A 57,671-nucleotide genomic window follows, 5' to 3' on the forward strand; every position below is an offset into this window, starting at 1 on the left:
GGGATGAAAAGTGACAAAGAGGAAACAATGATGACAGCAAAACTAATTAATGTAGAGGGTTCAAAGATAAAAATAGAACTAACATTAGAACTCAGTCGTTCAATGTTGGATACAGAAATAAATATTCAAAAAGGCTTAAACGAAGTAGGTTGCATCGCCAGCAAAGAAGCCTTGAAATATTTAGATACAGATGGTTCACCCTTAAAAATCGGTGAAGAAATCTGGAAGAGTAAGGGAGAGCAACCGAAAGAATATCAAACACCTTATGGTGAGGTTATAGTGAATCGTCATGTATATCAGCGTTCACCTTTGAGGAAAAACGTATTGCCCCTTAGAAAGAGAAGCAAGGATAATCATAACATCAACGCCATTATTGGCAAAACAGGTATCCTCAAAAATGTCAGGGATGGCAGGCAAAGAGGTGAAAAATGATTTATTAGAAAATCATGGTAGAAAAGTAGCGCTATCCTATATCCAAAGATTGAGTGAAGCAGTAGGAAGTGTGGTACAGGCAAAAGAAGAAGCGTGGAGTTATGCCCCGCCCAAGGAGGATAGCCAAATTGCAACAGTGGGAATAGGATTAGATGGAACCTGTATGCTGATGTGTGAGGATGGCTACCGTGAAGCAATGGTGGGAACCGTTTCCCTATACGATAGTGAAGGCGAACGTCAACCTACAATCTATCTAGGTGCGGCACCAGAGTATGGAAAAAAGAGTTTTCTAGAAAGATTAGAAAGAGAAATTGAGCGAGCGAAAAACCGTTATCCAGAGGCAACATTGGTCGGGATAGCAGACGGGGCAGAATCAAATTGGAAGTTTTTAGAAAAGCAAACGGAAGAACAGATATTAGATTTCTATCATGCCTCTGGTTACTTAGGTGCCTTGGCAGAAGCGTTGCATCCGAATACCGTGTCAAAACAAAAAGAATGGTTGACTGAAAATTGTCGAGAACTCAAGCATGAAAAAGGAAAAGCAGGAGAACTGCTAAATCTGATGAAAGAAGTCAAAGAAGAAAAAAGTCATTCTAAGAATCTTACCGAGAAACTACAAGCGGCGATTACTTATTACGAGAATCATCAGCATCAAATGGATTATGCTGAATACATAGAGAAAAAGTATCCGATTGGTTCAGGTGTTACGGAAGCAGCTTGTAAGACGTTGGTCAAACAACGATTATGTTGTTCAGGGATGCGATGGAAGGAAAAAGGAGCAGGAATTATTTTGAGCCTACGAGCTTTGGTATTGACCAAGGAACGATGGAGTCAATTTTGGGCAAAACTTGATCAATATGGGTTCCCTGTAGAACCCTGATTACAACAGCTTTTATCAACTAAAGGTCGCACCCCTTGAGAAAAAGAAACCGCGCGATTAGCACCCTGGCTGTCAGCATAAGAAATCCAGAAGTAGCCCTGATCTCCCCAACTGTTTCCCCAACTGTTCTTAATTAGGGCTTGCTGAAAAAAGCTGAAACCTTTACGGAGAAAAATAGTAGGCGAATTAAGAACCGCTAGAATGCACGAAAATAGGGTAGAATGCCTCAAAACCATTGCATTAAGAAGAGAGAAAGCAGATGTACCGAAAGCAACAGTACTCAATTGAAACACCAGAAAACTTGAAAAATCTGTTCGGCGGGCAGTTAGACGAAGAAAATCGTTGGATAGAAATGTCAAAAATGATTCCCTGGGAAGAATATGAGGAAGAATATGCAAAAAACTTCACAGAAAAAAAAGGAGCCCCAGCCAAATCATTTAGAATGGCATTAGGAGCATTAATTATCAAAGAAATTTCAGGAAAAAGTGACAGAGAAACAGTAGAACAAATAAAAGAGAACCCTTATTTACAGTACTTTATAGGAATGGAAAGCTATAGTAGCAAAGAAGCATTTAATGCGTCAATGATGGTTCATTTTCGTAAAAAAATAGGAATGGAATTAATAAATAAAATTAATAAAGAAATAGAAAAAAAAGCGACGGGTGTAGCGTCAGAAAAAAAAGAAAATGAAGGAAAGTTATTGTTAGATGCGACTTGTACACCAGCAGATATAAAATATCCAACGGATATAGGAATATTGAATGATGCCAGAGAAAAAACAGAAAAAATAATAGATAAGCTGTATGAAGAAATAAAAGAGAAAAGGAAAGAAAAGCCGAGGACTTATAGGGAAGTGGCAAGAAAAGAGTACTTAGCCATAGCAAAAAAACGTCGTGTGTCAAAAAAAGAAAGAAGAAAAGGAACAAAAAAACAACTAGGATATATAAAAAGAAACTTGTCTGATATAGAAAAAATGATAGAAGAGGGAGCAAAGTTAGAAAAACTAACGAAAAAAGAGCAAGAAGAGCTTGTAACGATAGGAAAAGTGTATGAGCAACAGTTAGAAATGTATGAAAAAAAGACAAATAAAGTAGAAAACAGAATTGTGAGTGTAAGCCAACCTCACGTGCGTCCAATAGTGCGTGAAAAAGCGGGAAAAGCAGTAGAGTTTGGAGCTAAAATATCGGCAAGTAATGTGAATGGCTTTGTCTTCTTAGACAAATTAAGTTGGGATAATTACAACGAATCGGGAGATTTACAAGCGCGAATAGAAGAATATAAAAGGGAAACAGGATGTTATCCGGAATCGGTTCATGTGGATAAAATCTATCGAACAAAAGCGAATCGAGCTTATTGTAAAGAAAGGGATATAAGAATGAGTGGTCCCCGATTGGGAAGACCGCCGAAAGAGGTGAGCAAAGAAAAAAAGAAAGAGGCACGCTCAGATGAAAGAGTGCGTAATGCCATTGAGGGTAAATTCGGACAGGGAAAGAGGAAATTTAGTCTTGGTCGAGTGATGGCCAAACTACCTGAGACCTCGGAAACGGTAATTGCGATGAACTTTTTGGTAATGCATCTTTCTACTCTACTTCAGAAGACAAAAAGTAAAAAGTTGTAGAGTCGTTTTTCTTGTGAAAAATGGTGTTAATTTTCCTCTCTTTTGTGAGGAGTGATTTGTGTTGACCTTTTTAGACAGAAAGGAACAATAGATTAAACAAAATCTGTATTTTGATTTGTTTCCATAAGGATAAGTTATCTATGCTTTTTCAGTCCATACTTCCCTAACCCACATTTCTTTCGTTTTTTGACTTTTTCAGCAAGCCCTAATTAGGGCTTGCTGAAAAAAGCTGAAACCTTTACGGAGAAAAATAGTAGGCGAATTAAGAACCGCTAGAATGCACGAAAATAGGGTAGAATGCCTCAAAACCATTGCATTAAGAAGAGAGAAAGCAGATGTACCGAAAGCAACAGTACTCAATTGAAACACCAGAAAACTTGAAAAATCTGTTCGGCGGGCAGTTAGACGAAGAAAATCGTTGGATAGAAATGTCAAAAATGATTCCCTGGGAAGAATATGAGGAAGAATATGCAAAAAACTTCACAGAAAAAAAAGGAGCCCCAGCCAAATCATTTAGAATGGCATTAGGAGCATTAATTAGGGCTTGCTGAATAAGTCTGCAAATCGAACCTAGATGCCACAGGGCGCGAAAAATGGTGACTTCAGAAATCAGTTTCCGATTTTAACCCACAATTTTCTAGCAAAGTGCATGGATTTTGAGCCTTCAAATGCCATAAGCTTGCACCTAATCGTGTTCAAAATGGCTGAAAAGCTTATCTGATAAAGGTTCTGCCTTTATTCGGCAAACCCTAATTAGGGCTTGCTGAAAAAGTCAAAAAACGAAAGAAATGTGGGTTAGGGAAGTATGGACTGAAAAAGCATAGATAACTTATCCTTATGGAAACAAATCAAAATACAGATTTTGTTTAATCTATTGTTCCTTTCTGTCTAAAAAGGTCAACACAAATCACTCCTCACAAAAGAGAGGAAAATTAACACCATTTTTCACAAGAAAAACGACTCTACAACTTTTTACTTTTTGTCTTCTGAAGTAGAGTAGAAAGATTCATTACCAAAAAGTTCATCGCAATTACCGTTTCCGAGGTCTCAGGTAGTTTGGCCATCACTCGACCAAGACTAAATTTCCTCTTTCCCTGTCCGAATTTACCCTCAATGGCATTACGCACTCTTTCATCTGAGCGTGCCTCTTTCTTTTTTTCTTTGCTCACCTCTTTCGGCGGTCTTCCCAATCGGGGACCACTCATTCTTATATCCCTTTCTTTACAATAAGCTCGATTCGCTTTTGTTCGATAGATTTTATCCACATGAACCGATTCCGGATAACATCCTGTTTCCCTTTTATATTCTTCTATTCGCGCTTGTAAATCTCCCGATTCGTTGTAATTATCCCAACTTAATTTGTCTAAGAAGACAAAGCCATTCACATTACTTGCCGATATTTTAGCTCCAAACTCTACTGCTTTTCCCGCTTTTTCACGCACTATTGGACGCACGTGAGGTTGGCTTACACTCACAATTCTGTTTTCTACTTTATTTGTCTTTTTTTCATACATTTCTAACTGTTGCTCATACACTTTTCCTATCGTTACAAGCTCTTCTTGCTCTTTTTTCGTTAGTTTTTCTAACTTTGCTCCCTCTTCTATCATTTTTTCTATATGAGACAAGTTTCTTTTTATATATCCTAGTTGTTTTTTTGTTCCTTTTCTTCTTTCTTTTTTTGACACACGACGTTTTTTTGCTATGGCTAAGTACTCTTTTCTTGCCACTTCCCTATAAGTCCTCGGCTTTTCTTTCCTTTTCTCTTTTATTTCTTCATACAGCTTATCTATTATTTTTTCTGTTTTTTCTCTGGCATCATTCAATATTCCTATATCCGTTGGATATTTTATATCTGCTGGTATACAAGTCGCATCTAACAATAACTTTCCTTCATTTTCTTTTTTTTCTGACGCTACACCCGTCGCTTTTTTTTCTATTTCTTTATTAATTTTATTTATTAATTCCATTCCTATTTTTTTACGAAAATGAACCATCATTGACGCATTAAATGCTTCTTTGCTACTATAGCTTTCCATTCCTATAAAGTACTGTAAATAAGGGTTCTCTTTTATTTGTTCTACTGTTTCTCTGTCACTTTTTCCTGAAATTTCTTTGATAATTAATGCTCCTAATGCCATTCTAAATGATTTGGCTGGGGCTCCTTTTTTTTCTGTGAAGTTTTTTGCATATTCTTCCTCATATTCTTCCCAGGGAATCATTTTTGACATTTCTATCCAACGATTTTCTTCGTCTAACTGCCCGCCGAACAGATTTTTCAAGTTTTCTGGTGTTTCAATTGAGTACTGTTGCTTTCGGTACATCTGCTTTCTCTCTTCTTAATGCAATGGTTTTGAGGCATTCTACCCTATTTTCGTGCATTCTAGCGGTTCTTAATTCGCCTACTATTTTTCTCCGTAAAGGTTTCAGCTTTTTTCAGCAAGCCCTATTTAGATACAGATGGTTCACCCTTAAAAATCGGTGAAGAAATCTGGAAGAGTAAGGGAGAGCAACCGAAAGAATATCAAACACCTTATGGTGAGGTTATAGTGAATCGTCATGTATATCAGCGTTCACCTTTGAGGAAAAACGTATTGCCCCTTAGAAAGAGAAGCAAGGATAATCATAACATCAACGCCATTATTGGCAAAACAGGTATCCTCAAAAATGTCAGGGATGGCAGGCAAAGAGGTGAAAAATGATTTATTAGAAAATCATGGTAGAAAAGTAGCGCTATCCTATATCCAAAGATTGAGTGAAGCAGTAGGAAGTGTGGTACAGGCAAAAGAAGAAGCGTGGAGTTATGCCCCGCCCAAGGAGGATAGCCAAATTGCAACAGTGGGAATAGGATTAGATGGAACCTGTATGCTGATGTGTGAGGATGGCTACCGTGAAGCAATGGTGGGAACCGTTTCCCTATACGATAGTGAGGGAGAACGTCAACCTACAATCTATCTAGGTGCGGCACCAGAGTATGGAAAAAAGAGTTTTCTAGAAAGATTGGAAAGAGAAATTGAGCGAGCGAAAAACCGTTATCCAGAGGCAACATTGGTCGGGATAGCAGACGAGGCAGAATCAAATTGGAAGTTTTTAGAAAAGCAAACGGAAGAACAGATATTAGATTTCTATCATGCCTCTGGTTACTTAGGTGCCTTGGCAGAAGCGTTGCATCCGAATACCGTGTCAAAACAAAAAGAATGGTTGACTGAAAATTGTCGAGAACTCAAGCATGAAAAAGGAAAAGCAGGAGAACTGCTAAATCTGATGAAAGAAGTCAAAGAAGAAAAAAGTCATTCTAAGAATCTTACCGAGAAACTACAAGCGGCGATTACTTATTACGAGAATCATCAGCATCAAATGGATTATGCTGAATACTTAGAGAAAAAGTATCCGATTGGTTCAGGTGTTACGGAAGCAGCTTGTAAGACGTTGGTCAAACAACGATTATGTTGTTCAGGGATGCGATGGAAGGAAAAAGGAGCAGGAATTATTTTGAGCCTACGAGCTTTGGTATTGACCAAGGAACGATGGAGTCAATTTTGGGCAAAACTTGATCAATATGGGTTCCCTGTAGAACCCTGATTACAACAGCTTTTATCAACTAAAGGTCGCACCCGTTCAGAAAAAGCCCAATTAGAGGATTTAGAAATTCAGCTTAAGGATTTGTCTCCCGATGTGTTGCAAACTCGCGTGATGGGATTATCGCCCGGACGTACTAAATTTGATAAGGCGATCGCCCGTTGAAGTTCCGTTCCCTCAAAGAAACCCACTCTTCATCTGCTGATATTAGCACTTTTTCTACTTAAAATCATCTCTACTCAAACAGCGGTTCAGAGCAAACGCATCTTATCTTTTGAACGATAGATTAGGTAACGGTTTCGGCTATCCTGATTGATTTTGTATAGAACACGCCAAAAGAATTAGTACGCAAAGGATCTAGAATTTAGAGGTGATCGCCCTGAGACTGGTTTAGCCGAGAGAAAGGGTTGATTTTTGTGAGTTCTTTTTCAGGAAAAAGGCAACAGGGGGTCTTTCGCTCACTTTTAAGATAATATGAGCAGAAGCTAAACAGCCCTCGACAACAGGCAACTGTCAGCAATAAATGTTCAATCTTAACAGAAGGAATTGTTGAAGATGGAATCCAATGTGGAACAAAAAACCGCTACTTCTGGGCTAAAAACCGATCTCGGAACCCTAGCCACTGGTAAAAAAGGCCCGATTACCGATCAGCCTTGGCAAGAATGGCTACAGCCGATCTGGGAAGTTTTGGGTAAAGTCCCAGAATATACCGGTGAATTTTTCGCCGATAATAAACAACCCTTAATTAGTATTGGTATCATTGTTTTAGGCATTGTCAGTGTCAAAATCTTAGTCGCTGTTCTAGATGCAATTAATGATATTCCCCTACTCGCGCCTATGCTGCAACTGATCGGCTTAGGCTACACGGCTTGGTTTGTTTGGCGTTATCTCTGGAAAGCCTCAAACCGTCAGGAACTACTTTCAGAGTTTGGTGCTTTAAAAGATCAAATTTTTGGCGGTTAAAATTATTCCGATTCGTCAACATCTCCCTCCGTCTGTTTCAGTCGGAGTTTTTTTTATGTGAGCAACTCAGAACAGGGCGGAAGACCACACCTTGTTTTTTGGCAAGCTCCCGCTTTAAAATCAAAACGTTCCATAGATTGTCAATGATGAGGAATTATGGCTTTAGCAGTCGGCACTGATGCACCTAACTTTACGACGACTAATGATCAGGGTAAAGAGGTCTCTCTCTCTGATTTCGCTGGCAAAACTGTTGTTTTATATTTCTATCCCAAAGATGACACCCCCGGTTGCATCAAGGAGGCTCAGAGCTTCAAAGAGCAATACGATGAGTATCAAAAAAAAGGTGTGGTGGTACTAGGCTTAAGCATGGACGGTCGGGCCTCCCATGTGCAGTTTAAAAAGAAGTATGGACTGCCTTTTCAATTGTTAGGGGATAGAGATGGACTCATCACCAAAGCTTATGATGTGGATGCTGGGGGCTATGCTAAGCGTGTGACCTATGTTATTAACGGTGATGGCAAGATTTCCCACGTGGATACAGCCGTTAAAACGGAGACCCATGCCAAGGATCTTCTCTGCTCGATTGGTGTGGAAAAGCAAGATTGATGTTTCTGAATCCTCCGCGATGGAGGATTTTTCTTTCTTAACGTTTTCATAAACTAGGGACGATGATTAGAAACTAGGATATAGGGAGACTAAGCTCAATTTTTTCTTCTATAGTCCCAGAGTCATGAGTCATTCTTCCCAGGCAAAAACCTTTGGCGATTGGGCAGTGGTAGCGATCGCTCGCCATTACCGTAAAATGCTCAAACATGAAGAGGGTGTTCTTAGGGATGATGATCCAGAGGAACTCCATCAGATGCGGGTGGGAATGCGACGACTCAGAACCGCGATCGCCGGTTTTACTGGGGCAATTATTTTACCGAAAAGAATACAAGCCAAAAGAGTGGGAATGGTTGCTCGCTCGCTGGGAAGTTTACGGGATCTGGATGTTCAACAGGAAAAGCTGACGCAATGGGGCCAAACCGATCTACCCGCAGTGGAACAAAAACAACTGGCAAGCTTGCGGGATACTCTCCACAAACAACGTCAAAAAACCTTTAAGGAAACCAGTCTGATCCTCAATGGCAATCACTACGCAGCCTTAAAACAAGGATTAGAAGATTGGCTCCAAAGGCCCCAATGGACAGCGATCGCTGCTTTTCCGATTCAAGACGTTTTGCCAGATCTGCTTTTGCCTACTCTGAGTCAATTTTTTCTCCATCCGGGCTGGTTGGTAAATACAGAAATAAAGGAAAATGGAGAAAGGGTTTTGATCGAGGATCTTACCTCCAGTCAAGTGGATCTGATTTTGGATACCCAGGAAAGCATTCTCCATGATTTGCGAAAACAGGCAAAACGAACCCGTTATCAACTAGAATTATTTACGGATCTTTATGATCGTGATTATCAAGAAATGATTAAGTTGATTAAAGCAATTCAGGAGGTTTTAGGAGATATTAATGATAGTATCGTCTTGAGAGCTTGGCTGGAGAAAATCTGTGAGGGGAAAGCCTTATTATTACTACCAGTTCTAATTGAGAAAATTCAAGGCGATCGCTTACAAAAATGGCAAGCCTGGCAACCCTTACAACAGACTTTTCTGAATCCACAACAACGGACGCGATCGCGTTTAATCCTCCAACAGTCTTTACTTTCTACTTCCGAATCCCCAAATCCGATGAATTAGTTTTTAAAATTTTATTTATTATTACTAGCAACAATCATGGAATTAGAAGCATTAGAACTTCAGGTCATCCCCGAAACACTCCCCGAACCCCTCGCTTTATCAGCACCAGTCCCAATTCTGCGTAAACCTTGGCGTATTGAAGATAGTGAAAATCTTTATCGCATTCAAGGTTGGGGCGATCCCTATTTTTCCATTAATTCGGCGGGTCATATTACCGTATCACCCCAGGGAGATCATGGTGGCTCCTTAGATTTATATGAATTAGTAGAAGCTCTCCGTAAACGCAATATTGGTTTACCCTTGCTCCTGCGTTTTTCCGATATTTTAGCAGATCGGATTAACCGTTTAAATGCCGCTTTTGCCAGGGGAATTGCCCGTTATAAATATCCAAATACCTATCGAGGTGTTTATCCGATTAAATGTAATCAACATCGCCATATTGTACAATCCTTGGTGCGCTACGGTAAGCCCTACCATTTTGGTTTAGAAGCAGGCTCAAAACCCGAATTAATGATCGCTTTGGCTACCCTAGAACCCGATCCCAATCCCGAATCAGAACAGGGGCAAACCTTACTTGTTTGTAATGGTTACAAAGATCGAGAATATATTGAAACCGCTTTATTATCAAGACGTTTAGGGCATCGACCGATTATTGTGGTGGAGCAGGTTTCGGAAGTAACCCTCGCGATCGAAATTAGTCAAAATTTGCAGATTAAACCGATTCTGGGAGTACGAGCCAAATTAAGTACTCAAGGGGTAGGACGTTGGGGGATTTCTACTGGTGATCGCGCTAAATTTGGCTTAACCATTCCTGAAATGCTCTTAGTGGTGAATCAGCTAAAAGATGCCAAGATGCTGGATTGTTTACAGTTATTACATTTTCATATTGGTTCCCAAATTTCCTCCATTTCTGTGCTTAAAGAAGCCATGACCGAGGCTAGTCAGATCTACGTTCAACTGGCTAAATTAGGGGCTAATATGCAATATTTAGACGTGGGTGGTGGTTTAGGAGTGGATTATGACGGTTCCAAAACCAATTTTTATGCTTCTAAAAACTACAATATTCAAAACTACGTTAATGACGTGATTTCCGCCGTTCAAGAGGCCTGTGAAGCGGCCAGTATTGCTTGTCCTACCCTGGTGAGTGAAAGTGGTCGGGCGATCGCCTCTCATCAATCCGTGTTAATTTTTGATGTGCTGGCCACCAATGATATTCCCAATCAAGTACCAGATATTCAGAGTGAAAAAGAGCATTTAATTATTCGCAATCTCTGGGAAACCCTAGAAACCATTACCGAGGAAAATTATCAGGAAGCCTATCACGATGCTGTGCAGTTTAAAGAGGAAGCGATCAGTCTTTTTAACTTTGGTTACTTCGGACTCAAAGAACGCGCCAGGGCAGAACAACTTTATTGGGCCTGCTGTAGCAAAATTTTAAGCATTTGTCGGCAACAGGAATATGTTCCCGATGATCTCGAAGATCTCGAACGGAATATGGCTTCTATCTATTACATTAATATGTCCGTCTTTCAGTCGGCTCCCGATTCCTGGGCGATCGACCAACTTTTTCCGATTATGCCCATTCACCGTCTCGATGAAGAACCGACCCAACGGGCTATTCTGGCTGATATTACCTGCGATAGTGATGGCAAAATTGATCAGTTTATTGATCTGCGCGATGTTAAATCCGTTCTAGAACTACATCCCCTGATTGAAGCTAAAAATTATGATAGTGAAATTGCCCATCCCCATCCCGAACCTTACTACCTGGGGATGTTTTTGGTGGGAGCCTATCAGGAAATCATGGGAAATTTACACAATCTCTTTGGCGATATCAACGTTATTCATATCCAAATGACCCCCAAGGGCTATCAAATTGAACATCTCGTCAAAGGCGATACGATCACCGAGGTTCTTAGCTACGTCCAGTACGATGCTGAAGATTTATTAGAAAATATGCGTCGCTATACTGAGGAAGCCCTGGAGGATAATCGTATGAGCTTAGAAGAGTCCCAGCTTTTGCTTCAAAACTATGAACGCAGCCTCAGACATTACACCTATCTTAAAAGTTAAACAACAAACCGGTAAATCCAAAATCAGGACTTATCTTGAGATTGGTTAAAACGTTTTTTGAATAAGGAGCCTAATCCGGCTGCCACTCCAGCCCCTAACAGGGTTAAGGGTTCAGGGACAGCCCCCGGTCCTGGATCAGATACGTTAGTAAAAGAAGGCGGTACACTCTGCCAAGTTGCACCCGGACTAGTGACGAGGCGAAAGTCAGGTGTTCCCACATAAAAGGAATCTTGATTACTACTACCGCTATAACCGACAACATTACTGCCGATCAAAAACTTACCTGCAGTCCAAAAGGCTGAATTAACATCAAACAAGGATTTGCCACTGTTAAGCGTTGCGACAATGCCCACCAATTCATTGGCTTGTAGTCCATCAGCATTATTGCTGCTATTGAAACTATAGGTGGCGCTCGTTGTCCCAATAGAACTTCCTTGAAACAAGCTTCCGCCACTTTGACCTGTCAAGCTATTGCCAGCCGTCGAATAGGCAGAAGAAAAACTATAGCTGGAAAACAAACCAGCATTATCGAAAAAGTAGAGTCCCGTTGCTGCCAAACTAGACGAAAGTGTACTTTTCGCCGTGAACGTGAAGAGTACTTGGTTGCTGGCCAACGCAGCAATATCACCTTGATCTTGAACTTTTAGGGTCATCTCGTGGAAGTCACTGTCCCCCACGTTCTCGGCTCCAACGTTGCCAAAATTATTAAAACTGATATAGGCAGCTTGAGCAGGAGACAAACCGATTGCCAACAAGCTACCGAAGGTTAAACTAGCGACAGATAATAAGAATTTACTCATAAAACGTAAGGAGCTTTTAATCAAAAAGGGAAATTTATAAAATTTAGAGTGACTTTTAAGCAAATAAAATTTGATTATGGTTAGCACAACTACTGTTCTACAGAGATGTCTTCGATACGGTTTTTAACTAGGCAGTCTTTCCCCTCTAAAATAGCCTATGCTTATCTACTATTAATCTAATCATAATTTCTTTATCTGGTCAACCTCGAAAATACCTAAATTTACGGATGGTATATTTGCAAAGATAAAGACACCTCCCGATCCAAGCTATTGAACCATTAAAAAACCTTCATATAGGCTAGAAAGCTTTAAGTGCAGAGACTCTGAGGCTAGAGGCCAACGAAACATCAGGGGTTTTCTGAAGAAAGTATAAAGAGATCAACACCAGATAAATTCGCTTGATGCTTCCAAAGAAGTGCGGCTGAGGTTAGTTTCACTAAGATCGGTGTGGATAATTTCTGTATGTTGAAGATCCAGGCGACTAAAATCCCTTTCCCCCTGACCATACTGCCAAATAAGTTGCTCAATATCCATAGATTCTTGATCGGTTTGCCATCAAGCTTAAGATGGTGACGGATGATCCCTGCTTCTACTTTACCGAAGTTACGGTCTTCTAGGTGATTATGCAGTGAAAAGAAGGAAAGGGATTAAATCGCCTCGTGATTCAGGTGATATTATTGGGGGTGAATGGTCAAGTACAATCACCATTGTCTATGACTAACGATTTGCCTCTTTCCCTCTCTTTTCCCTATGTCAGTGACGAATACAACTGTTGATTCTTTGCCGTCTTTGCGGGCAGCATTTCCAGGTCTTGAAGGTAAACATTATTTTAATTTTGGTGGCCAGGGGATTTTACCTCAATTATCCCTAACGGCAATTTTAGAGGCCTATGGTTTTTTAGAGGCGGAAGGGCCTTTCTCGATTGTGGGGAATCGTTGGTTTCAAAACCAGTTGTCCCAATTACGTCAATCCTTGGCTCAGGAATTAAATGTCGCTATTGGAACCATGACCATTACGGATAATGTGACGGCGGGCTGTAATATTGTGCTGTGGGGAATGGATTGGCAAGCGGGCGATCATATCTTATTAACCGATTGTGAACATCCTGGGGTTATTGCCATTGTGCAGGCGATCGCGGCTCGGTTTGGGGTCACTTATTCGGAATGTCCGCTGCTGGCAACCTTGGAAAGTGGCGATCCGGTGACGGTTATTCAAGATCAGCTTACGCCTAAAACTCGTTTAGTGGTTTTAAGTCATTTGCTATGGAATACGGGCCAGGTGCTACCCCTAGAAGCGATCGCCCAGGCCTGTCACGATTATCCAGGTCATTATCCCATTCAAGTTTTGGTAGATGGGGCCCAGTCAGCCGGTTCTCTGGCCCTAAATCTGAGTAATTCGGTGGTGGACTACTATGCCTTTACTGGTCACAAATGGTTCTGTGGCCCGGCGGGAGTGGGAGGACTTTATATTAAACCCGAACATCTTCCCCAGCTTTTACCGACCTATGTGGGCTGGCGCAGTTTAGAATACAATGCCCAGGGTCAAGTGGTTGGTTGGAAAGCCGATGGCAGTCGTTTTGAGGTGGCCACTTCTGCTGTGCCCCAATATGCAGGACTACGGGCCGCGATCGCGGTTCATCAACAAGCGGGGACAAGCCAAGAACGCTATCAACAGATTTGCGCCTTAAGTCGTTATCTCTGGGAAGGATTACAGGAGATTGGGGGCCTTACCTGTCTTTTGCCGACCTATCCCGAAGCTGGCTTGGTTTCTTTTCGTTTAACCGAGGGAAAATCCCCTGCTCAGTTGGTGCAGAAATTAGAGGACTCCCGTTTTTATCTGAGAACGATTGTTTCTCCCAGTTGTATCCGAGCCTGTTGTCATTACTTCACGACCAAAGAGGAAATTGAGCAGCTATTAGAACTGTTACGAAAATTGATCTAAACTGAAAATGAGTTCAACGTAAATGGTTAAAAATTGATTTAAGAAAATGAGAATCATACCAACATCCTTGCTGCGGTCAATGGCCCTAGGATTAATGCTCTGTTGTCAATGGCCACTGTTGGCTCAACAATCCAGTCCTTCAACCTCTTCAACCCCTTCAACCCCTTCAACCTCTTCATCTCCTAAAACAGCAGTACAATGGTATAATCAGGGAGTTGATAAATTGGCAGCCCAGGACTACAAGGGAGCCGTTCAAGACTTTTCGGAATCTATTAAACTCAATCCTAAAGATGCCGATGCTTTTTATAATCGAGGTTATGCTCAACATATTTTAGGAAAGTATGATCCAGCGATCGCCGACTACAATAAAGCGATCGAATTGAATCCAAAATTTGCCTATGCCTTTGGTAATCGCTGCTATGCCTTTTATTTATTAAAACAGTATGACAAAGCCATTCAAGACTGTTCTAATGCGATCAAACTGAATGCCAAATATGCAGATTTTTATATTTATCGAGGTAACGCTCAAGACGATCTCGGCAAGCATAAAATCGCGCTCACAGATTATAACGAAGCGATTAAAATTAATCCCAAAAGTGCTAATGCTTATTATAATCGTGCCTTGTTATATAACCGTCTCAAGCAACCCGATAAAGCCCTTGCTGATTACAGTAAAAGTATTGAATTTAATGCCAAGTTTGCTGATGCTTACTATAATCGCGGTTTAACCTATTATCAACTTAAAAATCCCACTAAAGCGATCGCTGATCTGGAAAAAGCAGCCCAGTTGTTTAAGTCTCAGGGTAAGGGAGTGAATGCTCAAAAAGCGCAGGAGACCCTAGATGCCATGAAACAAGCTGGTGATGTTAAGTCTTAACTAACGTTTGAATGTAATTTAATGTAAATTAAAACGACGACAATTATCACATTGACCACAGGCCAAATTTTTCGCCTCTGATAACCAACCAAAGGCCTGAAGCAAAAATTGCCAACGACATTGGCGGGTTTTTAGGTAAGGTTGAACGGATTGGCCTGCTAGGACTTTGATCGGAGAAAAATGAGGTGATTGACGGTCATTGAGTAAATGATAATGAAAGGGATCTAACCATTCCAATTGTCCCAGACGATGAAGCAAGGAAAGAGAAAGTTCTAGATCGGGAAAGGTGACCTTAATTGCTTGGATTTCTCCTTGGCGAGGAATTTGACGAGCGATCGCGGTGGCTTGACGGTATTGTTGCTCTAAGTAGGGCTTGCTGAAAAAGTCAAAAAACGAAAGAAATGTGGGTTAGGGAAGTATGGACTGAAAAAGCATAGATAACTTATCCTTATGGAAACAAATCAAAATACAGATTTTGTTTAATCTATTGTTCCTTTCTGTCTAAAAAGGTCAACACAAATCACTCCTCACAAAAGAGAGGAAAATTAACACCATTTTTCACAAGAAAAACGACTCTACAACTTTTTACTTTTTGTCTTCTGAAGTAGAGTAGAAAGATTCATTACCAAAAAGTTCATCGCAATTACCGTTTCCGAGGTCTCAGGTAGTTTGGCCATCACTCGACCAAGACTAAATTTCCTCTTTCCCTGTCCGAATTTACCCTCAATGGCATTACGCACTCTTTCATCTGAGCGTGCCTCTTTCTTTTTTTCTTTGCTCACCTCTTTCGGCGGTCTTCCCAATCGGGGACCACTCATTCTTATATCCCTTTCTTTACAATAAGCTCGATTCGCTTTTGTTCGATAGATTTTATCCACATGAACCGATTCCGGATAACATCCTGTTTCCCTTTTATATTCTTCTATTCGCGCTTGTAAATCTCCCGATTCGTTGTAATTATCCCAACTTAATTTGTCTAAGAAGACAAAGCCATTCACATTACTTGCCGATATTTTAGCTCCAAACTCTACTGCTTTTCCCGCTTTTCCACGCACTATTGGACGCACGTGAGGTTGGCTTACACTCACAATTCTGTTTTCTACTTTATTTGTCTTTTTTTCATACATTTCTAACTGTTGCTCATACACTTTTCCTATCGTTACAAGCTCTTCTTGCTCTTTTTTCGTTAGTTTTTCTAACTTTGCTCCCTCTTCTATCATTTTTTCTATATGAGACAAGTTTCTTTTTATATATCCTAGTTGTTTTTTTGTTCCTTTTCTTCTTTCTTTTTTTGACACACGACGTTTTTTTGCTATGGCTAAGTACTCTTTTCTTGCCACTTCCCTATAAGTCCTCGGCTTTTCTTTCCTTTTCTCTTTTATTTCTTCATACAGCTTATCTATTATTTTTTCTGTTTTTTCTGGTTCTTCTGGCTTTGCGGTAGAAGATGTATAATAAGATACACTATATGAGGATGGCATCAATGTTATTTTTTCTAGAAAATCTGGTAGATTTGCCAAAGGTAAACATAAGAAATGTGATTCAAGAGGGAAAACAAGCGTTTTTAATACTGAGTTGTCAAGAGGAAGAAGTCAAATGTAATTATTGTGGTAGCTTAACGGATGAATTACATCAGACGAACAGTGTATTAGTAAGGGACTTGTCTATCTCTGGTCAAATGGTATATCTGAAAGTCCCTCGTCGTAAATTTTACTGTAAAGATTGTCAAAGGTTTTTTACAGAAAATCTAGAATTTATGGAAGCCCGTAGGAAATACACAGTGAGGTATGAAGAATATATTTATGGACGAGTAAATGTGAGCAGTGTGGAACAAGTAGGTAGAGAGGAATCTCTATCATGGGATCAAGTGAATGGAATTTACCAACGTCAATGTGAAGCTAAAAAAAAAGATTGGCAAGGAGTAAAACACCTCGGGATGGATGAAATAGCGAAACGAAAAGGTCATCAGAATTTTGTAACAGTGTTAGGAGATATAGAGAAAGGAGAATTAATAGAAGTGATAGATAGTCATCAACAAGATAAAATCATCGAAGTGCTGATGGAGAAAGAATTAGAGGTGAGGGAAGGAGTAGAACAAGTGAGTGTAGATATGTGGGGAGGATTTCCTAAAGTAATAGAAAAAGTATTTCCGAATGCAGTAATTGTAACAGATAGATTTCATGTAATGAAGGCGTTGAATGAAGAATTGAATAAAATCCGTAAACAGACAAAATTGAATGTAAAAATCAAGGGAGAAAAGTGGCTATTATTAAAAAATAAAGAAGACCTAAAAGAGGAAGAGTTAGAAAAACTAGAATTGGTGTTAAAGCAATCTGCTCGTTTGCGTAAAGCGTATGAATATAAAGAGTCATTTAGAGAGATATATGAAAAAGTAAATGATAAGGAAGAAGGAAGATTAAAATTTACAGAATGGTTAGAGAATGCAAAGAGCATTTATACAGATGTAATTAGCACAATTCGTAGGAATTTGGACTCTATTTGTAACTACTTTTTGAGTCGAACGACGAATGGGGCAATGGAAGGCATCAATAATCGTCTTAAACTAATCAAGCGTCAAGCTTATGGATTTATGAACTTTGATAATATGCGAAATCGTTTTTTAGCTTGCTTTTCATGATAAGCTTTAATTATCACTCTTTGTTCAGGAGAACCTTTTTTCTCTGGCATCATTCAATATTCCTATATCCGTTGGATATTTTATATCTGCTGGTGTACAAGTCGCATCTAACAATAACTTTCCTTCATTTTCTTTTTTTTCTGACGCTACACCCGTCGCTTTTTTTCTATTTCTTTATTAATTTTATTTATTAATTCCATTCCTATTTTTTTACGAAAATGAACCATCATTGACGCATTAAATGCTTCTTTGCTACTATAGCTTTCCATTCCTATAAAGTACTGTAAATAAGGGTTCTCTTTTATTTGTTCTACTGTTTCTCTGTCACTTTTTCCTGAAATTTCTTTGATAATTAATGCTCCTAATGCCATTCTAAATGATTTGGCTGGGGCTCCTTTTTTTTCTGTGAAGTTTTTTGCATATTCTTCCTCATATTTTTCCCAGGGAATCATTTTTGACATTTCTATCCAACGATTTTCTTCGTCTAACTGCCCGCCGAACAGATTTTTCAAGTTTTCTGGTGTTTCAATTGAGTACTGTTGCTTTCGGTACATCTGCTTTCTCTCTTCTTAATGCAATGGTTTTGAGGCATTCTACCCTATTTTCGTGCATTCTAGCGGTTCTTAATTCGCCTACTATTTTTCTCCGTAAAGGTTTCAGCTTTTTTCAGCAAGCCCTAATTGCTGTTGAAAAAAGCCTTGACGTTGGCGATCGCTGAATCCGAGCCCGTTGATAGCGTTCATCGACCAGATGGAGAACGGTATGTCATAAGAAAGCCAGAAGGTTGAGGGTCAGCAGAAAAGAGGACAAATGTTGCTGACCATGCCCAAAATTATGTTCTAAATGATAGCCCCGAGTTTTGAGAACATTGTGATTCTCATTTTCGGTTCGCCAACGACTGCGTCCAGCAGAGCAGACCAGAATGACCCGTTGAGGAGTCAGGTCGTGGTTGGTAATCCAGCTATTGCGATAGAGAAGTTGACCATCCGACTCGCGCTTAACTGTCACCTCACACCAATTGACCAGTAAGACGGGTTGTTGTTCGCGCAGAGGGACTTGATTGAGATAACGATAGTCCCAAATTTCAAAGTAGCGCCCATTCCAAACTCGTTGTTGAGTAGTTTTAACTTCTCCGTTCGCCTCCATGAAAGCGACCCAATCATAGAGAGCTGGATGGGATGTGGGTAAACAGACAAAGATAAAGTTGTAATTGTACTCTAAACAATGTTCAGCCATCGGTTGGCGACTATAGAGGTCGTCCCCTAAGAGGGTGATGGCCTGGCCTTCAAACCAGGACGAATGGCTCGCTATCCAGCGTTTAGCCGCATTTTGCTCACAGTCTTGTTTCTCACTGCCATCTTGAGGGGTGATAAATTCCTTGCTGTAAATTTTTCGTTGATTATGCCTGATGTTATCACAGAAGTCTTATCATCCCTTTTCACAGGAAAAACTATCAACGAATTATTGGAACTGGTATCGTCTGAATCAAAGTTGGAAAAAGTTATGGTGTAAGGCCTTGAGAAAATAGAAAAATAGTTTAAGACTAGACATCGTCCCGTTTTTATTATACTATTATTATTGTCATTATATCAAAGAAGAGGGAAACAGAAAACAATGTCAATATTAAAGAAAAGCTCTATGGAAATCCTGAATGATGTTGGCTTGTGCCAAGAGAAAGAGGATGCCTTATTCAAGAAAAACTGTCCTCATTGCTATAGTGAAAAAGTAAAAATACATTCTTATTATCAAACGAAAGGTAACGGGGAACGTAAAATGTTCATTTGTCAAGAATGTAGTTCTTGTTTTGCTGAGACTTATGGTAGCGTAATCGCTGGCTTAGAAACCCCATTAAGTGAAATTGTAAAAGTATTAAAAGCCAGAATGGAAGGAATAGGATTGAATGCAGCAGCCCGAGTATTTGGCTACGCGAAAACAACAATATTGAATTGGGAAAAGAAGTTATCGGGATTACAAGAGACATTATTTTTATACGCCTTAGTGAATGAATTTGTTAAATTAGTAATAGAAGGGGATGAACTATATAGGGCTTGTTGAATAAGTATAGAACCCTTGCCAGATAATGCTTTCAAGCATTTTAAAAACGATCAGGTGCAAGGTTATGGCCTTTGGAGGCTCAAAGCCCATGCACGTCGTTGGAAAACTGGGGGTTGAAATTGGAAACAACTCTCTGAAGTCACCATTTTTCGCGTCCTGTGGCATCTAGGTTCGTTTTGTGGACTTTTTCAGCAGACCCTATATACAAAAGTTAGAAAAAATGAAGAAGCAAGTGCCTCTGAGGGGTGGACAATCGTGCTCATGGTAAGGGCTAGCCGCTTTATTTGGCATTTAAAATGTGGTCGAAAAGAGCAGAAATTATTTCTAGAAGCAATGATGACGGTAGCGGAATTATTTGAAAGGAGTGCAGAATCTCTCCAGCTATTTACAGATGGGGAAAAGCGATATAGTCAATTGCTATTTGATATTTGTCACGAAGTATTGAAGACTGGAAAGCGAGGTCGTCCCACCAAAGTATTACCGAAGGGTCTTGTGGTAAGATTAAAAAATAAGAGTAGTAAACGTCGAGATTCTGCGGGTAAACTAGAGAAAGTAGAAACTCCGAAACCAGAACATCCAGAGACAACAGAAAAACCAGAAGAAAAGGATGTTCATGCCAATCACATTGAGGCATTTAATAGTGCTATCCGACGCTATTTAGCCGCCTTTCGTCGTCGTACAAATACTTATGCTAAATCTGTTGTGGGATTACAGCGAGTCCTAGATATTTTCTGGATGGTTCATAACTTTGTTCGCAGCCATTTTACTACTAGAGAAGTTCCTGCTGTAGCTCTCGGTATAATTGAAAAAGGGTTAACTTGGGAGGACTTACTCCAAATTCGCCTGATTTCTTGAACCTCTCGTATTGCAACGTTTATAGCTTCTAGCTAGACGATACCAGTGCCCTGCCATCTTGAGGTGTGATAAATTCCTTGCTGTAAATTTTTCGTTGATTATGCCTGATGTTATCACAGAAGTCTTATCATCCCTTTTCACAGGAAAAACTATCAACGAATTATTGAAACTGGTATCGTCTGATCAAAGTTGGAAAAATTTATGGTGTAAGGCTTTGAGAAAATAGAAAAATAGTTTAAGACTAGACATCGGCCCGTTTTTATTATACTATTATTATTGTCATTATATCAAAGAAGAGGGAAGCAGAAAACAATGTCAATATTGAAGAAAAGCTCAATGGAAATCCTGAATGATGTTGGCTTGTGCCAAGAGAAAGAGGATGCCTTATTCAAGAAAAACTGTCCTCATTGCTATAGTGAAAAAGTAAAAATACATTCTCATTATTAAACGAAAGGTAACGGGGAACGTAAAATGTTCATTTGTCAAGAATGTAGTTCTTGTTTTGCTGAGACTTATGGTAGCGTAATCGCTGGCTTAGAAACCCCATTAAGTGAAATTGTAAAAGTATTAAAAGCCAGAATGGAAGGAATAGGATTAAATGCAGCAGCCCGAGTATTCGGCTACGCGAAAACAACAATATTGAATTGGGAAAAGAAATTATCAGGATTACAAGAGACATTATTTTTATACGCCTTAGGGCGTGTCATCAATCAGCAATTCCAAATTCAAACGGTAACATAGGATACAGACACGATCTTGTTTTTATGGGTGTAAGAGATATTAACCTAATCTCTGAGTTTTTTTGCATTCCCTCCTCGAATCTCGGTCTCTTAGAGAGTCAGTAACCTGCAAACAAACTTGATCAATCACTAAATAGAGCATTACATTGATTCTAAATAGGGCTTGCTGAAAAAGTCAAAAAACGAAAGAAATGTGGGTTAGGGAAGTATGGACTGAAAAAGCATAGATAACTTATCCTTATAGAAACAAATCAAAATACAGATTTTGTTTAATCTATTGTTCCTTTCTGTCTAAAAAGGTCAACACAAATCACTCCTCACAAAAGAGAGGAAAATTAACACCATTTTTCACAAGAAAAACGACTCTACAACTTTTTACTTTTTGTTTTCTGAAGTAGAGTAGAAAGATTCATTACCAAAAAGTTCATCGCAATTACCGTTTCCGAGGTCTCAGGTAGTTTGCCCATCACTCGACCAAGACTAAATTTCCTCTTTCCCTGTCCGAATTTACCCTCAATGGCATTACGCACTCTTTCATCTGAGCGTGCCTCTTTCTTTTTTTCTTTGCTCACCTCTTTCGGCGGTCTTCCCAATCGGGGACCACTCATTCTTATATCCCTTTCTTTACAATAACTGGACAGTGGGAAGTTTATGGATGGCAGAGAAGGTAATGACTATGCGGCCAAAGTAAGTCTATCAGGACTTGGAAAAGGGCTAAGTACAGGACAAAAGGCTTGAAAAGTATACGAGAAAGGGGTTTCATGGAAGATGAACGTAATGTAAGAAAACCCATGAACCAATATAACGCATTGAAACAAGCCCTAAAACCCCATTTGGGATGGCATGGTGCCAGACTCTCCTTCCTAGCCTTGTTCTTACTCGCCCTCCTCAAAGTGAAAACGGTTAACCTTAAAGAATTGGCTCTGGGTTTTGAAGGTCGGGCATTGGTGGATTCTCATTACAAACGCTTACAACGCTTTTTCTCAGGATTTGAGCTGGATTACCATCACATTGCCCGTATTGTAGTCAGTTGGCTGGATATCCCTCAACCTTGGGTATTAAGTATTGACCGCACAACCTGGGAGTTTGGCAGTCATGGTTATAATATCCTCACTGTCGGCATTGTCCATGAAGGAGTAGCCATTCCCATCTTGTGGTGGATGCTTAGCAAGAAAAAGGGCAATTCTAACAGTGATGAACGAATGCGTTTTATCGAGGAGATGCTCAAGATTTTTCCCACCGCCCTGATTCGTTGTTTATGTGGCGACCGTGAGTTTATTGGTCAGGCTTGGCTTCGCTATCTTCTGCTCGAACCGCTACTGGCTTTCTGTCTGAGAATTCGGGCTACGGACAAGATTGAGCACAATGGCAAGCTTTTGGCCGCCAAAGTCATTTTTGCCCATCTTGCAAAAGAGTGAATCTCAACGTCTTCAAGGGAGTTGTCGGGTTTGGGGATATCCTGTTTCTGTAGAGGCTCTTCGCTTGCCTGATAATTCTCTACTCATCGTCATTGGACATCCCGATTCCCAAGGTCTTATTCACGATTATGCCCTGCGTTGGGGCATTGAAACCCTTTTTGGCATCTTTAAGACTCGTGGCTTTTGCTTGGAATCTACTCACTTTACTGACCCCAAGCGTCTTCGTAAGCTTTTGGCTTTACTGACTTTAGCTTTGGCTTGGTCTCTCAAAACTGGTCTAGCAATTCATCATCTTCATCCCATTCCCCTCAAGAAACATGGTCGCCTAGCGCAGAGTCTTTTTCGTCTTGGTTTTGACCATCTTCGTCATCTTGTTCTTAATCCTTCTCTACCCAATTTTTCTCTTTTTCTCGACTCCCTACATTTTTTGTCCTGTACTTAGGGAAAAGGGTCAAGTTTAGCGGCAAGGAATTTAGGCAAAAGCAGACTAGGTGGACTTTGAGGAAAAATCATTGGGGCTTGATGTTGGACATTGGTGTCAACTTAAGCCAAAATGCCTACTCACAAAAGATTAGCCTAAAAGCAGGCGGAAGTAAGAGTAGGCTGAAAAAAAGGTTAGTATATAAAAAAGTGAGCAAAAAACAAATGGCAAGACAACATCCTCGGAGAAAAGGAAACCCAGACTTACGTCGTAAGACAAATCAGCCAGGGGTAGAAATCCCTGAAATAACAAAAGAGTTGTTTGAATTACTAGAACCCACAATGTTTACACCATTAAAATATTTACAGGGAACTCATGAGAAAATGATGAGAGATAGGGTATTAAATTTACCCAGGGCGAACGCATCTAAAAATGATACAGATACAAGAACATTATAGAGGGATGGATAAGGGAAAATAAGGGAAAGTGCATAGAAAACAAAAGCGATGAAACTCCGACCCAAATATAGACTGGTAGAACACTTTGCCGAAATAGATGACCCTCGCATCGAACGAACAAAACGGCATAAACTCATTGATATTCTAACGATTGCCATCTTAGCCGTCATTTGTGGAGCAGAAGGTTGGGTAGCCATGGAAAGTTTCGGCAAGGCTAAACATCAATGGCTAAAAAAAATTTTGGAATTGCCGAATGGCATCCCCTCCGACGATACGTTTGCGCGTGTATTTGCTAGTCTGAATCCAGAGCAATTTCAAGACTGTTTTCTGCATTGGGTCAAAAGTATAGCGGAGGTAAGTGAAGGAGAAGTGATAGCGATTGACGGCAAAACCCTTCGCCACTCCTATGACAATGCCAACGGAAAGGGCGCAATTCAGATGGTAAGTGCATGGGCAACAGCAAATCGTCTAGTACTAGGACAGTGCAAGGTGGAAAGCAAATCGAATGAAATCACGGCGATTCCTAAACTCCTGAAAATGCTAGAGGTCAAAGGTTGTATCGTAACGATTGATGCCATGGGAACTCAGACAAAGATTGCCCAACAGATAGTAGGGCGAGGGGGAGATTATGTTTTGGCATTGAAAGGCAATCAAGGTAATTTATGTGAGGATGTTGAACAATTATTTGCTCATGCTCAATCGGTTAATTTTGTGGGAATTAAGCATGATTTTCATCAAACAATAGACAAGGGACATGGACGGATTGAAATTCGCCGTTGCTGGACGATGGAACAAACAGAATTTTTGCTGGGTGGGGAGAAATGGGCAAAGTTGACGAGCATCTGTATGATTAAAGCGGAGAGACGATTGAAAGACAAAACAGAGTATGAGACTCGCTACTATATCAGTAGCCTGCCGAGTAATGCTCAAAAATTATCCCAATCTGTTCGTAGTCATTGGTTGATAGAAAACTCTTTACATTGGGTTCTAGACTTGGCCTTCAACGAGGATGCTTGTCGCATTCGTAAGGATTTTGCTCCTGAGAATTTAGCCGTCTTACGCCATATCGCTCTTAACTTGCTCACAAAGGAAAATACTCTGAAACTTGGTATCAAGAATAAACGGCTACGCGCTGGTTGGGACGAGGACTATCTCCTTAAGGTTTTACTCGGATAAGATGCGTTTGCCCTGTAAATTTACCAGTAATGGTGGCATTAGTGTTAAGTATAGTGTATCGTCAAATAGCGGGTATAAGTGAAGCGGTAAGACTGTTAGAGGAAGAGGGATTGCTATGGGTAGCATCATTAAAAGTAAGCAAACAGGCAGTATCAAAAAGAATGATGAATGTGCCAGCCGAAATATTTGCAATATTACTAAAAGAAGTGTTAGAAAAAGCAGCCGAAAAAGGGAAGAAGCTCCAAGTAGGAGAAAAATGGGAAAAAATAAGAGAAAAGTTTAGTGCAGTGTGGATAGCAGATGGCTCAACGCTAGAGCAGATAAGGAAAAATATGAAAATAAGTAAAGAAGAAAAGAGTAAATTGGGGGGTAAAATAATGATGGTAGTGGAAGCCTTTACCCAAAGACCCGTTACTTTATGGTACACAGAAAATGATAAATCAAATGATAAAATATGGTGTGAAGAATTGGCAGCTAAATTACCAGAAAATGGTTTAATTCTCGTAGATATGGGATTTTTTAGCTTTGTGTGGTTTGATTTGTTAACAGAAGCTAAAAAGTTTTTTCTAACCAGATTTAGAGCGGGTACATCTTACAAAACCAAACAAGTATTGTCTCAAGGTAGTCATTACAGAGATGAGATTATCATTATGGGAAATTACCGTTCTAATCCTTGCAAGCATCCGGTGAGATTAGTCTCAGTATTATGGGGAACAATCTGGTATCAGTATTTAACAAATGTGTTGTCTCCCGAACAACTGTCCGCCGAAGAGGTCTGTGATTTATATCGAAGACGATGGACAATCGAAGAAGCCTTTTTATTAACGAAAAGACTTTTAGGACTAGCCTATTTATGGGTAGGGAATAAGAATGGTGTCCAAATCCAGATTATTTGCACTTTGATTTTCTATACGGTCTTAAATCAATTGGTAGGGGAAGTGGCGATTGCTCTAAATCAACCGAAAGAAAAAATCTCAGTAGAGATGGTGTTTCGGAGTCTATACTATGTAGCGAAGGCTATTGCTAGAGGAGAAAAGCCTGATACAGTAATCTATCTGGCTGAACGTGCTAAGTTATTTGGTTTGGTCAAAGCTGAGAGAAAGCGACATCGAGAAAAGGCCGCTCTCAATCAACAAATTTGGGAACCCATTCTTTTAAGTTGACACCAATGGATGTTGGATGGCTAGTTGAGCAATGCGTTCACTAGGATAGCCATGGGAGGGTAGAGTCCGAAACCAGCGAGGGAAATTAGCCCAAATCCCCTGGGGTAACTCTAAGGAAAGAATTTGAAGTAAGCCGAGAACAATGACATGAAGATTAACAAAACGCTCAAAGGCTTCTACTTTGTTTAAAATCTGAGTCTGAACAGTTTGGGGATAGTCAGGGAGGATAAGATTGCTAGGCCAGGTCGGTAAAGTAGGAAGAGCCTTAAGCCAAAAACGATAGGCAAAGCCGCCCAAAAGATGGATTAATTGACGAAAAGTGACTTCAATCTTAAATCGGAGACCGTAAGCGGCAATAATCTCAGGTCCAGTCAAACAGAGGTCAGTAGAAAGCAGAATCAGTCTTTGTCCGTTGGGCAATTGGGTGAGGACAAACTTAACGAGCTGATGGGGACTATCCCAGTGGAACTCAAAGCACTGATAAGAAACGGAGACTTGTTGACCATAGAGCCAGACTTTAGCGGTGGGAAAATCCTCCACAAGAGCAAACAGGCTTTCTAGTTTTATTGAACTCCCCCAAAGCCGTGGTCGTCCTTTCCCCCTCAAGGTCGGAACGGAAGAAAAGGGAGCATATGCCACTGTAGAGCAACGCACTCGGGTGATGAGATGCAAGGCATTTTGGCGAAAACTTTTGAGCACTGCTCCACAAGCGAAGTAGGGCTTGCTGAAAAAAGCTGAAACCTTTACGGAGAAAAATAGTAGGCGAATTAAGAACCGCTAGAATGCACGAAAATAGGGTAGAATGCCTCAAAACCATTGCATTAAGAAGAGAGAAAGCAGATGTACCGAAAGCAACAGTACTCAATTGAAACACCAGAAAACTTGAAAAATCTGTTCGGCGGGCAGTTAGACGAAGAAAATCGTTGGATAGAAATGTCAAAAATGATTCCCTGGGAAGAATATGAGGAAGAATATGCAAAAAACTTCACAGAAAAAAAAGGAGCCCCAGCCAAATCATTTAGAATGGCATTAGGAGCATTAATTATCAAAGAAATTTCAGGAAAAAGTGACAGAGAAACAGTAGAACAAATAAAAGAGAACCCTTATTTACAGTACTTTATAGGAATGGAAAGCTATAGTAGCAAAGAAGCATTTAATGCGTCAATGATGGTTCATTTTCGTAAAAAAATAGGAATGGAATTAATAAATAAAATTAATAAAGAAATAGAAAAAAAAGCGACGGGTGTAGCGTCAGAAAAAAAAGAAAATGAAGGAAAGTTATTGTTAGATGCGACTTGTACACCAGCAGATATAAAATATCCAACGGATATAGGAATATTGAATGATGCCAGAGAAAAAACAGAAAAAATAATAGATAAGCTGTATGAAGAAATAAAAGAGAAAAGGAAAGAAAAGCCGAGGACTTATAGGGAAGTGGCAAGAAAAGAGTACTTAGCCATAGCAAAAAAACGTCGTGTGTCAAAAAAAGAAAGAAGAAAAGGAACAAAAAAACAACTAGGATATATAAAAAGAAACTTGTCTGATATAGAAAAAATGATAGAAGAGGGAGCAAAGTTAGAAAAACTAACGAAAAAAGAGCAAGAAGAGCTTGTAACGATAGGAAAAGTGTATGAGCAACAGTTAGAAATGTATGAAAAAAGACAAATAAAGTAGAAAACAGAATTGTGAGTGTAAGCCAACCTCACGTGCGTCCAATAGTGCGTGGAAAAGCGGGAAAAGCAGTAGAGTTTGGAGCTAAAATATCGGCAAGTAATGTGAATGGCTTTGTCTTCTTAGACAAATTAAGTTGGGATAATTACAACGAATCGGGAGATTTACCTGACTTTTCCCGTTAAGTGCGGATTGCAAGCTGCCAGCCTTGGCAAAGGTCATGCAACTTCAACCAACCGCGCCAAAGGACTTGGATACCGAGAGGAGTTTTACGACGATGTTCAAGATAACCACCAAGAAAAGCAACAGACTCGACAGCCCAAGCAACAGTCAAAATAGGGGGAAGTTTTTGAGAGGCGGCTGCTTTTAACACCTGAAGTTGAAGAGGATTAAGAATTTCAATCGCGAGAGCATCGGGCTGGGTACGATGAAGATAAGTAACGTGTAAAAGTTCAACAGCAATGACACTTAAAAAACCCAAAAGAGTTTTCATTCCATCAGAGGCAAGTCGATAACGCTCACTCTGACAACCAGACTTAAGGACTTTATGAAATTCTTCAACCCGCCATCGGTAGGTGTACCAACGAAGAATAGTGACAGCCATCTCAATAGTCTCAACAACTTCTGTAGTCAGAAGCATCCAAGATAAAGGAGTTTCGCCTTCGGGACAATCGATTTCTGTCGCATAAACAGCATAGACATTCAACGGGTCACGATTATCAAAACGATAGGGAGTTCGTAGATTAACTGAGCAAAATCGGACGGCAAGCTTAACCTTCCGTGCTTTTCTTTTTCCTGTACTCGGAATCTCGATTTCTTGATGAAAACGAATCGGTTCTGATTCCAAATGTTGCCAAAGTCGTTCACTATTTTTGTCTAAACTACGATTATGAGACGCTCTGACCAGCACTCCTGTATGCTTCTGACTTTTCCCGTTAAGTGCGGATTGCAAGCTGCCAGCCTTGGCAAAGGTCATGCAACTTCAACCAACCGCGCCAAAGGACTTGGATACCGAGAGGAGTTTTACGACGATGTTCAAGATAACCACCAAGAAAAGCAACAGACTCGACAGCCCAAGCAACAGTCAAAATAGGGGGAAGTTTTTGAGAGGCGGCTGCTTTTAACACCTGAAGTTGAAGAGGATTAAGAATTTCAATCGCGAGAGCATCGGGCTGGGTACGATGAAGATAAGTAACGTGTAAAAGTTCAACAGCAATGACACTTAAAAAACCCAAAAGAGTTTTCATTCCATCAGAGGCAAGTCGATAACGCTCACTCTGACAACCAGACTTAAGGACTTTATGAAATTCTTCAACCCGCCATCGGTAGGTGTACCAACGAAGAATAGTGACAGCCATCTCAATAGTCTCAACAACTTCTGTAGTCAGAAGCATCCAAGATAAAGGAGTTTCGCCTTCGGGACAATCGATTTCTGTCGCATAAACAGCATAGACATTCAACGGGTCACGATTATCAAAACGATAGGGAGTTCGTAGATTAACTGAGCAAAATCGGACGGCAAGCTTAACCTTCCGTGCTTTTCTTTTTCCTGTACTCGGAATCTCGATTTCTTGATGAAAACGAATCGGTTCTGATTCCAAATGTTGCCAAAGTCGTTCACTATTTTTGTCTAAACTACGATTATGAGACGCTCTGACCAGCACTCCTGTATGCTTGAGTTGACGCACTGAGTCAAAGACTTCTGAAACATCTCCTTCTCTGTCAAATACATGAATTACCCTCGTTGAACTTTCTACCTGTTTCTCACAGGTGTTTAGAGCCTCTACCCATTTGTAGGATTCTTTTTCCTCAAATGGTCTTTGACGAGCTGCTTTTCTTTGTTCTTTCTGTCTTTCTTTTTTCTGCTTCGCCGTTTCATCTGTTGGGGGCTTTTCTTTTACCTCCCTATTCCACAGTTTTTGCCATAATAAACCTAATACTTGTCCTTTTTCTGGCTCAATTGCTAAAGCACTATGCAGTATTAATCCATTCCCTCCTTTTCCAGTCGGCCCATACCCTTCCCTTTTTTCCTTGATATTGCGATAATCTAAGAAGGTCGTATCTCCGACTGATAGCATTATCTTATATTCTTCTACGGCGGCAGTTGTCATTTCACAGTGCGGCTCTATTATCTTGACAAAGTCTGTTTTCGGATTCCCAAAAATTCATAGGCCCTCTTTAACTCGTTTCCTCCCTTAAACACTTCTGATAAGGCTTTTCCAAACCCCTCACTTAACTTTTTCCCAATCGAGAAGGCACGATTGTTTAGCCTCTCGTCTCCCAATTCACAACTGGCAAAGTTTTTTGTCCACCATTCCAACATTTTTTGACCTGCCCTTTAAGATTTTCTCCATTTTACAGTCTCATACTCCCTTCATCCTTTGTTTTTGAAATTTGAACGATAAGCGGGATGATGGCTTCAGAATATTTTTTTCCTGTCAAGAGAATCATTACTCAAACCCTTGCCAGATAAAGCCTCTAGAAGTTTGCATTGCTGGATTTTGGACTTAACGGGAAAAGTCAGGGAGATTTACAAGCGCGAATAGAAGAATATAAAAGGGAAACAGGATGTTATCCGGAATCGGTTCATGTGGATAAAATCTATCGAACAAAAGCGAATCGAGCTTATTGTAAAGAAAGGGATATAAGAATGAGTGGTCCCCGATTGGGAAGACCGCCGAAAGAGGTGAGCAAAGAAAAAAAGAAAGAGGCACGCTCAGATGAAAGAGTGCGTAATGCCATTGAGGGTAAATTCGGACAGGGAAAGAGGAAATTTAGTCTTGGTCGAGTGATGGCCAAACTACCTGAGACCTCGGAAACGGTAATTGCGATGAACTTTTTGGTAATGAATCTTTCTACTCTACTTCAGAAGACAAAAAGTAAAAAGTTGTAGAGTCGTTTTTCTTGTGAAAAATGGTGTTAATTTTCCTCTCTTTTGTGAGGAGTGATTTGTGTTGACCTTTTTAGACAGAAAGGAACAATAGATTAAACAAAATCTGTATTTTGATTTGTTTCCATAAGGATAAGTTATCTATGCTTTTTCAGTCCATACTTCCCTAACCCACATTTCTTTCGTTTTTTGACTTTTTCAGCAAGCCCTAAATATTTCAAGGCTTCTTTGCTGGCGATGCAACCTACTTCGTTTAAGCCTTTTTGAATATTTATTTCTGTATCCAACATTGAACGACTGAGTTCTAATGTTAGTTCTATTTTTATCTTTGAACCCTCTACATTAATTAGTTTTGCTGTCATCATTGTTTCCTCTTTGTCACTTTTCATCCCATGTTAACACTTTTCTTTTCCTTCATCAACTAAAGGTCACACCCTTCTGAACAGAGAACATCAAACTCCAGAGTGGCGGGATTACGTCCAGCTGCATCTACTTTTAAAACATTGAAATTTCGTCCAAAAAGTTCGGTTAATTTATCATAAATACTCATTAAAATACCAGAGCGATTTTTCATTGTCACCTGAATTTTAATCGTACAAAACTGACAATTCCACTGTAGTATTTTCTGATGTTCGGGTTTGATATTTTTCAGATTAAGACAGTCTTGACGGTGAACTCGTAATGGCTTAAGATTGCGCTCACTAACAACGCCAATAATTTCACCATCCTGGGGCAAAGGAAGACAGCAGGATGCCAAAATAATTTCTTGATTAGGATCAATACCTGAAATAGCAGGTAGAGTATCCAAGACATTATTATTAGCAATGGTAAACCCTTTTCTTTTGAGTTCCAATTCAATTTGTCTTTTTATTTTATCAATACTAATTTGTCCTGCACCTAGACTTTTTAGTAATGTTCGAGTATTTTTGTAATGGAGTTGTCGAGCCGCTTCAAGATAGATTTCTCCATTAAGAGAATACAGATCAGCAAATTCTTGTTTTAAAATCTTGATGCCCTTCTCAATATCTTTTTCTTTGAACCATTTGCGAATTTCTTCCTTCGCTTTTTTTGTTGTGACAAACTCTAGCCAAGCGCGATCAAGACATTTGTTAAAACCTTCAATAATCTGCACAACCTGATTATTTTGTAACTGTGTATTAAGAGGTACTTCTTTTCCGTTGACGAAAGCTCCTTGACAGCGATGGCCGATGTTTGTATGTATTCCATAGGCAAAATCTACGGGGGTAGGATACCTTTCTGTATGAGGATCAATTCGTAATTTTATCTCATCCCCCGCAGGAGTTCTGACGATAATAAAATCCCTGGGATGACTAAATAGAGAATTATTGTCTAACCATTCGGGCAAAGATTCCAAATCCAAAATTTGTAAATCCTGATATTCTAATCCGAGATTTTTATCCGCAATAAATTGTTGCATTACAACAGACTCGCCGGTTAGATAGACTGAGCCGCCGCCAATTTCCTTGGCAAATACCAGGTTAACAATATCTTCAAAAGCCAGACTATCTGGATAGGGGCGTAAATTATTCGCTTCTTCTAAAATATTTTGGTATTCAATACCATGCTCTGAATTAACCCGAACCCAATCGAGTAATTCACAGGTCAGTCTTTTTTGTTCATTAAGACTGGGATATTCTAGCTCAATATAGCGAATGGCTGAATTGATAGTAATCGGCGAAACTTCGATGTAAGGTTCTCCCGCTCGAACCGCCTGTTTCAGTCGATCAATACGTTCATCTGACTGTTCTGGCTCAAGCAACAGGTCTAGTAGAGGAGAAAAACTGGTAACGATGTGATGATAGTGCATGATGCAAAAATAACTGGCACAGTTAAAATTTAATTTGTTGTTTAGTATTGTATGGATTCGCTTGTAGGATGTCAGTCGAAGAAAAAAGGGAATTTTGCTTTTGAACCGTATAGACGTTTGCTTATCGCCCCAAAAATCAAAGAAAAGCCTTGTTTATTAAGGTTTTGACTAAACCAGAAGATGATTTTTTACAAACCCAACAAATTTATACTCTCCCAGTTACTATCAAAAAAGTGTGTTATCCAGTACAAAAACAGCCTTTTAAAAAAATGCTAACCCGATCTAGGTCAGGATAGCATCTACACAAATCTCGTACATGGAAAAAAATGGAAATAACGGGAACGTCATCAATTCGCGTAAGATGATGCCTCTACTAATGATTCGAGTCTGTCGAGGCTCAAAAGTTCATCCTGTTGTTGGGAATGGTTGTTCTCAGGATGTCCTCCGCCAGAGGATTTTCGCTTATTTCTGTCAAGTAAATCTTGGTCTAAAACTCGTTCTCGTTTTCGTTTTTTCTGGCGTTCCTGATCGCCTGTGGCGTTATTCTGAATCGGGACATAGGAGATGGATGGGGCGATAATTAGTTCGCCTCTAGCAATTTTAGCTAACAGGGCAGAAATCGAACCTTTGTCTGCGTAAATACAGCTATAAGCTTCGGCAATCGTTTCTAATCGGTCTTTATCTTCAGGACTAATATTGAATTTATAAGACTGATGACCTAATTTGGGCTTTTGGCCACGCCCTCGTGCCAAGTTTTCTATGCGTGGATTAGGATTAGACATTTTTGAATTTAATTCTCCTCAACCAGTCGGTTGTACATAAGTGGAAAGTCTGCAACAGATGTAAAGCTCACAGTGTAAAGCTTGTCGGACTTGCCGCTAAGACAAAATTATAAGCTGATTAGGAAAAAAAAAACCTAATCTACTCCCATCTTGCCACTTTATAAGGGCTATTTACAAATATTGCGGTATAAAGGCTGACATTGTATTTGCGAATTTCGTGGCGATCTACATTTTTCGTAAGCCAGCGAAGACTCTGAACACGGAACCAAGCAAAATCCACTTAAGGAATTTTACCTCCAAATGTTGACACTGAATTAGGAATGGGCTACGATGTGTTTAGTCGAGGAGTTGTGGTTGATCATCGTTCGTGCCTTTCTATGAGGTTAATCCTGCCATGAATAAAATCCCCCCCCAGAAATGTCTTGATGAGGTTAATCCTGCCATGAATAAAATTCCCTCTGAGAAATGTTTTATGACTCTGTGTGTGGTCTTTCTCCGAGGTGGTCTGACCACCATGACCACCACAATCATCACTGCAAGTAGCCTTTTTAATATTGGCGACCACTTACCCCCGTCGTCTTCCCACAATCTACGGCTCCCTGTTCATTGTTCTTTTACTAGTTCTGATCATCATTAAAATTAGAATGAGGTTCGCTATTATGTTTGGATTGCTGTTCAAAGAGATTCACTCTGAGTTGGTTGAAATGCTGGTCGGTTTAGTGTTATATGGAGCTAAAGCTGATGAAGCACACCAAATCTATCTCATTTCGGCTCTAACCTCTATTTTTTCCCTTTTTCTCTGTTTTCTGACTTTTTAGAGAGGTAAATCGTCTTAAGAACACTAGAGCAATGAATGTCCGTTATTCGCTTATTATCTTTGTAAGGACGATTAAACTCTTGGATACAGGGGTTTAATTTCTTGTATTTAGCTTCAAAACAACATAAGAAATATTCTCCAAATATTTTCTAACTGATATACTTGATTTAGGACACGAAGGAGGTGTCAAACAAACTATGACAATTCAAACTCAAGACATCACTGTAAACGAGCAATTATCTGGTGATCGGCGATCGTCGGGCGATCGCCCATCTATTCTGAATAATAACTTGTTAAATCGTCGTGGGTTAACAAGTAACCAATATGTTATCCTGAGAGAACTACTCAGGCTAAGAACGGCAACCCTCAGCCGTTTTGAGATTGAAACTAATCGCTTAGGACAAGGTATTGGCCAAGAATTAGAAGGATTGGAAAAGGCTGGCTGGGTAGAGAGTCAAGTCACAGGAAGTACTCTTGAACCAAGGGTTTACTATCTTTCGGCAAAAGCTATTAAATTATTGCTATTCCCTGAGGATAACTAAGCCAGAATTTCTAACTTATGGATAATTGGTTTGCGTCGAGTGAACAATTAATTAAAGATAATCTGGCTTGGTTCATTGTTTTAGCAATTCTTTTAGGGGCTTTTTGGGGAGTTTGGTCTAGCGTTATTAAAGAAATTGAACGCCCCTCCCGACGGAGACCTGGATTCAGGAAGATAAAACTCACCCTAACTTCGGAAGTTTTCCGAAAAATCAAGGGGATCGTCTTCAGGCTTTTATTTGCCAATACCCTATGGGCGATTGTTCTCTCTGTTATTGTGGCCATGCTGTTCTTTATTCTTAACCGATTTTACGAGACAGTTTGGGTTAAATTAATTGTCGCCTTTTCTGTTAGCCATGCGATCGCCAGGAAACAAGGTAAAATTTCTTTATTGAATGCTTACTTAGGCGGTTTTGATTTGGATAGTGTTCCTTTCTTTGGCGACATAATTCAGGATTTAACGAAAAACTACGAAGATTTTCATAAAAAGCAGTTTGAACAGTTAAACGAAAAATGTAACGAACTTTATTCCGAACTTATTAATAAACAGATGGCAAAAGAGAGTCTTGTTGCATCTCAAAATCAGGAGAAGTTTGAAAATTTACTTAAATCTAAGTCTATTGGAGAAATAGAAAATCTTCTTTCAGAAAGAGTTGCTTATTGGCCTCAACAAGACAGACAAGAAATTCTTTCTCATCAATTAGAACAAATTCGCAGTTTACCTGAGTCAGAAAGAAATTCAAGACTCATTGCTTTAGTCGAACAAATTTGTCCCGAACTAATAAACTTACAATAATCACATATTGCTCAATAAATCCGACCTATAAAATAATAATTAATTTAAGTAGCTGGTTGCAATTAAATATAAAACGTGGGATGGGCATCCTGCCCGTCCACAGGCTAGAAGCCTGTTCTACCATCTAACAATTAATTAAGCCCACTTACTGGGTGCGACCTTTAGTTGATAAAAGCTGTTGTAATCAGGGTTCTACAGGGAACCCATATTGATCAAGTTTTGCCCAAAATTGACTCCATCGTTCCTTGGTCAATACCAAAGCTCGTAGGCTCAAAATAATTCCTGCTCCTTTTTCCTTCCATCGCATTCCTGAACAACATAATCGTTGTTTGACCAACGTCTTACAAGCTGCTTCCGTAACACCTGAACCAATCGGATACTTTTTCTCTAAGTAGGGCTTGCTGAAAAAGTCAAAAAACGAAAGAAATGTGGGTTAGGGAAGTATGGACTGAAAAAGCATAGATAACTTATCCTTATGGAAACAAATCAAAATACAGATTTTGTTTAATCTATTGTTCCTTTCTGTCTAAAAAGGTCAACACAAATCACTCCTCACAAAAGAGAGGAAAATTAACACCATTTTTCACAAGAAAAACGACTCTACAACTTTTTACTTTTTGTCTTCTGAAGTAGAGTAGAAAGATTCATTACCAAAAAGTTCATCGCAATTACCGTTTCCGAGGTCTCAGGTAGTTTGGCCATCACTCGACCAAGACTAAATTTCCTCTTTCCCTGTCCGAATTTACCCTCAATGGCATTACGCACTCTTTCATCTGAGCGTGCCTCTTTCTTTTTTTCTTTGCTCACCTCTTTCGGCGGTCTTCCCAATCGGGGACCACTCATTCTTATATCCCTTTCTTTACAATAAGCTCGATTCGCTTTTGTTCGATAGATTTTATCCACATGAACCGATTCCGGATAACATCCTGTTTCCCTTTTATATTCTTCTATTCGCGCTTGTAAATCTCCCGATTCGTTGTAATTATCCCAACTTAATTTGTCTAAGAAGACAAAGCCATTCACATTACTTGCCGATATTTTAGCTCCAAACTCTACTGCTTTTCCCGCTTTTCCACGCACTATTGGACGCACGTGAGGTTGGCTTACACTCACAATTCTGTTTTCTACTTTATTTGTCTTTTTTTCATACATTTCTAACTGTTGCTCATACACTTTTCCTATCGTTACAAGCTCTTCTTGCTCTTTTTTCGTTAGTTTTTCTAACTTTGCTCCCTCTTCTATCATTTTTTCTATATGAGACAAGTTTCTTTTTATATATCCTAGTTGTTTTTTTGTTCCTTTTCTTCTTTCTTTTTTTGACACACGACGTTTTTTTGCTATGGCTAAGTACTCTTTTCTTGCCACTTCCCTATAAGTCCTCGGCTTTTCTTTCCTTTTCTCTTTTATTTCTTCATACAGCTTATCTATTATTTTTTCTGTTTTTTCTCTGGCATCATTCAATATTCCTATATCCGTTGGATATTTTATATCTGCTGGTGTACAAGTCGCATCTAACAATAACTTTCCTTCATTTTCTTTTTTTTCTGACGCTACACCCGTCGCTTTTTTTTCTATTTCTTTATTAATTTTATTTATTAATTCCATTCCTATTTTTTTACGAAAATGAACCATCATTGACGCATTAAATGCTTCTTTGCTACTATAGCTTTCCATTCCTATAAAGTACTGTAAATAAGGGTTCTCTTTTATTTGTTCTACTGTTTCTCTGTCACTTTTTCCTGAAATTTCTTTGATAATTAATGCTCCTAATGCCATTCTAAATGATTTGGCTGGGGCTCCTTTTTTTTCTGTGAAGTTTTTTGCATATTCTTCCTCATATTCTTCCCAAAGAATCATTTTTGACATTTCTATCCAACGATTTTCTTCGTCTAACTGCCCGCCGAACAGATTTTTCAAGTTTTCTGGTGTTTCAATTGAGTACTGTTGCTTTCGGTACATCTGCTTTCTCTCTTCTTAATGCAATGGTTTTGAGGCATTCTACCCTATTTTCGTGCATTCTAGCGGTTCTTAATTCGCCTACTATTTTTCTCCGTAAAGGTTTCAGCTTTTTTCAGCAAGCCCTACATAACAATCGTGATAAAAATTTAATTCATCTCTAGCAAGATCTTTAAAACCCCTCTTTTCTGAGCGTGGGCAAAGGCCGTTAACCCATCTTCTAAAGGATATTTCGCTTGAACGAGATCTAATACTTTAATTTTTCCTTCGGCTAATAATTGCAAGGCGGGAGCAAAAGGGCCACAGCGAGAACCGATCAACGTAATTTCATCCACCACGATCGCCGAAATATCTAGACTCAGAGGATTAGCATAGGTACTTTTTAAAATCAACGTTCCCCTCGGACGCAACCCTTGACGGGCGATCGCAAAGCCTTCAGGATTGCCAGTACATTCCACCGCTAGATCAAAACTTCTAGGAATCAAACTCTCTGCCAAACCCGTTTGAATCCCTAAATGGCGTAAATGCTCTAATTTTTCCAGATGACGACCGATCACCCAGAGATCACAGCCCGTTAACGCTAAAGTTTGAGCCACTAACTGGCCCAATTTGCCATCTCCAACCACCAAAACCCGATCATTGGGGCTAATTTTTACCTGTTCTTGAATCTCTAAAGCCGCCGCCACCGGTTCTGTAAAAGTCGCTGCATCCGTCGTCAGGGCATCTGGGACAGAATGAAGATTTTGGACTGGTAGGGTTAAATAGTCAGCAAAGGCTCCATTCCGATTGACAATGCCCAATACCGTCCGATTTTCACAATGGGTAGATTGTCCTGACAGGCAAAAACTACAATGACCGCAGGTTGCATTAATCTCTCCGACGACCCTCTGCCCGATTAAATGGGCTGGCCCCTGCTCTACCATGCCAACAAATTCGTGACCCAATACCCCCCGATAGGGATAATAACCGCGCAATAATTCTAGATCGGTGTTACAAATACCGGCCTGTAGAACCTTTACCAAGGCTTCATCTGAGGCTAGGACGGGAGTAGGAAGATCGGTTCGCAATGAGAGATGTTGGTCTTCGAGCCAGAGTCCTTTCACGGCAATAATTTGAGTAAATTTTAAGTTAGGTTAAAATTTGAGCTAGGGCGTAAACTGCATTTCCCCTACAGAGATATCTTTTCGGAGTGGTGTAGGGGCGTATTAAGTACGCCCTCTGATTGCTTAAACAGCAGCGAAGTAAGCTTTTGATTTGACCGGATCAGGGTTCATCGTTTTATCCCCTTCTTGCCAACCAGCCGGGCAGACTTCATCGGGATGGGATTGAACGTATTGAAGGGCTTTGAGTGTCCGTAGGGTTTCATCGACACTGCGACCAAAGGAGAGGTTGTTAATGGTGGAATGTTGGATCACACCATCTTTGTCGATGATAAATAGACCCCGCAGAGCAATACCTTCTTCTGGATCGAGAACGTTATAGGCAGCACTGATTTCTTTTTTGATATCGGCAACGAGGGGATAGGCAATGTCGCCTAAACCACCCTGTTTGCGATCGGTTTGTACCCAAGCTAGGTGAGAAAAGACGCTATCAACGGAAGTTCCTAGAACTTCTGTGTTGAGTTTGCTGAATTCTTCGTAGCGATCGCTGAAGGCAATAATTTCGGTGGGGCAAACAAAGGTAAAGTCGAGGGGATAAAAGAAGAGAACAACATATTTACCCCGATAATCAGAGAGTTTGATGGTCTTGAACTCCTGATCCACCACAGCCGTTGCCGTAAAATCAGGGGCTGCTTGACCGACACGTAAACATTCTGTCATGTTGTAATTCTCCTTAGAGTTGGAATGATTTTCGAGGGATGATTAATCATTACGATTTGTTAAAACTATATCATAGTCATAACGATTTTGACCTACCCTCTGCCTATCCTCACCATGAAATCTTCCAATAGTCCCCCTGGTCGTCAATCCCTCTTTTTGCCGACTAACCGTATGAGAAAAACCATCCGTCCGGTCATTCGTAATCCCAAACCGAAACAAAAGCACTTATTTGAGAGTGATCTCTACCATTGGTTATTGGTAATTTCCTGGAAACGCTTTCTAGGGATGATTTTTCTCTTTTACTTTGGCTTGAATCTCTTATTTACACCGTTATATTTATTGGCTGGAGATGGTATTGGTAATGCCAGACCTGGATCCTTTAAAGATGCTTTTTTCTTTAGCATTCAGACCCTTTCTACGGTGGGCTATGGTTATCTCTATCCCAAAACGTTAACAACTCAAATCCTGGTGACAGTCGAGCTTTTTGTTGGTTTATTAGCGATCGCCATTTTAACAGGACTCATGTTTGCCCGTTTTTCCCGACCCACCGCCAGAGTGCTATTTAGTGAGGTGGCAGTAATTTGTGATTTTGAGGGAGTTCCTACCTTGATGTTTCGAGCGGCTAATCGTCGTGCCAACCGGATTTTAGAAGCTCAAGTGCGGGTCAATGTTTTGCAAGATCATGTTACCCAAGAGGGCCACGAAATTCGCCGTTTTTATGATTTACCCCTACTGCGATCGCAAACCCCTGTGTTTGGACTGAGTTGGTTAATCATGCACCCCATTAATGAGCAGAGTCCTTTTTATGGTAAAACGCCCGCAGAAATAGAGGACAGTAAGGCCGAGTTATGGATCAGTTTAACCGGCTTAGATGAAACCTTTTCCCAGACCATTCATAGCCGTTATGCCTATACTACTAACGATTTTTTATGGAATCATCGTTTTGTCGATATTTTTTCCAAGAATCAAGCAACCGATCAATGGTATATCGACTTAGGATGCTTTCATGAGGCGGAACCCTTGACAGATTGATCATTGGCCGTTTAGTGAGAATTTTGGTAGAATTAACTATAATCGTTTAGGAGTTGCGTCCCTTGTTTACCACCTTGAAGCCCATCGCACCAACCAAAACAGAAAAATTACCTTATGACTTAGTTAATGCCATTCAGGAACTCAAAAAAGACTTAAATGCCGTTATTCTGGCCCATTATTATCAAAACTCAGAAATTCAGGACATTGCTGACTATTTGGGGGATTCTCTCGGATTAGCGCAACAGGCTGCCCAGACCCAAGCCGAAGTCATTATCTTTGCCGGTGTTCATTTCATGGCAGAAACAGCAAAAATTCTCAATCCTGACAAATTAGTCTTATTACCGGATCTGGAAGCGGGCTGTTCCCTCGCGGATAGTTGTCCGCCCCAGGCCTTCGCTCAATTTAAAGCGGCCCATCCCGATCATTTGGTCATTTCCTACATTAACTGTACGGCGGAAATTAAGGCCATGAGCGACATTATTTGTACCAGTTCCAATGCCGTTAAAATTGTTCAGCAAATTCCCCTAGATCAACCGATTATTTTTGCTCCCGATCGCAATCTTGGTCGTTATGTGAGTGAGCAAACCGGACGGGAAATGTTGTTATGGGAAGGAAGTTGTATTGTTCATGAGACCTTTTCCGAACGCAAATTAATTGCCTTAAAAATCCAGCATCCTGAAGCGGAAATTTTGGCCCATCCCGAATGTGAAGAAATCCTGCTACGTCATGCCGATTTTATTGGTTCCACAACGGCCCTGCTGAAATATAGTCAACAAAGCCAGGCTCAAAATTTTATTGTGGCCACAGAACCAGGCATTATTCATCAGATGCAAAAAGCCTCTCCCCAAAAAGGGTTTATTCCGGCTCCAGGTCAAGGGAATTGTGCTTGTAATGAATGTCCCTATATGCGTCTGAATACCTTGGAAAAACTTTATCTAGCGATGAAGAATAAAAGTCCTGAAATCATCTTGCCGACTGCAACTTTAACAGCCGCCCTACGACCCATTCAAAAAATGCTGGCTTTGTCCTAACGCCTCGCTATCCACTATCACCTTTTCACTTTTCACCAAAACTATGTTAGAAATTCCTCAAATATTAGCGATTCCCGATCTCTCTGCTGCTGCCTTTGTTGCACCTAATGCGACGGTGGTGGGTGATGTCACCTTGGCGATCGCGACGAGTATTTGGTATGGTGCGGTGGTGCGAGGCGATGTGGAAGGTATTGAAATTGGGGCCTATAGTAATGTGCAAGATGGGGCTGTCCTTCATGGCGATCCTGGACGAGTGACCGTACTAGAAGAATATGTCACCGTTGGACATCGAGCGATTATTCATGCAGCCTATATTGAACGAGCTTCCCTGATTGGTATGGGGGCCATTATTCTAGATGGTGTGAGAATTGGGACTGGAAGTATTATTGGAGCAGGGGCCGTTGTGACGAAAAATGTGCCACCGCGATCGCTAGTCAAAGGTTTACCCGGTAAGGTGGTCAGTGAAGTCTCACCCGAACAAGTCCAAGCCCTAATTGAACATGCCAAACAATATGCCCAGTTAGCCCTGGTTCATGCCGGCAAAGGTCAAAAACCTGGATTCACAAGACAGCAAGATTAGGCTATATATAGAATAATCAAAAAATCTTAAAGTTCTTTTAAGCATACTAAGGCAAGGTGACATTATGGATTGGCGTGTTCTCATTGTGTTGGCTCCTCTGATCATTGCAGGGACTTGGGCCATTTTCAATATTGGTGCTGCTGCGTTAAGACAATTCCAACAATTTAGTCGGGAAAGCTAGAACTCGGTTCTTACTTACGTTGTGGTGATTAGACCGATTGTTCTCTCTTTTGGGGACAGTCGGTTTTATTCTGGTCGTTGGTAAAGTAGCAATATCCCTAAATTTCGATTATGTTTCTCTCTAAAGCCTTTACCCATCGACACCAATGGTGGCAACGTTTTCCCGCTATATCCATGATGGATCGTTATCTGATCAGCCAGTTAATGCCGCCATTTCTGTTCAGTGTCGGTTTGGTGGCAACCCTGGGAGTGGCGATCGGTTATTTATCGGACTTAGCCAATAAAATTGTTGAACGTCAATTGCCCCTTCTACAAGCAGCCGAGATTCTACTTTTAAAAGTACCGGAATTTGTCACCTATGCCTTACCTATTTCGGTAATGTTAACTACCCTGATGACCTTTGGTCGTTTAAGCAGTGATAACGAATTAATTGCTCTTCGCAGTTGTGGAACCAGTCTTTTTCGCATTGCCTGGCCTGCGATCTTTCTGAGTGCCTGGGTAACAGCAGCCACCTTTGGTTTAAGTGAATGGGTTGTACCGAGTGCCAATTATCAAGCGACCACTATTTTAGTAAATTCAATTAAAGAAGAACACGCTTTTTGGCAAAATAAAGATATTTTTTATCCAGATTTTGAAGAAATTAAATTACCCAATGGGGAGAAAAGTCGTCGTCTTCGCAGTTTAGTTTATGCAGAAAAGTTTGATGGCAAAAAAATGAAGACTTTAACGGTGTTGAAATGGTCGGGGAATAATTTAAGTCAAATTGTGATTTCGGATAATGCTACCTGGAATGTTCAAGACCATCAATGGGACTTTTTTAACGGTATTATTTATAAATTAGCTGCCGATGCCTCCTATCGAGAAGCATTACCGTTTAAATATCAGCAATTTCCCTTGCCCAAAGCTGCCTTCGATTTTGCTAGACAGGGGCGTGACCCCTACGAAATGAATATTCAGGAGGCAAAACAGTATATGAGGATTTTAAAATTAATTGGAGATACTAAAAAACTCACCTTCTTTCAAGTCCGAACGGAACAAAAAATTGCCTTTCCCTTTGTGTGTATTGTTTTTGGCTTGGTCGGGACGGCTCTAGGTTCTCGTCCGCAACAGGTGAGCCGTGCCACTAGCTTTGGTTTAAGTATCGCGATTATTTTTTCCTATTATTTATTAGCATTTTTTATGGGCAGTTTGGGCATGATTGAAGTTTTGTCCCCTTTTTTAGCAGCTTGGTTGCCTAACATCCTAGGAATTGGAGTCGGAGTGGGTTTATTGCATCAGTTTAATCAATAATTCTTTATGACCATAATTCTTCACAGATTCAGACATAATTAATAATTGACTGTGATAGGATAAAAATCTAGCTTGTTTAGCCTGGGAGTCATTATCCCATTTTTTCTTATGAGTCAATTTCAACAGATTAACGGTCGTGGCATTCCCCTGAGAGGCAATGATATTGATACCGATCGCATTATTCCGGCTCGTTTTTTACGCTGTGTCACCTTTGATGGTCTGGGAGAAAACGTTTTTGCAGATGATCGTCAACAATTAAAGGGTCAACATTCCTTTGATCAATATCAATATCAAGGCGCGACGATTTTGGTCGTTAACGGCAATTTTGGTTGTGGTTCCAGTCGAGAACACGCTCCCCAGGCCATTATGAAATGGGGCATTCGGGCCATTGTGGGTGAAAGTTTTGCGGAGATCTTTTTTGGGAATTGTATTGCCAATGGGGTTCCCTGTTTAACCGCTTCCCCTGATGATCTAGAGGCTTTACAAACGGCGTTAGAACAGGATGCCCAAACGGAAATTCGTCTTGATTTAGAACAGTTAGCCCTGAGTTATGGTGATCAGGAAATCTCCCTAACCTTCAATGAAGGGGCAAGACAAATGTTAGTCACCGGCAAATGGGATAGCTGTGGTCAATTGATCCAAAATATAGAAGCCATTGAAGTCACAGCCTCAACCTTGCCCTATCTGCACTGGAATTTGGCAGTTTCTTAGAATAGCTCTAAAAACTAAAAAATTAATTAGTGGCCGGAATGGGTGTTGTCATTTTTAACTCCTTTTTGGTCAGTGATCGCCGTAATTGTAGGGGTAAGGGATCTTGGCTAAATTGACTAATTGCCGTATCGGTTAAGTAGTCATCAAACTGAGTTTTTTGATGCAAATAGCGGTTGAAAAAAGCCAAACTAATTAACCAATTTCGGGCATAAGTATAATTACTTAATTGCATAAGTGAGATGCTCTTCATGGTCAGCTTGACGATTTAGAACTTTGACCAGATGCGTCACACATCCCTGCTGTAGTATAACACCTAACTAGTCCAAGCTTTCAATAACCATCCCAGCACGACTCCCAATCCTCCAAAGCGAAGGATTTGCCAAAAAAGATCTCCCAAAATGCCCTGGCGAAGTCCCTGCCAAAAAAGTTCTTGTAACTGGCTATCGCTTAATAAACGACTTTCCATCGTCACCGTCAAGGCCTTTAACTGTTCATCCAAAAGATAAAATTCCTGTTCTAATTCCGGCAGTTGAGTTTCTTGCCAACGGATCTCCACTTCCTGACGATGTTGTTGTAGAGAGTCATATTCTGCCTGGGTCGTCTGAAGCATTGCTTGTCGTTCCCTTAGGGCTAACAGCGATCGCTCTAACTGTTCAAGAGACTGCTCAAATTCTTGCTCTCTAGAATCGGGATGTTCGATAACGCTATCCTCCACTATTTCACGGCATCAACATCTAAGGCTGTTTTAGTGTAACAAGGACTTTCAACCTGAGCTAAGATTTCTCACGGCAATTCTACCGATGTCGGTTTAGCAATATGGGGTAAGCCCCAACCTAACTTTTCGCGTAAAATTCGGAAAAATTCTGGGGATTGCAGACGAATAAAGCGGGCTGCATAGGGTGATTTTTCTAGATGTACCCGATCCTCTGGCAGCACATAACAACCTCCGTTGCCATCCACCACCATCACCATACGATTGGGAGTCGCGGGAAAAATATTAACCGGTTCCGCATCAGAGAAAACTAAGGCTCTAGAGGCTAAAGAATGGGGACAGATGGGAGCTAATTGCAAAACAGGTACATCGGGAGTGACTACCGGGCCTCCTGCACTGAGGGAATAGGCCGTTGAGCCGGTGGGTGTGGAAATAATAATGCCATCCGCCGCAATATCAACAGGGGCGTGCTGACCAATTTGAATCTCAAAATGGCACATACTGGTCAGGGGTTCTCGGTGTAAAACCATTTCATTGAGGGAAAGAGCTTCCCACAGTAAGGTTTCCTCGCGAAATAACCGTACTGTCAGCATGGAACGGCTTTCAATTTGGTAGTTACCCGTTAGTAACTGATCAATGGCTTCCGTGAGTTGATTCAGATAAATTTCGGTTAAAAAGCCCATGTGACCGGTATTAATGGTCAGGAGGGGAACACCAATGGGAGCTAATTGACGAAAAGCAGATAAAACTGTACCGTCTCCTCCCAGAACAATGCCAAAGTCCAGATCACGGTCAAAATTGGACGGCGTTAACAGTTCAATAGGGGTATGACAAATGGGACGATCCGGCTGAGAATAACCTAGTAGTCCACCACTACCCGTTTCTAAGATGACTTCACAATCTGCCCGCTTTAATATTCCCTGTAAGTCTTGAGCGACTTTACAAGCGATCGGTTTTTCATCATTGTAAATAATGCCTACTTTTGGCACAGCAGCTTAAATCCTAATAGAGGGTGAACAACCAAAGGCCGTCTGGATCAACTAGACAAAGAAACCCTTTTTCTTTTTACCATTTTGGGTCTTGTTCTGCTCATAATCAAGTTCTTTTAGTTTTTTGAGAATACGACCAAAATATTCTTGTAAATAGGATTCTAAGCTGGTTGTTTCCTGGGGATCAAGGTCTAAAAGGGCATAAACATCCGCCATCGGGGCCGTTAAGGGTTTACCACTGGCCAATACTTCTGCAAAGGCAAGGCGGTCAGAAATATTATATGTCCACTGAAAAAAGCGGGTTAAACTTCGCATAAAACGCAATAGACCCAAGGGAACTTTCGAGATTTTGGCTTCTTGATTCGATAATTGTTCACAGAGTTGAATGATTTCTTCCCCTGTCCAAGCACGATCGCCGACGACGGGAAGGGTTTGTCTTGCGGTGCCAGGAACCTCTAGAACTCGCACTGCAAATTTGGCCACATCCAGGGTATCCATATAGGCGGTGGGCGTACTTTCTCCCGTCATCCAGACCGCCTGATTATCGAGAATGGGGATGGCATATTGACCAATTAACCCTTGCATAAAGCCACAAAGCTGCAAAATCGTGTAATCCAAATTCGATTCTGCCAGGAATTTTTCTGTACAGGCTTTAATGTCCATTAAGGGAACATTGGGATAATCGGCTGCCCCTAAAATAGAAAAGAAAACAAATTTTTTAATGCCTGCTTTTTGGACTGCTTGAATGAGATTGACTTTTCCTTCCCAGTCAACCTGGCGAATGGAACGAGGTTCACTGGCCCTAGCAGTTGAGGCATCAATTACCGCATCCACTTCTACCAAGGCGATCAGCAAGGTTTCCGGTTTACAGATATCGCCAATCAGCAGTTCTGCGCCCCATTCTTTTAGGAAAGTTGCTTTTCTCAGATTCCTTACCAAACATCGTACTGAATGCCCCTGATCCAGGGCGCGACGAACGATTTGCCGTCCCAGAGTCCCTGTTCCACCAACTACCAATACTCGCATTTAAACTTCGTAACGTTTTTTTAAGTTTCTCTAAGATACTATCAGAATTTGTTAACTTCATGATATTGCTTTCTCATCTTTGAGCAAATGAACTGTTTTTCGGTTTAAACTCTAAATCCAGGAAGACTAGTTTATTTTTACCCTCCGTTCTGGTTTTAAGGAGTGGACTGAATGTTAGGTGTAGCCGTCCACCAGCTTAAGGCATAGGGTTGGGCAACTGGATAAGGGGTTGAACGCGATCGCATAGCGCCACTTTGTGATCGCACCCTAATTTTATACTGTCCAGTTTGCGGTACTTGGCAGAAAATATGTTCAACGCTATCTACCAGACTTTGGGAGGAACAGAGGCTCAAGGCCTGATCAGAAATCTCTGTCTGAGAGTCAACGGGTAATAGATAAAGATCCAAATTATTTAAACCCAGATCCCTGAAATTTTCTCCTAAATCATAGCTTTTATTCTGGTTTTGATCCTCCAATTCGACCCAACGATCCCACACTAAAGTAATGGCAACAAAACTATGCTGAGCTAAGGGATTGGCCAAAATATAATCTTGAAAAGTTTGAGGCGTAAGATGACCATAATTCCAACCAAGAGGGGGAATGGGTTGCTGATTTGTCCATTGTCCAGCCTGAAATTGTTGATAGGCACGAAAAGCATTTAACTGTCCGGCTCCCATAGAAGGATCTAGGGGAATTTGTGGATTGTGAAAAGCGGTTGATTGTCGCCAAATCTGATTTTTTTGGGTCAAAATTGTGCGAGTCATACCCAATAAAGAACCATCCCCTGAATCTTGTAATTTATCGGCGGAGTTGAGCAAAATAGCCTTCATCACTTCATGACGACGGGAGGCTAGACTCCAATGGGCTGAGTACCTACTCAGTTGGCGATCGCCGAATTCCTGAAGCAAGGCGATCGTGCCTGTGACCTGGGGCGCGGCAAAACTCGTTCCCGTCACCGTATGCAGTTTACCGGCTAAATCATAGGTTTTAATCTGGCTACCAGGAGCCACTAGTGTCACCCCTGATCGTGAACCCGTATTCATTTCTTGCTCAATAATGCGTCGGCCAATGCCCTGGGGCGATCGACTGAGATTGGCAAAATCTACTTTGTCGAATTTTTCCTGTCTTTTAGTACTATAGGCGACGGTTAGACCATTATAGTGATCCGTCGGAATGGGAATTCCCCCTTTGCCTTGATTACCGGCCACAACAAAGAGAACATTTTGGCTACGGGCTAACCAATCAATACATTGGCTTAGGAGAGCTTGCCCATCTAAGCTGGCTTCTGGTCGGGGATCACGGTTTAAGGATTCTCCAAAACTAAAATTGATGGCTCGTACATCGTTGCCATTTTGTTGAGCAATCATCTGACTAGTTAAACATTCCTCCGGCTGACCATTCTCTGCCAACGATCCGATCGCTCCCACGTAGAGTCTTGCCCCAGGAGCGACCCCAGGAAACCGTTTATCTCGACTGACCAAAATACCCGCCACCATCGCCGCATGATTGTCTAAATAACGATTCGGTTCTGCCAGGCGATCGCGGACAAAAATACCTGCCAGGGAAAAAGGAGGCTGCCAAGCAGCTATCTTATCAAAACCAAATTTTCCGGCTCGTCCTACTTCCACCTGCCCAATGGCAATCTTACTGCCGGTCAGTAAATAGGGAGCTTGTTGAAGACGACGAGCATCAATCCCCTCCTGCTCCAAAAAACTTGTTTGGGCAACAACACTAGTTAGGCAAAAACTCAAAAAAAACCAGATCCAGAAATAAGGATAACCAAATCTCATGGTCATCACAACTCTCAGTATTTTTCTGTTACCATTCATCATAAAAAGTTACGGATCAATTCCCTAGACAACTTATTTTTAAGGTTATCAAAAGAGGAAATTTTTGAGTCCTCCCCAGTTTTATTGAAAAAGGTGTCAGAATAAAAATAAATTACCTGTCGAACTCCAATCATAACCTGATTAACCCCTCATGACTTCATTCCCAGAAATTGATCAATGTAAAATCGAATTGCTACAAAAAACCTTGAGAGAAAGTCCTCTTAAACTTGCGGATCTCAGTACATTTCAGCGAATTATTCTAATCACAGATGGAACATTAACCGACATTTTAGAGATTTATCTTTTAGAGAAAATTTCAATTTTTAAACTCTCTGAAGAAATCATCAATCTTACAGAAAAGATTCCAGCTTTAAATCTTGAAGAGGGGGTCAATGTGATTAAAAGAAAAATATTCCTTCAGGGAACAATCAGCCAAAAGAACTGGATTTATGCTGAATCGATGATTGTTCCTGAACGGCTGGATGTTCTTTTCCAAGAACAACTACTCAACTCCGAAAAACCGATTGGTAAACTTTGGTTAGAATATCGCGTGGAAACCTTTAAAGAAATTATTGATTTATCTCAAGAACCGGCGGGGGATTTGTCCGAGTACTTTCAAATTAACCAAGACGAAAAACTTTTCTCTCGTACTTATCGAGTTTTCTCCCAAGGTCAACCGATTATGATGATTACAGAAAAATTTCCAGAGAGTTATTTTATTTGAAGTCAACTGACACTATTCAGCACTGGTTCAGCCTAGTTGTTAAATAGCCTGAAAGTCTTGCCCTGTAAGGATTTTAGTGATTCAGGACAAAAATCGTTGTATCCCTTGCTGCACAGGGGTTTGATGCAATTCCAATAATCAGACTGAACCATTGCCTACAACCCTTGCTCAATAAGTATTCTGTCGTTATTTCTGAGAATAAAATAAACTGTGTGTTTTCTCCTAACTTAATAGCTCAAAAGTCTTGCTATGGAAGGACTTCAGTATTTGAGGTCTGAAAATGTCTTCCTAGACTAACAGAATAGAACTATAGCAGTTTTTACCTGAGTGAGATATAAAAATATCCCTCAAAGCCTTGCTGTATAAGCATTCTTATGATTTCATCCTTGCTTAAAACGCTATAACTTCACTAAAATATCCTGGACGGCAGAGGGCAATTGCCGCATAATTTTGCCCTTCTCTAGATCAATGGCAACCAGGGTAACTTTGGCTGTCAAACATAATTCTTTCGTTTCTAGACATTCAAGGCGATAGTCCCAATCCAGTCGCACTCCCTGAATTTGATTCATAATTGTTTTGACCACAGCCGTTTGGCCCATGCGGATTGGACGGTGGTAGCGGATTGTTAACTCAACAACGGGTAAGTCACAGCCCATTTTTACCAACTCAGCAAAGTCAATGCCGATGGAGCGTAAACATTCAACTCTGGCAGTTTCCATCCAGGTCAAATAGGTTCCATGCCAAACAACACCCGCATAGTCAGTGTGGTGGGGCTGAACTCGGACGACATATTCAAACCATTTTTCGCTTTCAGCTTTGAGTGGTGGTTTAACAGCGATCGCTGTAGAGGAGGGAAGTTGAGGAGTGGCAGACAAAGTAGATTAGCAAAGGAAAGACAACACACTAATCATAATATTGTTGTAACGGTAAAATCCATTTTTTTAGAAATTGATCAAGATGGCCTTGAAATCATTAGACTTCTTGCACAATAGCGTTTGATCCCTCTAAATCCCCCTTAAAAAGGGGGACTTACTTGAATTTGCAAGAGATCTATTACTGAAAACAATTAGTTATATTTAGTTTAAAATTCCATCGCATTTTGTCGCCAATAGGAACGCACTAATTTAATTTCTTCGTAGGCATATTTTCCTTTCAGTTGTTCGTAAATAGGCATTAACCGTTCATCACCAACCACATCGATCGCCTGTAAAATTGCTCGTTGATGGGCAGGAGAAATTAAAGAATCTAAATTAGTCACATGATTAGCTTCAATCAGTTTCACAAAATGCTCGGCAATGGTAGTAGGCTTCAGAGAACGGGCTAGGGCGATCGCGGCCAGATCTAACCCCTTTTTATACAACACTAAAGTTCTGGTTAAACTATCACTGAGATCGGGATCAAAAAAGTTATCAAAATTATCTTTATTTAAGGTTTTTGTTAACACTAAGGAGCCATTAAGCTCTTGTTTCGGCAATGGATTAGTTGCTAAATTTTCAGAGTCTTTACCTAACAAATCAATTCTTTTAGCATTTAAAGTGGTTAAATCCGATGAAATGATCTCTTGCTTTTGAAAATCTCTTACTTTTCCCAACTTGCCATTGCTCTTTTCTGGTGGATAATGGACTAAACTTCTAGTTTCAATGGTATTTCCTTTTTTAGACAATTCCTCCCTTGCTTCCCCATCTTTCCTCGCTTCCCCATCTTCCTCATTTCTCTTTGCTTCCAAAGCTAGAGTATTTAAAAAAGCTTGACCGTAGCGTTGTAATTTATAATCTCCCACCCCAGAAACCCGCTTTAATTCCTCGATTGTTTGAGGATTTTGTTGCGACATTAAACGCAAGGTAGAATCACTAAAAATCATGTAGGGTGGAATCGATTGCTGATCGGCTAACAGTTTGCGGCAGCGACGTAATTGCTCATAACGCCTTTCAATTTCAGCAGCCAAATTAACACTTTTTAATTCTTTTTGTGGAGTTTTAGCCACTCTAATCTCAACCTGACGCTGTTTTTTCATGACCTCCCAACTGCGTTCATTTAATCTTAAAATAGAATAGCCATCCTCACTCTGATCTAATAACCCTTGTCGTAGTAGCGATCGCCCTAAATTTTTCCACTCATCCACACTGCGATCCTTACCAATGCCATAGGTAGAAAGCTGATCATGACCCCTTTCTAAGATTTTATGATTTTTCGTTCCTCGCAACACTTCAATAATATAATTCATCCCATATTTCTGCTGACAACGAGCGACGCAAGACAAAAATTTCATTGCTTCTATTGTCCAATTTTCCATCGGATTTTGAGAGAGGCAATTATCACATTGACCACAATCTCCCGCAAAAAATTCGCCAAAATAACTGAGTTGAACCGTGCGACGACATTCCGTTGCTTCTGCGTATTCCACCACCTGTCTAATCTGTTGACGGGCCACCCTTTGCTCATTGGGATCAGGCTTTTGCTCAATAAAATATTCTAAACTTTTGATATCGCCATAATTTAAAAATAAACTGCAATTGGCTGCTTCACCATCCCGACCGGCTCGACCAGATTCTTGATAATAACTTTCTAAGGTTTTGGGTAAATTGTAATGAATAACAAAGCGCACATCAGGTTTGTTAATGCCCATACCAAAGGCGATAGTTGCCACAATAACCTGCACATCATCCCGAATAAAACGGGTTTGGTTTTCACTTCTTTGTTTATCTTCTAAACCAGCATGATAAGGCAAAGCATTGATACCGCATCGCTGTAGTTTTTCGGCAACATTCTCCACCGTTTTGCGACTGAGACAATAGATAATACCAGACCCTTTACTATCTCTAATGATTTTTAGCATTTGGGTAAATCTTTGACCATTTTCTCGATAAACTTCGTAATATAAATTAGGACGATTAAAGCTGGCAATATGAATCGCCGGTTGCTGTAATTTTAACTGCTCAATAATATCTTCTCTGACGCGCTGGGTTGCCGTTGCCGTTAGGGCCATCATCGGAATTTTAGGAAAGCGATCGCGGAGTTTATTTAACTGTCGATATTCAGGGCGAAAATCATGGCCCCACTCGGAAACACAATGAGCTTCATCCACTGCAAAAGTCGAAATGCCTATTTTTAAATTAATAGTTTCTAAAAATTCTAAAAAATGTTCTAATAAAAGCCGCTCTGGGGCAACATATAGTAATTTAATTTCCCCTCTCATCATTGCCATCTCTCGCTGACGAGTGACATCAGAGGTAAGAGTACTATTTAAAAAAGTGGCACTAATGCCATTGTCTAGTAGCGCATCAACTTGATCTTGCATCAAGGCAATTAAAGGAGAAACCACAATCATTAAACCAGGCATTAGCAAAGCCGGAAGTTGAAAACAAAGAGATTTTCCGCCCCCCGTAGGCATGATAATTAATTGATCTTGACATTGAAGGGCTTGCTCAATAATTTGCCGTTGTCCAGTACGAAAAGATTCATAGCCAAAAAAGTGTTTAAGAGATTGTTCTAGGGAGGGAGGATTAACCTCGGTTACAACGGCGCTTGACATTACCATAGGAATTTAGATATTCAACAAATTTTAAGCCGTCTTTATTTTACGTTAAAATAACGTTTTAAAACAGCTAAAGCAGGATGATCAACTGGCAAGGTTAGGATTTTTTCCTGAATTTTAACCCGATGGAAAGGAATAATTTCTACAACACTATTACTATAGGCCAGTAGCTCTAAGTTTTGACTCCAATCCGATGGCCAGGGTTGTTGTTGTACCTTTATTCCCTGGCTCGATAAATACTTTAATAAGCTTGATCGCATAATTCCTGGCAGAATAGAACCGTCTTCGGGCGGCGTATAAAAAACTCCTTCTTTCCACCCCCACAAATTGCCAGTACTGGTTTCTAGCCAATGTCCTTGATCATTAATTAAAATAGCTTCTTTGGCTTCCTGTTTTTGAGCCTCTTGTAAGGCCAACCAAGCGGTTAAATAATTTCCCGTTTTAATGGCCGCCATTGGTCGTTGAAAAATCGTTTGATCGGCAAGCCAGCCCTGAATACCTTGCTGTTGCAGTTGACTTAAATTTTCGGGTAAATTCCGTCCAGTTATCCAAATTTTGCCATCGGCAAATATAACAATACGCAGCACAGAATAATCATTTACAAGGGTTTGAGCCACTTCGGTGATGGTCTGCCAATTAGGGTTAGGCCATTGCAATTGTTCCACACTTTTTTGTAAGCGATCGCGGTGAGCTTGCCAATGGGTAAGGGGATGCTCCAGAGATTGCTGATAAACACGTAAAGTCGTAAAAATTGTTGCACCGTAAAGTAAACCCGGCTCCGTAATAGAGAGAGTAATCTCTTCTTTATCAAACCATTGTCCATCAAACCAATACATTTTTTGACTCTTTCACCTAGACAAACTAACTAGAAGCACTTGTATAAAATTTTAGCGCGAATTGCCAGAAAAAATGGGAAAAAGCTAACAAAGCGATCGCCAATAATCCGGCCCCTAACATCCAAATCAGATCTGCTTTTCCCAGCATTGCTTCAGCAGGAACAGTCGTCAAAAAAGCCACTGGAACGACAAAAGTAAAGAAAATACGATAGGTCATCGGATAGGCGATCATGGGATACCGTCCTGCTTCTAATAATCCTCGCAAAACTTCTGTTACATTGTAGATTTTTACAAACCAAATACTCGTCGTCCCTAGAATAAACCAAAGACTATAGAGTATCAGCATTCCTAAAAATAACATGGCAAAACTGAGTAGAACATTGACAATCTGAATCGGGGATTGGCTAGCGGCATAAAAGATTAGTAATAGTCCAAAAAATAAATCTGGAATTCCCCAGGGAGATAAAATACGAGTTGATAGCCAAAACTGACTGCTAATTGGTTTAAGTAAAACAAAATCTAAGGTTCCTTTTTCCACATATTCTACAATTTTATTGAGATTAGGGATCAACAAAGTTGCCGCAAAGCCTTGTAGGAGAGTAAACATTCCTAAGACAATCAGAGCTTCACTCCAACTCCAGCCCTGAAAATGGTATCCCGTTCGATAGAATAAAAAAAGACTAAAGATACTGCCCACTAGATTCGCTAAACTACTAAAACTTGCCAGCACAAAATTAAGACGATATTCTAACTCGGCCGCGATCGCCGTCTTCCAGAAAATACCGAGTAAGTGGCTATAGGTTTTCAGTAAAACTCCCATATTTATTCAGAAAAAACCATTGTTAAAATACTCAAAATTCTATTAAGAGCCTCCTACTGGGACAAGGCGTTTAGAAGCCAGGGGAAATTCTAAGGCTTCTCGTTGTTCGAGATAGAGTTGAGCCACTTCCCTGGCTAGATTGCGAATCCGCCCAATATAACGGGTTCGTTCCGTCACTGCGATTACCCCTCTGGCATCTAGTAGATTAAAAGAATGAGAGCATTTCAACACATATTCTAAACTCGGTAACACTAATCCTCGTTCAATTAACTGCTTGGCTTCTTGCTCATAAAGCGTAAATAAATTCAACAGTAATTCTGGATTAGAGGCTTCAAAATTATAGGTGCATTGTTCAATTTCTCCTTGCCAGAAAATCTCTCCGTACTCAATTTTTTCATTCCAACGAATTTTACTAATCGCATCCACATTTTGCAAATACATTGCCAACCGCTCCAAGCCGTAGGTAATTTCGATCGCCACTGGCCGACAATCAATCCCTCCACACTGCTGAAAATAGGTAAATTGGGTGATCTCCATGCCGTCTAGCCAGACTTCCCAGCCCACTCCCCAGGCTCCGAGCGTCGGCGACTCCCAATTATCTTCAACGAAACGAATATCATGTTCTTCCGGCTGAATTCCCAGAACTCTCAAAGAATCCAAATAAATCTCCTGAATTCTATCGGGAGATGGTTTAATGAGAACCTGATACTGGTAATAGTGTTGTACGCGATTCGGATTTTCTCCGTAACGACCATCCGTGGGACGACGACAGGGTTCCACATAGGCTACCGCCCAGGGTTCTGGTCCGATCGCCCGTAAAAAGGTATGAGGACTCATGGTTCCAGCCCCTTTTTCTGTATCAAAGGGTTGGGCAATTAAACATCCTTGCTCCGCCCAAAACTCATTTAATTTAGCGATCACAGCCTGAAAAGTAATCGTCACAATTATGTTCTCCTCCCAAATGACTATTCCTATTTTTACCTAGAAAGCTGCCTTTGTCTCCCCTAATGCCCAGCAATCATGATCATCCCCTGCTCAATTTCTTCCCAAACTCTCTCAAAAAGGTTGAGGTTTGGCGGTATGGTTAGGGATAAGGTGAGTGACTTCGCTTTGAAATCATTTTCTTTAACTGCCCGCTTCCATCTAGATTATGGCTGAATTTGATACTGGCTTACCTAGCATTCGAAAAATCCAAAATTTGATCAAAACTCAACAAAATGTCGAAGTTAAGTTGATCACGAATGATCTGTTGGTTGGTAAGATCCGTTGGCAGGATGTTCAATGTCTATGCTTGATTGATTCGTCTAACCAAAGCACCTTAATTTGGCGACAATCCATCGTCTATCTACAACCAAAATCCTAAAAGATGATCTACAGTCGTCTTTTTTTCCTAATCCTGTTCTTCTAATCTCGAACCCAAAATGAGTATTCAACAAATTGTCGAACAAGCCCTAAACGATGGTTATCTGACACCGACAATGGAAGCGGAAGTCGGTCGGATTTGTGAAGGGGCAACCGACTTATCCTTAGAAGAGTATATGTCCCTAGATCGCTTGATGGGATCTTTACTGGCAGGTGAGGTTGTTGCAGTTCCCAACAAACAATTCATCAACGTGATGGAAGAACTAGTCATCACGGAGGTTATTACGCAAATAGCCGTCTTAGAAGGGGTCAGTGAACGGGACTTAGACATTTCCGATGTGGCAGCCTATGCCCTGAATCGTCTGCCGCCCCTCTATGCAACCTCAGAGGAAGGAGCATTATACCAACGAGAACGGGCCCAAAAAGAATTACAAGGTCTTATTAATACTCAGATTAACGAAGGAATTCGTCGCTTTTTAGATTATCCCACCCTTCCTGGTCGCAGTCCTTTGGATAAACCAACGCGCAAAGATATTAAAGAGATTGTGGCAGACATGAGTCAATTGTTGAAATCCTTTGCCCCTGACTAGGGGATTGGGATACAGGGAAACAAAGTCACCAATCCTTAACCTCAGTAGCCGTAAAATATCATTGAAATTGTGGAAGCCTTCGGAACTTGATAAGCTATGGTGTCGTCATAAGCTATCAATGTGAGGAAAATCTGTGTTGGGTAAGTCGATGAGTCAATCCATTCCAGCATCCTGGTCTAGTATTGAGGGTCACAAGCCCCAATTGTCCGCAACCCCGGATAAATTGTCAAATTACGATCTCATTCTTCGCTGTCAGGACGGTGTACATCCTGATAGTGCAGCTTTTAACGAGCTACTACGTCGCTATCAGTCCCATGTGGATAAGATTTTGTATCACCTGGCTCCAGATTGGCAAGATCGGGCTGACTTAGCTCAAGAGGTTTGGATTCGCGTTTATCGCAATATTAAACGTTTGAACGAACCTGTCAAGTTTCGAGGTTGGCTCAGTCGCATTGCTACCAATCTCTTCTACGATGAGTTGCGGAAACGAAAACGGATTAGTCATCCAATTTCTTTAGATGCTCCCCGTCGTGTTGATGATGGAGAAATTGATTGGGATATCGTTTCGGATTATCCAAGTCCTGATGATACGTTGGCCACGACCGAGTTTTATGAACGTCTGCGTTTGGCGATCGCCGATTTGCCGGAAGCCTTTCGTACTACTATTGTGTTGCGGGAAATTGACGGCATGGCCTACGAAGAAATTTCCGAAATTACTGGGGTTTCTTTGGGTACGGTAAAGTCACGGATCGCCAGAGCCAGAGCCAAATTGCAATCCGTTTTACAAAACTACTTAGATTAAAGCGGCGATTTTTTCAATAGCAATCGGTCAGTCAATTTTAAAAGGCTTGGGAAAGTCCTAACGAAGGTGAGGAGTGTTATGGCAATGCCATCTATTTACGTCTGTCTATAAGACAAGCGTTTTTTGTATCCCCCGCCGTGAGGTCACCATGAAATCAGAATTTAAAAATTCCTATGGGCAGTTTGATGCCGATTCCGACAACATGAATGAACCATTTCAACGTTTCGAGTTATTAAGTGCCTACATGGATGGTGAAATAACTCCCCATGAGCGTCAGCAAGTTCAAGAATGGCTCGATACCGATCCGCAATTAAAGCAAACCTATTTAGGACTACTGCGCTTACAACGAGAAATGCCCTGTGTCCCCACCCCTTCAACTGGAATTACCCCAGAGCAATTATCGGAACGAGTTTTTCAGCGCATTGAGCAGGCCAATCGTTTGAATCGCCTTCTCTTTTGGGGTGGAATGGTGGTGACGGCCGTGTTAGTAGGGGCATTATCCAATCTGTTTATCGGTGGCCAATACCCTTCCCCGCCCCCTCTGCAACAAGCTAATTTGGAATTAGAATCTGAGCCATTAACGATCGCACTTAACCAACCGCTTATTGACCTTCCCGGCAATGTTCAATAGCTAAACGGTGGGGATTCGCCAACATTTTGGTGCAATAAGGCGTTAAACAAATATTGGCTCTCGTCCTGGATTTGTCCA

At 40.6% G+C, this 57,671-nt stretch carries 51 protein-coding genes and 13 pseudogenes (1 of these 64 running past the window's edge); 34 read left to right on the plus strand and 30 right to left on the minus strand.

Annotation, left to right across the window (positions count from 1 at the left end; translation table 11 throughout):
* Positions 1-30 precede the first annotated feature (30 nt).
* The 3 pseudogenes from KA717_15280 (at position 31) to KA717_15290 (ending at position 3,469) form a co-directional block, all read left to right on the plus strand.
* Positions 31-1,312, plus strand: a pseudogene (locus tag KA717_15280) (ISKra4 family transposase).
* Between the two features lie 259 nt (positions 1,313-1,571).
* Positions 1,572-2,909, plus strand: a pseudogene (locus tag KA717_15285) (IS5 family transposase).
* 356 nt (positions 2,910-3,265) lie between these two features.
* Positions 3,266-3,469, plus strand: a pseudogene (locus KA717_15290) (IS5/IS1182 family transposase).
* Between the two features lie 444 nt (positions 3,470-3,913).
* Here the strand turns inward: KA717_15290 and KA717_15295 are convergent.
* Positions 3,914-5,251: pseudogene (locus KA717_15295) on the minus strand (IS5 family transposase).
* A 225-nt stretch (positions 5,252-5,476) separates the two neighbouring features.
* Between KA717_15295 and KA717_15300 the strand changes: the two are divergent.
* The 6 genes from KA717_15300 to speA all read left to right on the plus strand — a co-directional run bounded on the left by KA717_15300 (position 5,477) and on the right by speA (position 11,271).
* Positions 5,477-5,629, plus strand: a complete 153-nt coding sequence (locus KA717_15300) for a hypothetical protein (protein UXE63800.1) — start codon at positions 5,477-5,479, stop codon at positions 5,627-5,629.
* Positions 5,595-6,509, plus strand: a complete 915-nt coding sequence (locus KA717_15305) for an ISKra4 family transposase (protein ID UXE63801.1) — start codon at positions 5,595-5,597, stop codon at positions 6,507-6,509. Before KA717_15300 ends, KA717_15305 begins: the two co-directional genes overlap by 35 nt.
* A 552-nt stretch (positions 6,510-7,061) precedes the next feature.
* Entirely contained in the window at positions 7,062-7,469 is a 408-nt protein-coding gene (locus KA717_15310) for a CAAD domain-containing protein (protein ID UXE64673.1), read from the plus strand.
* A gap of 156 nt (positions 7,470-7,625) precedes the next feature.
* Entirely contained in the window at positions 7,626-8,075 is a 450-nt protein-coding gene (locus KA717_15315; GenBank protein ID UXE63802.1) for a peroxiredoxin, read from the plus strand.
* A 124-nt stretch (positions 8,076-8,199) separates the two neighbouring features.
* Positions 8,200-9,198, plus strand: a complete 999-nt coding sequence (locus KA717_15320) for a CHAD domain-containing protein (protein UXE63803.1) — start codon at positions 8,200-8,202, stop codon at positions 9,196-9,198.
* Positions 9,199-9,312: 114 nt separating this feature from the next.
* The gene (gene speA / locus KA717_15325; protein UXE64674.1) at positions 9,313-11,271 is read left to right on the plus strand and encodes a biosynthetic arginine decarboxylase; all 1,959 of its coding nucleotides are present in this window, start codon (positions 9,313-9,315) and stop codon (positions 11,269-11,271) included.
* Between the two features lie 23 nt (positions 11,272-11,294).
* On the opposite strand, the gene KA717_15330 is transcribed toward speA, so the two are convergent.
* The gene (locus KA717_15330) at positions 11,295-12,158 is read right to left on the minus strand and encodes a PEP-CTERM sorting domain-containing protein (GenBank protein ID UXE63804.1); all 864 of its coding nucleotides are present in this window, start codon (positions 12,156-12,158) and stop codon (positions 11,295-11,297) included.
* A gap of 291 nt (positions 12,159-12,449) precedes the next feature.
* Entirely contained in the window at positions 12,450-12,605 is a 156-nt protein-coding gene (locus tag KA717_15335) for a hypothetical protein (protein ID UXE63805.1), read from the minus strand.
* 216 nt (positions 12,606-12,821) lie between these two features.
* On the opposite strand from KA717_15335, the gene KA717_15340 reads away from it, so the two are divergent.
* Together KA717_15340 and KA717_15345 are read left to right on the plus strand one after the other, a co-directional pair.
* Positions 12,822-14,012, plus strand: a complete 1,191-nt coding sequence (locus KA717_15340) for an aminotransferase class V-fold PLP-dependent enzyme (protein UXE63806.1) — start codon at positions 12,822-12,824, stop codon at positions 14,010-14,012.
* A 46-nt stretch (positions 14,013-14,058) separates the two neighbouring features.
* Complete coding sequence (locus KA717_15345; protein ID UXE63807.1) at positions 14,059-14,889, plus strand: tetratricopeptide repeat protein; 831 nt, start codon at positions 14,059-14,061, stop codon at positions 14,887-14,889.
* Between the two features lie 18 nt (positions 14,890-14,907).
* On the opposite strand, the gene KA717_15350 is transcribed toward KA717_15345, so the two are convergent.
* Both KA717_15350 and KA717_15355 read right to left on the minus strand, forming a co-directional pair.
* Positions 14,908-15,147 carry a RecQ family zinc-binding domain-containing protein gene (locus KA717_15350; GenBank protein ID UXE63808.1) on the minus strand — a complete coding sequence of 80 codons (240 nt, stop codon included), beginning with the start codon at positions 15,145-15,147 and terminating at the stop codon, positions 14,908-14,910.
* A 317-nt stretch (positions 15,148-15,464) separates the two neighbouring features.
* Positions 15,465-16,307: pseudogene (locus KA717_15355) on the minus strand (transposase).
* A gap of 65 nt (positions 16,308-16,372) precedes the next feature.
* Between KA717_15355 and KA717_15360 the strand changes: the two are divergent.
* The gene (locus KA717_15360) at positions 16,373-17,527 is read left to right on the plus strand and encodes an ISL3 family transposase (GenBank protein UXE63809.1); all 1,155 of its coding nucleotides are present in this window, start codon (positions 16,373-16,375) and stop codon (positions 17,525-17,527) included.
* Positions 17,528-17,569: 42 nt separating this feature from the next.
* Here the strand turns inward: KA717_15360 and KA717_15365 are convergent.
* Positions 17,570-18,081: pseudogene (locus KA717_15365) on the minus strand (transposase).
* A gap of 211 nt (positions 18,082-18,292) precedes the next feature.
* Positions 18,293-18,763 carry a hypothetical protein gene (locus tag KA717_15370; protein ID UXE63810.1) on the minus strand — a complete coding sequence of 157 codons (471 nt, stop codon included), beginning with the start codon at positions 18,761-18,763 and terminating at the stop codon, positions 18,293-18,295.
* Positions 18,764-19,141: 378 nt separating this feature from the next.
* On the opposite strand from KA717_15370, the gene KA717_15375 reads away from it, so the two are divergent.
* From KA717_15375 to KA717_15385, 3 genes are all read left to right on the plus strand, one after another.
* Positions 19,142-19,582: a hypothetical protein gene (locus tag KA717_15375; protein UXE63811.1), complete on the plus strand. Its 441-nt coding sequence runs from the start codon at positions 19,142-19,144 to the stop codon at positions 19,580-19,582.
* A gap of 255 nt (positions 19,583-19,837) precedes the next feature.
* Complete coding sequence (locus tag KA717_15380) at positions 19,838-20,437, plus strand: hypothetical protein (protein ID UXE63812.1); 600 nt, start codon at positions 19,838-19,840, stop codon at positions 20,435-20,437.
* Between the two features lie 471 nt (positions 20,438-20,908).
* A complete protein-coding gene (locus KA717_15385; protein ID UXE63813.1) occupies positions 20,909-21,178 on the plus strand; it encodes a hypothetical protein in 270 nt (89 codons plus the stop codon).
* Between the two features lie 364 nt (positions 21,179-21,542).
* Here the strand turns inward: KA717_15385 and KA717_15390 are convergent.
* A pseudogene (locus KA717_15390) lies at positions 21,543-21,812 on the minus strand (transposase).
* A gap of 156 nt (positions 21,813-21,968) precedes the next feature.
* On the opposite strand from KA717_15390, the pseudogene KA717_15395 reads away from it, so the two are divergent.
* From KA717_15395 to KA717_15410, 4 genes and pseudogenes are all read left to right on the plus strand, one after another.
* Positions 21,969-23,037, plus strand: a pseudogene (locus KA717_15395) (IS4 family transposase).
* A gap of 188 nt (positions 23,038-23,225) precedes the next feature.
* On the plus strand, positions 23,226-23,474 hold the full coding sequence (locus KA717_15400; protein UXE63814.1) for a hypothetical protein: 249 nt from the start codon (positions 23,226-23,228) through the stop codon (positions 23,472-23,474).
* A 48-nt stretch (positions 23,475-23,522) separates the two neighbouring features.
* Entirely contained in the window at positions 23,523-24,650 is a 1,128-nt protein-coding gene (locus tag KA717_15405; protein UXE63815.1) for an ISAs1 family transposase, read from the plus strand.
* A gap of 29 nt (positions 24,651-24,679) precedes the next feature.
* Positions 24,680-25,813, plus strand: coding sequence for an IS4 family transposase (locus tag KA717_15410; GenBank protein UXE63816.1), 1,134 nt, complete (start codon positions 24,680-24,682; stop codon positions 25,811-25,813).
* Here KA717_15410 and KA717_15415 read toward each other — a convergent pair.
* Positions 25,805-26,512, minus strand: coding sequence for a hypothetical protein (locus KA717_15415; GenBank protein UXE63817.1), 708 nt, complete (start codon positions 26,510-26,512; stop codon positions 25,805-25,807). The genes KA717_15410 and KA717_15415 overlap by 9 nt on opposite strands.
* A gap of 141 nt (positions 26,513-26,653) precedes the next feature.
* Here KA717_15415 and KA717_15420 point away from each other — a divergent pair.
* Positions 26,654-27,651: pseudogene (locus KA717_15420) on the plus strand (IS5 family transposase).
* A gap of 14 nt (positions 27,652-27,665) precedes the next feature.
* Here KA717_15420 and KA717_15425 read toward each other — a convergent pair.
* The 3 genes and pseudogenes from KA717_15425 to KA717_15435 all read right to left on the minus strand — a co-directional run bounded on the left by KA717_15425 (position 27,666) and on the right by KA717_15435 (position 29,807).
* A pseudogene (locus tag KA717_15425) lies at positions 27,666-28,403 on the minus strand (IS4 family transposase).
* Between the two features lie 16 nt (positions 28,404-28,419).
* On the minus strand, positions 28,420-29,595 hold the full coding sequence (locus KA717_15430) for an IS4 family transposase (protein ID UXE63818.1): 1,176 nt from the start codon (positions 29,593-29,595) through the stop codon (positions 28,420-28,422).
* A 17-nt stretch (positions 29,596-29,612) separates the two neighbouring features.
* Positions 29,613-29,807, minus strand: a complete 195-nt coding sequence (locus KA717_15435) for a transposase (GenBank protein UXE63819.1) — start codon at positions 29,805-29,807, stop codon at positions 29,613-29,615.
* Positions 29,808-30,011: 204 nt separating this feature from the next.
* Between KA717_15435 and KA717_15440 the strand changes: the two are divergent.
* Positions 30,012-30,377 (plus strand): annotated as a pseudogene (locus KA717_15440) (transposase).
* A gap of 134 nt (positions 30,378-30,511) precedes the next feature.
* Here the strand turns inward: KA717_15440 and KA717_15445 are convergent.
* The 3 genes from KA717_15445 to KA717_15455 form a co-directional block, all read right to left on the minus strand.
* Positions 30,512-30,763 carry a hypothetical protein gene (locus KA717_15445; GenBank protein UXE63820.1) on the minus strand — a complete coding sequence of 84 codons (252 nt, stop codon included), beginning with the start codon at positions 30,761-30,763 and terminating at the stop codon, positions 30,512-30,514.
* 32 nt (positions 30,764-30,795) lie between these two features.
* Complete coding sequence (locus KA717_15450; protein UXE63821.1) at positions 30,796-32,202, minus strand: TGS domain-containing protein; 1,407 nt, start codon at positions 32,200-32,202, stop codon at positions 30,796-30,798.
* A 347-nt stretch (positions 32,203-32,549) separates the two neighbouring features.
* Positions 32,550-32,984, minus strand: a complete 435-nt coding sequence (locus tag KA717_15455) for a hypothetical protein (GenBank protein UXE63822.1) — start codon at positions 32,982-32,984, stop codon at positions 32,550-32,552.
* Positions 32,985-33,998: 1,014 nt separating this feature from the next.
* Here KA717_15455 and KA717_15460 point away from each other — a divergent pair.
* Together KA717_15460 and KA717_15465 are read left to right on the plus strand one after the other, a co-directional pair.
* Positions 33,999-34,343: a hypothetical protein gene (locus tag KA717_15460; protein ID UXE63823.1), complete on the plus strand. Its 345-nt coding sequence runs from the start codon at positions 33,999-34,001 to the stop codon at positions 34,341-34,343.
* A 17-nt stretch (positions 34,344-34,360) separates the two neighbouring features.
* Positions 34,361-35,137, plus strand: coding sequence for a hypothetical protein (locus tag KA717_15465; protein UXE63824.1), 777 nt, complete (start codon positions 34,361-34,363; stop codon positions 35,135-35,137).
* Between the two features lie 184 nt (positions 35,138-35,321).
* On the opposite strand, the pseudogene KA717_15470 reads toward KA717_15465, so the two are convergent.
* The 4 genes and pseudogenes from KA717_15470 to KA717_15485 form a co-directional block, all read right to left on the minus strand.
* Positions 35,322-35,513: pseudogene (locus KA717_15470) on the minus strand (ISKra4 family transposase).
* A gap of 245 nt (positions 35,514-35,758) precedes the next feature.
* Positions 35,759-37,096, minus strand: a pseudogene (locus KA717_15475) (IS5 family transposase).
* Between the two features lie 146 nt (positions 37,097-37,242).
* Positions 37,243-38,160, minus strand: a complete 918-nt coding sequence (locus tag KA717_15480; GenBank protein ID UXE63825.1) for an alcohol dehydrogenase catalytic domain-containing protein — start codon at positions 38,158-38,160, stop codon at positions 37,243-37,245.
* A gap of 159 nt (positions 38,161-38,319) precedes the next feature.
* The gene (locus KA717_15485; GenBank protein ID UXE63826.1) at positions 38,320-38,913 is read right to left on the minus strand and encodes a peroxiredoxin; all 594 of its coding nucleotides are present in this window, start codon (positions 38,911-38,913) and stop codon (positions 38,320-38,322) included.
* A 114-nt stretch (positions 38,914-39,027) separates the two neighbouring features.
* Here KA717_15485 and KA717_15490 point away from each other — a divergent pair, with 114 nt between their 5' ends.
* The 6 genes from KA717_15490 (at position 39,028) to leuD (ending at position 43,737) form a co-directional block, all read left to right on the plus strand.
* Positions 39,028-39,945: an ion channel gene (locus KA717_15490; protein ID UXE63827.1), complete on the plus strand. Its 918-nt coding sequence runs from the start codon at positions 39,028-39,030 to the stop codon at positions 39,943-39,945.
* A gap of 74 nt (positions 39,946-40,019) precedes the next feature.
* On the plus strand, positions 40,020-40,976 hold the full coding sequence (gene nadA / locus KA717_15495; protein ID UXE64675.1) for a quinolinate synthase NadA: 957 nt from the start codon (positions 40,020-40,022) through the stop codon (positions 40,974-40,976).
* Between the two features lie 43 nt (positions 40,977-41,019).
* On the plus strand, positions 41,020-41,556 hold the full coding sequence (locus tag KA717_15500) for a gamma carbonic anhydrase family protein (GenBank protein UXE63828.1): 537 nt from the start codon (positions 41,020-41,022) through the stop codon (positions 41,554-41,556).
* A gap of 64 nt (positions 41,557-41,620) precedes the next feature.
* On the plus strand, positions 41,621-41,737 hold the full coding sequence (locus KA717_15505; protein ID UXE63829.1) for a photosystem II protein Y: 117 nt from the start codon (positions 41,621-41,623) through the stop codon (positions 41,735-41,737).
* Between the two features lie 110 nt (positions 41,738-41,847).
* On the plus strand, positions 41,848-43,026 hold the full coding sequence (locus tag KA717_15510) for an LptF/LptG family permease (protein UXE63830.1): 1,179 nt from the start codon (positions 41,848-41,850) through the stop codon (positions 43,024-43,026).
* A gap of 108 nt (positions 43,027-43,134) precedes the next feature.
* Positions 43,135-43,737 carry a 3-isopropylmalate dehydratase small subunit gene (leuD, locus tag KA717_15515; GenBank protein UXE63831.1) on the plus strand — a complete coding sequence of 201 codons (603 nt, stop codon included), beginning with the start codon at positions 43,135-43,137 and terminating at the stop codon, positions 43,735-43,737.
* A 22-nt stretch (positions 43,738-43,759) separates the two neighbouring features.
* On the opposite strand, the gene KA717_15520 is transcribed toward leuD, so the two are convergent.
* The 5 genes from KA717_15520 to KA717_15540 all read right to left on the minus strand — a co-directional run bounded on the left by KA717_15520 (position 43,760) and on the right by KA717_15540 (position 48,296).
* Positions 43,760-43,969: a hypothetical protein gene (locus KA717_15520; protein UXE63832.1), complete on the minus strand. Its 210-nt coding sequence runs from the start codon at positions 43,967-43,969 to the stop codon at positions 43,760-43,762.
* Between the two features lie 81 nt (positions 43,970-44,050).
* Complete coding sequence (locus KA717_15525) at positions 44,051-44,452, minus strand: hypothetical protein (GenBank protein UXE63833.1); 402 nt, start codon at positions 44,450-44,452, stop codon at positions 44,051-44,053.
* A gap of 68 nt (positions 44,453-44,520) precedes the next feature.
* Entirely contained in the window at positions 44,521-45,438 is a 918-nt protein-coding gene (locus tag KA717_15530; GenBank protein UXE63834.1) for an NAD(+) kinase, read from the minus strand.
* A 51-nt stretch (positions 45,439-45,489) separates the two neighbouring features.
* Complete coding sequence (locus KA717_15535) at positions 45,490-46,464, minus strand: SDR family oxidoreductase (protein ID UXE63835.1); 975 nt, start codon at positions 46,462-46,464, stop codon at positions 45,490-45,492.
* 155 nt (positions 46,465-46,619) lie between these two features.
* Positions 46,620-48,296, minus strand: coding sequence for a S8 family serine peptidase (locus tag KA717_15540; protein ID UXE63836.1), 1,677 nt, complete (start codon positions 48,294-48,296; stop codon positions 46,620-46,622).
* A gap of 148 nt (positions 48,297-48,444) precedes the next feature.
* On the opposite strand from KA717_15540, the gene KA717_15545 reads away from it, so the two are divergent.
* The gene (locus KA717_15545) at positions 48,445-49,017 is read left to right on the plus strand and encodes a chorismate pyruvate-lyase family protein (protein UXE63837.1); all 573 of its coding nucleotides are present in this window, start codon (positions 48,445-48,447) and stop codon (positions 49,015-49,017) included.
* Positions 49,018-49,415: 398 nt separating this feature from the next.
* On the opposite strand, the gene KA717_15550 is transcribed toward KA717_15545, so the two are convergent.
* The 5 genes from KA717_15550 to glyQ form a co-directional block, all read right to left on the minus strand.
* Positions 49,416-49,892, minus strand: a complete 477-nt coding sequence (locus tag KA717_15550; GenBank protein ID UXE63838.1) for an acyl-CoA thioesterase — start codon at positions 49,890-49,892, stop codon at positions 49,416-49,418.
* Positions 49,893-50,098: 206 nt separating this feature from the next.
* Positions 50,099-52,549, minus strand: coding sequence for a DNA helicase RecQ (gene recQ, locus KA717_15555; protein ID UXE63839.1), 2,451 nt, complete (start codon positions 52,547-52,549; stop codon positions 50,099-50,101).
* A 41-nt stretch (positions 52,550-52,590) separates the two neighbouring features.
* Positions 52,591-53,388, minus strand: a complete 798-nt coding sequence (locus KA717_15560) for an aminotransferase class IV (GenBank protein UXE63840.1) — start codon at positions 53,386-53,388, stop codon at positions 52,591-52,593.
* Positions 53,389-53,413: 25 nt separating this feature from the next.
* Positions 53,414-54,208 carry an ABC-2 family transporter protein gene (locus tag KA717_15565; GenBank protein UXE63841.1) on the minus strand — a complete coding sequence of 265 codons (795 nt, stop codon included), beginning with the start codon at positions 54,206-54,208 and terminating at the stop codon, positions 53,414-53,416.
* A gap of 42 nt (positions 54,209-54,250) precedes the next feature.
* Positions 54,251-55,144: a glycine--tRNA ligase subunit alpha gene (glyQ, locus tag KA717_15570; protein ID UXE64676.1), complete on the minus strand. Its 894-nt coding sequence runs from the start codon at positions 55,142-55,144 to the stop codon at positions 54,251-54,253.
* A gap of 214 nt (positions 55,145-55,358) precedes the next feature.
* On the opposite strand from glyQ, the gene KA717_15575 reads away from it, so the two are divergent.
* From KA717_15575 to KA717_15590, 4 genes are all read left to right on the plus strand, one after another.
* On the plus strand, positions 55,359-55,571 hold the full coding sequence (locus KA717_15575; GenBank protein ID UXE63842.1) for an RNA-binding protein hfq: 213 nt from the start codon (positions 55,359-55,361) through the stop codon (positions 55,569-55,571).
* Positions 55,572-55,629: 58 nt separating this feature from the next.
* Entirely contained in the window at positions 55,630-56,160 is a 531-nt protein-coding gene (locus KA717_15580; GenBank protein ID UXE63843.1) for a late competence development ComFB family protein, read from the plus strand.
* 148 nt (positions 56,161-56,308) lie between these two features.
* Positions 56,309-56,962: a sigma-70 family RNA polymerase sigma factor gene (locus KA717_15585; protein UXE63844.1), complete on the plus strand. Its 654-nt coding sequence runs from the start codon at positions 56,309-56,311 to the stop codon at positions 56,960-56,962.
* A 148-nt stretch (positions 56,963-57,110) separates the two neighbouring features.
* Positions 57,111-57,593: a Fis family transcriptional regulator gene (locus KA717_15590; GenBank protein UXE63845.1), complete on the plus strand. Its 483-nt coding sequence runs from the start codon at positions 57,111-57,113 to the stop codon at positions 57,591-57,593.
* Positions 57,594-57,635: 42 nt separating this feature from the next.
* Here the strand turns inward: KA717_15590 and KA717_15595 are convergent, their stop codons facing one another.
* Positions 57,636-57,671: the 3' end of a gamma-glutamylcyclotransferase gene (locus tag KA717_15595; GenBank protein UXE63846.1), read on the minus strand. 384 nt of this gene lie beyond the right edge of the window; 36 of the gene's 420 nt are visible here — the last part of the coding sequence; the start codon falls outside the window, past its right edge — the gene reads right to left on this strand; the stop codon is at positions 57,636-57,638.

This window comes from Woronichinia naegeliana WA131, from assembly GCA_025370055.1.
GTDB lineage: Bacteria > Cyanobacteriota > Cyanobacteriia > Cyanobacteriales > Microcystaceae > Woronichinia > Woronichinia naegeliana.

Bases quoted from the DNA above. Each gene is read 5' to 3' on its own strand.
- KA717_15410 (UXE63816.1), top strand. From the start codon at position 24,680: ATGGTGGCATTAGTGTTAAGTATAGTGTATCGTCAAATAGCGGGTATA.
- KA717_15385 (UXE63813.1), top strand. From the start codon at position 20,909: ATGTTCATTTGTCAAGAATGTAGTTCTTGTTTTGCTGAGACTTATGGT.
- KA717_15545 (UXE63837.1), top strand. From the start codon at position 48,445: ATGACTTCATTCCCAGAAATTGATCAATGTAAAATCGAATTGCTACAA.
- KA717_15560 (UXE63840.1), bottom strand. From the start codon at position 53,388: ATGTATTGGTTTGATGGACAATGGTTTGATAAAGAAGAGATTACTCTC.
- KA717_15405 (UXE63815.1), top strand. From the start codon at position 23,523: ATGAAACTCCGACCCAAATATAGACTGGTAGAACACTTTGCCGAAATA.
- KA717_15450 (UXE63821.1), bottom strand. From the start codon at position 32,202: ATGCACTATCATCACATCGTTACCAGTTTTTCTCCTCTACTAGACCTG.
- KA717_15315 (UXE63802.1), top strand. From the start codon at position 7,626: ATGGCTTTAGCAGTCGGCACTGATGCACCTAACTTTACGACGACTAAT.
- KA717_15345 (UXE63807.1), top strand. From the start codon at position 14,059: ATGAGAATCATACCAACATCCTTGCTGCGGTCAATGGCCCTAGGATTA.
- KA717_15310 (UXE64673.1), top strand. From the start codon at position 7,062: ATGGAATCCAATGTGGAACAAAAAACCGCTACTTCTGGGCTAAAAACC.
- KA717_15520 (UXE63832.1), bottom strand. From the start codon at position 43,969: ATGCAATTAAGTAATTATACTTATGCCCGAAATTGGTTAATTAGTTTG.
- KA717_15460 (UXE63823.1), top strand. From the start codon at position 33,999: ATGACAATTCAAACTCAAGACATCACTGTAAACGAGCAATTATCTGGT.
- KA717_15335 (UXE63805.1), bottom strand. From the start codon at position 12,605: ATGGATATTGAGCAACTTATTTGGCAGTATGGTCAGGGGGAAAGGGAT.
- KA717_15445 (UXE63820.1), bottom strand. From the start codon at position 30,763: ATGAAAAGTGACAAAGAGGAAACAATGATGACAGCAAAACTAATTAAT.
- KA717_15535 (UXE63835.1), bottom strand. From the start codon at position 46,464: ATGCGAGTATTGGTAGTTGGTGGAACAGGGACTCTGGGACGGCAAATC.
- KA717_15305 (UXE63801.1), top strand. From the start codon at position 5,595: ATGTCAGGGATGGCAGGCAAAGAGGTGAAAAATGATTTATTAGAAAAT.
- recQ (UXE63839.1), bottom strand. From the start codon at position 52,549: ATGTCAAGCGCCGTTGTAACCGAGGTTAATCCTCCCTCCCTAGAACAA.
- KA717_15510 (UXE63830.1), top strand. From the start codon at position 41,848: ATGTTTCTCTCTAAAGCCTTTACCCATCGACACCAATGGTGGCAACGT.
- KA717_15370 (UXE63810.1), bottom strand. From the start codon at position 18,763: ATGGCTGAACATTGTTTAGAGTACAATTACAACTTTATCTTTGTCTGT.
- KA717_15490 (UXE63827.1), top strand. From the start codon at position 39,028: ATGAAATCTTCCAATAGTCCCCCTGGTCGTCAATCCCTCTTTTTGCCG.
- KA717_15565 (UXE63841.1), bottom strand. From the start codon at position 54,208: ATGGGAGTTTTACTGAAAACCTATAGCCACTTACTCGGTATTTTCTGG.
- KA717_15455 (UXE63822.1), bottom strand. From the start codon at position 32,984: ATGTCTAATCCTAATCCACGCATAGAAAACTTGGCACGAGGGCGTGGC.
- KA717_15585 (UXE63844.1), top strand. From the start codon at position 56,309: ATGAGTCAATCCATTCCAGCATCCTGGTCTAGTATTGAGGGTCACAAG.
- KA717_15590 (UXE63845.1), top strand. From the start codon at position 57,111: ATGAAATCAGAATTTAAAAATTCCTATGGGCAGTTTGATGCCGATTCC.
- KA717_15465 (UXE63824.1), top strand. From the start codon at position 34,361: ATGGATAATTGGTTTGCGTCGAGTGAACAATTAATTAAAGATAATCTG.
- KA717_15505 (UXE63829.1), top strand. From the start codon at position 41,621: ATGGATTGGCGTGTTCTCATTGTGTTGGCTCCTCTGATCATTGCAGGG.
- KA717_15375 (UXE63811.1), top strand. From the start codon at position 19,142: ATGTCAATATTAAAGAAAAGCTCTATGGAAATCCTGAATGATGTTGGC.
- KA717_15485 (UXE63826.1), bottom strand. From the start codon at position 38,913: ATGACAGAATGTTTACGTGTCGGTCAAGCAGCCCCTGATTTTACGGCA.
- KA717_15575 (UXE63842.1), top strand. From the start codon at position 55,359: ATGGCTGAATTTGATACTGGCTTACCTAGCATTCGAAAAATCCAAAAT.
- KA717_15540 (UXE63836.1), bottom strand. From the start codon at position 48,296: ATGATGAATGGTAACAGAAAAATACTGAGAGTTGTGATGACCATGAGA.
- KA717_15500 (UXE63828.1), top strand. From the start codon at position 41,020: ATGTTAGAAATTCCTCAAATATTAGCGATTCCCGATCTCTCTGCTGCT.
- KA717_15320 (UXE63803.1), top strand. From the start codon at position 8,200: ATGAGTCATTCTTCCCAGGCAAAAACCTTTGGCGATTGGGCAGTGGTA.
- KA717_15360 (UXE63809.1), top strand. From the start codon at position 16,373: ATGTTATTTTTTCTAGAAAATCTGGTAGATTTGCCAAAGGTAAACATA.
- leuD (UXE63831.1), top strand. From the start codon at position 43,135: ATGAGTCAATTTCAACAGATTAACGGTCGTGGCATTCCCCTGAGAGGC.
- KA717_15340 (UXE63806.1), top strand. From the start codon at position 12,822: ATGTCAGTGACGAATACAACTGTTGATTCTTTGCCGTCTTTGCGGGCA.
- KA717_15435 (UXE63819.1), bottom strand. From the start codon at position 29,807: ATGTTGGAATGGTGGACAAAAAACTTTGCCAGTTGTGAATTGGGAGAC.
- KA717_15580 (UXE63843.1), top strand. From the start codon at position 55,630: ATGAGTATTCAACAAATTGTCGAACAAGCCCTAAACGATGGTTATCTG.
- KA717_15430 (UXE63818.1), bottom strand. From the start codon at position 29,595: ATGACAACTGCCGCCGTAGAAGAATATAAGATAATGCTATCAGTCGGA.